At 63.7% G+C, this 54887-nt stretch carries 61 protein-coding genes (1 of these 61 running past the window's edge); 32 read left to right on the top strand and 29 right to left on the bottom strand.

Annotated elements, in window-relative coordinates; genetic code table 11:
* Positions 1-1523, top strand: the 3' portion of a protein-coding gene (locus tag AC04SH_RS16270; protein WP_488575773.1) for an EAL domain-containing protein. It extends 964 nt beyond the left edge of the window; only the last 1523 of its 2487 coding nucleotides appear in the window; the start codon falls outside the window, past its left edge; the stop codon is at positions 1521-1523.
* Between the two features lie 25 nt (positions 1524-1548).
* On the opposite strand, the gene AC04SH_RS16265 is transcribed toward AC04SH_RS16270, so the two are convergent.
* Positions 1549-2649, bottom strand: coding sequence for an OmpA family protein (locus AC04SH_RS16265; RefSeq protein WP_488575772.1), 1101 nt, complete (start codon positions 2647-2649; stop codon positions 1549-1551).
* Between the two features lie 121 nt (positions 2650-2770).
* Positions 2771-3310: a GNAT family N-acetyltransferase gene (locus AC04SH_RS16260; protein ID WP_488575771.1), complete on the bottom strand. Its 540-nt coding sequence runs from the start codon at positions 3308-3310 to the stop codon at positions 2771-2773.
* A 248-nt stretch (positions 3311-3558) separates the two neighbouring features.
* Here AC04SH_RS16260 and AC04SH_RS16255 point away from each other — a divergent pair, with 248 nt between their 5' ends.
* The 4 genes from AC04SH_RS16255 to AC04SH_RS16240 all read left to right on the top strand — a co-directional run bounded on the left by AC04SH_RS16255 (position 3559) and on the right by AC04SH_RS16240 (position 7248).
* Positions 3559-4014, top strand: a complete 456-nt coding sequence (locus tag AC04SH_RS16255) for a DUF2214 family protein (protein WP_488575770.1) — start codon at positions 3559-3561, stop codon at positions 4012-4014.
* 179 nt (positions 4015-4193) lie between these two features.
* Positions 4194-5171: a tripartite tricarboxylate transporter substrate-binding protein gene (locus AC04SH_RS16250; protein ID WP_488575769.1), complete on the top strand. Its 978-nt coding sequence runs from the start codon at positions 4194-4196 to the stop codon at positions 5169-5171.
* A 97-nt stretch (positions 5172-5268) separates the two neighbouring features.
* The gene (locus tag AC04SH_RS16245) at positions 5269-5730 is read left to right on the top strand and encodes a tripartite tricarboxylate transporter TctB family protein (protein WP_477233258.1); all 462 of its coding nucleotides are present in this window, start codon (positions 5269-5271) and stop codon (positions 5728-5730) included.
* A gap of 9 nt (positions 5731-5739) precedes the next feature.
* Positions 5740-7248 (top strand): tripartite tricarboxylate transporter permease, encoded by a 1509-nt coding sequence (locus AC04SH_RS16240; RefSeq protein ID WP_488575768.1) that lies wholly within the window; start codon positions 5740-5742, stop codon positions 7246-7248.
* Here the strand turns inward: AC04SH_RS16240 and nth are convergent.
* Positions 7245-8051 carry an endonuclease III gene (gene nth, locus AC04SH_RS16235; protein WP_477233260.1) on the bottom strand — a complete coding sequence of 269 codons (807 nt, stop codon included), beginning with the start codon at positions 8049-8051 and terminating at the stop codon, positions 7245-7247. The genes AC04SH_RS16240 and nth overlap by 4 nt on opposite strands.
* Before the next feature lie 22 nt (positions 8052-8073).
* Between nth and AC04SH_RS16230 the strand changes: the two genes are divergently transcribed.
* The gene (locus AC04SH_RS16230) at positions 8074-8568 is read left to right on the top strand and encodes a DUF2244 domain-containing protein (RefSeq protein WP_112562662.1); all 495 of its coding nucleotides are present in this window, start codon (positions 8074-8076) and stop codon (positions 8566-8568) included.
* Positions 8569-8577: 9 nt separating this feature from the next.
* On the opposite strand, the gene AC04SH_RS16225 is transcribed toward AC04SH_RS16230, so the two are convergent.
* On the bottom strand, positions 8578-9393 hold the full coding sequence (locus AC04SH_RS16225; protein WP_477233261.1) for a class I SAM-dependent methyltransferase: 816 nt from the start codon (positions 9391-9393) through the stop codon (positions 8578-8580).
* A 115-nt stretch (positions 9394-9508) separates the two neighbouring features.
* Between AC04SH_RS16225 and AC04SH_RS16220 the strand changes: the two genes are divergently transcribed.
* The 6 genes from AC04SH_RS16220 (at position 9509) to AC04SH_RS16195 (ending at position 14518) form a co-directional block, all read left to right on the top strand.
* Positions 9509-10414 (top strand): methylated-DNA--[protein]-cysteine S-methyltransferase, encoded by a 906-nt coding sequence (locus tag AC04SH_RS16220; RefSeq protein ID WP_477233262.1) that lies wholly within the window; start codon positions 9509-9511, stop codon positions 10412-10414.
* A gap of 150 nt (positions 10415-10564) precedes the next feature.
* A complete protein-coding gene (locus AC04SH_RS16215; protein WP_477233263.1) occupies positions 10565-11473 on the top strand; it encodes a ribokinase in 909 nt (302 codons plus the stop codon).
* Positions 11474-11478: 5 nt separating this feature from the next.
* Positions 11479-12930: an amidase gene (locus AC04SH_RS16210; RefSeq protein ID WP_477233264.1), complete on the top strand. Its 1452-nt coding sequence runs from the start codon at positions 11479-11481 to the stop codon at positions 12928-12930.
* 123 nt (positions 12931-13053) lie between these two features.
* Positions 13054-13668 carry a LysE family translocator gene (locus tag AC04SH_RS16205; RefSeq protein WP_477233265.1) on the top strand — a complete coding sequence of 205 codons (615 nt, stop codon included), beginning with the start codon at positions 13054-13056 and terminating at the stop codon, positions 13666-13668.
* A 106-nt stretch (positions 13669-13774) separates the two neighbouring features.
* On the top strand, positions 13775-14089 hold the full coding sequence (locus AC04SH_RS16200) for a hypothetical protein (RefSeq protein WP_477233266.1): 315 nt from the start codon (positions 13775-13777) through the stop codon (positions 14087-14089).
* Between the two features lie 57 nt (positions 14090-14146).
* Positions 14147-14518: a hypothetical protein gene (locus AC04SH_RS16195; protein WP_477233267.1), complete on the top strand. Its 372-nt coding sequence runs from the start codon at positions 14147-14149 to the stop codon at positions 14516-14518.
* Between the two features lie 61 nt (positions 14519-14579).
* Here the strand turns inward: AC04SH_RS16195 and AC04SH_RS16190 are convergent, their stop codons facing one another.
* The gene (locus tag AC04SH_RS16190; protein ID WP_477233268.1) at positions 14580-15521 is read right to left on the bottom strand and encodes a nucleoside hydrolase; all 942 of its coding nucleotides are present in this window, start codon (positions 15519-15521) and stop codon (positions 14580-14582) included.
* A gap of 144 nt (positions 15522-15665) precedes the next feature.
* On the opposite strand from AC04SH_RS16190, the gene AC04SH_RS16185 reads away from it, so the two are divergent.
* Together AC04SH_RS16185 and AC04SH_RS16180 are read left to right on the top strand one after the other, a co-directional pair.
* Entirely contained in the window at positions 15666-16091 is a 426-nt protein-coding gene (locus AC04SH_RS16185) for an Hsp20 family protein (RefSeq protein ID WP_488575767.1), read from the top strand.
* A gap of 64 nt (positions 16092-16155) precedes the next feature.
* Positions 16156-16413, top strand: coding sequence for a BQ00720 family protein (locus AC04SH_RS16180; RefSeq protein WP_112562677.1), 258 nt, complete (start codon positions 16156-16158; stop codon positions 16411-16413).
* A 133-nt stretch (positions 16414-16546) separates the two neighbouring features.
* Here AC04SH_RS16180 and ptsN read toward each other — a convergent pair whose 3' ends face one another.
* The 6 genes from ptsN to lptC form a co-directional block, all read right to left on the bottom strand.
* Positions 16547-17011 carry a PTS IIA-like nitrogen regulatory protein PtsN gene (gene ptsN, locus AC04SH_RS16175; RefSeq protein ID WP_135898701.1) on the bottom strand — a complete coding sequence of 155 codons (465 nt, stop codon included), beginning with the start codon at positions 17009-17011 and terminating at the stop codon, positions 16547-16549.
* Between the two features lie 83 nt (positions 17012-17094).
* On the bottom strand, positions 17095-17679 hold the full coding sequence (gene hpf / locus AC04SH_RS16170) for a ribosome hibernation-promoting factor, HPF/YfiA family (protein WP_112562681.1): 585 nt from the start codon (positions 17677-17679) through the stop codon (positions 17095-17097).
* A 294-nt stretch (positions 17680-17973) separates the two neighbouring features.
* A complete protein-coding gene (gene rpoN / locus AC04SH_RS16165) occupies positions 17974-19500 on the bottom strand; it encodes an RNA polymerase factor sigma-54 (RefSeq protein WP_477233269.1) in 1527 nt (508 codons plus the stop codon).
* 214 nt (positions 19501-19714) lie between these two features.
* Positions 19715-20533 carry an LPS export ABC transporter ATP-binding protein gene (gene lptB / locus AC04SH_RS16160; protein WP_477233270.1) on the bottom strand — a complete coding sequence of 273 codons (819 nt, stop codon included), beginning with the start codon at positions 20531-20533 and terminating at the stop codon, positions 19715-19717.
* Positions 20530-21114, bottom strand: coding sequence for an LptA/OstA family protein (locus tag AC04SH_RS16155; protein WP_477233271.1), 585 nt, complete (start codon positions 21112-21114; stop codon positions 20530-20532). Before AC04SH_RS16155 ends, lptB begins: the two co-directional genes overlap by 4 nt.
* Positions 21101-21814: an LPS export ABC transporter periplasmic protein LptC gene (lptC, locus tag AC04SH_RS16150; protein ID WP_488575766.1), complete on the bottom strand. Its 714-nt coding sequence runs from the start codon at positions 21812-21814 to the stop codon at positions 21101-21103. Before lptC ends, AC04SH_RS16155 begins: the two co-directional genes overlap by 14 nt.
* Before the next feature lie 297 nt (positions 21815-22111).
* Here lptC and sppA point away from each other — a divergent pair, with 297 nt between their 5' ends.
* The 4 genes from sppA to lhpI all read left to right on the top strand — a co-directional run bounded on the left by sppA (position 22112) and on the right by lhpI (position 24829).
* On the top strand, positions 22112-23068 hold the full coding sequence (sppA, locus tag AC04SH_RS16145; RefSeq protein WP_488575765.1) for a signal peptide peptidase SppA: 957 nt from the start codon (positions 22112-22114) through the stop codon (positions 23066-23068).
* 80 nt (positions 23069-23148) lie between these two features.
* Positions 23149-23433 (top strand): integration host factor subunit beta, encoded by a 285-nt coding sequence (locus tag AC04SH_RS16140; RefSeq protein WP_006200394.1) that lies wholly within the window; start codon positions 23149-23151, stop codon positions 23431-23433.
* 54 nt (positions 23434-23487) lie between these two features.
* Positions 23488-23832 carry a lipopolysaccharide assembly protein LapA domain-containing protein gene (locus AC04SH_RS16135; RefSeq protein WP_112562691.1) on the top strand — a complete coding sequence of 115 codons (345 nt, stop codon included), beginning with the start codon at positions 23488-23490 and terminating at the stop codon, positions 23830-23832.
* Positions 23833-23863: 31 nt separating this feature from the next.
* Entirely contained in the window at positions 23864-24829 is a 966-nt protein-coding gene (gene lhpI, locus AC04SH_RS16130; protein ID WP_488575764.1) for a bifunctional Delta(1)-pyrroline-2-carboxylate/Delta(1)-piperideine-2-carboxylate reductase, read from the top strand.
* Here the strand turns inward: lhpI and AC04SH_RS16125 are convergent.
* From AC04SH_RS16125 to AC04SH_RS16110, 4 genes are all read right to left on the bottom strand, one after another.
* Positions 24819-25253 carry a VOC family protein gene (locus tag AC04SH_RS16125; protein ID WP_488575763.1) on the bottom strand — a complete coding sequence of 145 codons (435 nt, stop codon included), beginning with the start codon at positions 25251-25253 and terminating at the stop codon, positions 24819-24821. The genes lhpI and AC04SH_RS16125 overlap by 11 nt on opposite strands.
* A 116-nt stretch (positions 25254-25369) precedes the next feature.
* Positions 25370-25804 carry an EVE domain-containing protein gene (locus AC04SH_RS16120; protein WP_488575762.1) on the bottom strand — a complete coding sequence of 145 codons (435 nt, stop codon included), beginning with the start codon at positions 25802-25804 and terminating at the stop codon, positions 25370-25372.
* The gene (locus AC04SH_RS16115) at positions 25801-26181 is read right to left on the bottom strand and encodes a VOC family protein (protein ID WP_488575761.1); all 381 of its coding nucleotides are present in this window, start codon (positions 26179-26181) and stop codon (positions 25801-25803) included. Before AC04SH_RS16115 ends, AC04SH_RS16120 begins: the two co-directional genes overlap by 4 nt.
* Before the next feature lie 75 nt (positions 26182-26256).
* The gene (locus AC04SH_RS16110) at positions 26257-26955 is read right to left on the bottom strand and encodes a helix-turn-helix transcriptional regulator (RefSeq protein ID WP_488575760.1); all 699 of its coding nucleotides are present in this window, start codon (positions 26953-26955) and stop codon (positions 26257-26259) included.
* A gap of 127 nt (positions 26956-27082) precedes the next feature.
* Here AC04SH_RS16110 and AC04SH_RS16105 point away from each other — a divergent pair, with 127 nt between their 5' ends.
* From AC04SH_RS16105 to olsB, 6 genes are all read left to right on the top strand, one after another.
* Positions 27083-28159, top strand: a complete 1077-nt coding sequence (locus tag AC04SH_RS16105) for an RsmD family RNA methyltransferase (protein WP_488575759.1) — start codon at positions 27083-27085, stop codon at positions 28157-28159.
* 34 nt (positions 28160-28193) lie between these two features.
* Entirely contained in the window at positions 28194-29051 is an 858-nt protein-coding gene (locus AC04SH_RS16100) for a TrmH family RNA methyltransferase (RefSeq protein WP_488575758.1), read from the top strand.
* Positions 29048-29536: a signal peptidase II gene (lspA, locus tag AC04SH_RS16095; protein WP_488575757.1), complete on the top strand. Its 489-nt coding sequence runs from the start codon at positions 29048-29050 to the stop codon at positions 29534-29536. The genes AC04SH_RS16100 and lspA overlap by 4 nt, the downstream gene beginning before the upstream one ends.
* Positions 29537-29619: 83 nt before the next feature.
* Positions 29620-30609: an acrylyl-CoA reductase (NADPH) gene (acuI, locus tag AC04SH_RS16090; RefSeq protein WP_488575756.1), complete on the top strand. Its 990-nt coding sequence runs from the start codon at positions 29620-29622 to the stop codon at positions 30607-30609.
* Positions 30610-30753: 144 nt separating this feature from the next.
* Positions 30754-33045 carry a response regulator gene (locus tag AC04SH_RS16085; RefSeq protein ID WP_488575755.1) on the top strand — a complete coding sequence of 764 codons (2292 nt, stop codon included), beginning with the start codon at positions 30754-30756 and terminating at the stop codon, positions 33043-33045.
* Positions 33046-33221: 176 nt separating this feature from the next.
* Positions 33222-34097 carry a l-ornithine N(alpha)-acyltransferase gene (gene olsB, locus AC04SH_RS16080; protein WP_488576037.1) on the top strand — a complete coding sequence of 292 codons (876 nt, stop codon included), beginning with the start codon at positions 33222-33224 and terminating at the stop codon, positions 34095-34097.
* A gap of 96 nt (positions 34098-34193) precedes the next feature.
* On the opposite strand, the gene AC04SH_RS16075 is transcribed toward olsB, so the two are convergent.
* Both AC04SH_RS16075 and grpE read right to left on the bottom strand, forming a co-directional pair.
* On the bottom strand, positions 34194-34826 hold the full coding sequence (locus tag AC04SH_RS16075; RefSeq protein WP_477233284.1) for a trimeric intracellular cation channel family protein: 633 nt from the start codon (positions 34824-34826) through the stop codon (positions 34194-34196).
* Positions 34827-34942: 116 nt separating this feature from the next.
* Complete coding sequence (gene grpE / locus AC04SH_RS16070; RefSeq protein WP_112562714.1) at positions 34943-35572, bottom strand: nucleotide exchange factor GrpE; 630 nt, start codon at positions 35570-35572, stop codon at positions 34943-34945.
* 239 nt (positions 35573-35811) lie between these two features.
* On the opposite strand from grpE, the gene AC04SH_RS16065 reads away from it, so the two are divergent.
* Both AC04SH_RS16065 and AC04SH_RS16060 read left to right on the top strand, forming a co-directional pair.
* Positions 35812-36012, top strand: a complete 201-nt coding sequence (locus tag AC04SH_RS16065) for a hypothetical protein (protein WP_477233285.1) — start codon at positions 35812-35814, stop codon at positions 36010-36012.
* An 84-nt stretch (positions 36013-36096) separates the two neighbouring features.
* Positions 36097-37119 (top strand): fatty acid desaturase, encoded by a 1023-nt coding sequence (locus AC04SH_RS16060; protein ID WP_488575754.1) that lies wholly within the window; start codon positions 36097-36099, stop codon positions 37117-37119.
* A gap of 59 nt (positions 37120-37178) precedes the next feature.
* Here AC04SH_RS16060 and AC04SH_RS16055 read toward each other — a convergent pair whose 3' ends face one another.
* The 7 genes from AC04SH_RS16055 to cysG form a co-directional block, all read right to left on the bottom strand.
* The gene (locus AC04SH_RS16055) at positions 37179-37799 is read right to left on the bottom strand and encodes a DJ-1/PfpI family protein (protein ID WP_142868981.1); all 621 of its coding nucleotides are present in this window, start codon (positions 37797-37799) and stop codon (positions 37179-37181) included.
* Positions 37800-37993: 194 nt separating this feature from the next.
* On the bottom strand, positions 37994-39601 hold the full coding sequence (locus AC04SH_RS16050; protein ID WP_488575753.1) for a GMC family oxidoreductase: 1608 nt from the start codon (positions 39599-39601) through the stop codon (positions 37994-37996).
* A 96-nt stretch (positions 39602-39697) separates the two neighbouring features.
* Positions 39698-40231 (bottom strand): DUF934 domain-containing protein, encoded by a 534-nt coding sequence (locus AC04SH_RS16045; protein ID WP_488575752.1) that lies wholly within the window; start codon positions 40229-40231, stop codon positions 39698-39700.
* Positions 40232-40347: 116 nt separating this feature from the next.
* On the bottom strand, positions 40348-41112 hold the full coding sequence (locus tag AC04SH_RS16040; RefSeq protein ID WP_477233289.1) for a phosphoadenylyl-sulfate reductase: 765 nt from the start codon (positions 41110-41112) through the stop codon (positions 40348-40350).
* On the bottom strand, positions 41087-42757 hold the full coding sequence (locus tag AC04SH_RS16035) for a nitrite/sulfite reductase (protein ID WP_488575751.1): 1671 nt from the start codon (positions 42755-42757) through the stop codon (positions 41087-41089). The genes AC04SH_RS16040 and AC04SH_RS16035 overlap by 26 nt, the downstream gene beginning before the upstream one ends.
* Before the next feature lie 35 nt (positions 42758-42792).
* Positions 42793-43086 (bottom strand): DUF2849 domain-containing protein, encoded by a 294-nt coding sequence (locus AC04SH_RS16030; RefSeq protein WP_112562730.1) that lies wholly within the window; start codon positions 43084-43086, stop codon positions 42793-42795.
* The gene (gene cysG / locus AC04SH_RS16025) at positions 43083-44534 is read right to left on the bottom strand and encodes a siroheme synthase CysG (protein WP_488575750.1); all 1452 of its coding nucleotides are present in this window, start codon (positions 44532-44534) and stop codon (positions 43083-43085) included. The genes AC04SH_RS16030 and cysG overlap by 4 nt, the downstream gene beginning before the upstream one ends.
* Here cysG and AC04SH_RS16020 point away from each other — a divergent pair.
* The 3 genes from AC04SH_RS16020 to AC04SH_RS16010 all read left to right on the top strand — a co-directional run bounded on the left by AC04SH_RS16020 (position 44533) and on the right by AC04SH_RS16010 (position 47400).
* Positions 44533-44733, top strand: a complete 201-nt coding sequence (locus AC04SH_RS16020; protein WP_477407897.1) for a hypothetical protein — start codon at positions 44533-44535, stop codon at positions 44731-44733. The two genes, cysG and AC04SH_RS16020, sit on opposite strands and share 2 nt — an antisense overlap.
* Before the next feature lie 221 nt (positions 44734-44954).
* Positions 44955-45404, top strand: a complete 450-nt coding sequence (locus AC04SH_RS16015; protein WP_477233293.1) for a baeRF12 domain-containing protein — start codon at positions 44955-44957, stop codon at positions 45402-45404.
* Positions 45405-45609: 205 nt separating this feature from the next.
* On the top strand, positions 45610-47400 hold the full coding sequence (locus AC04SH_RS16010; RefSeq protein ID WP_488575749.1) for a cation:proton antiporter domain-containing protein: 1791 nt from the start codon (positions 45610-45612) through the stop codon (positions 47398-47400).
* A 22-nt stretch (positions 47401-47422) separates the two neighbouring features.
* Here the strand turns inward: AC04SH_RS16010 and AC04SH_RS16005 are convergent, their stop codons facing one another.
* Complete coding sequence (locus AC04SH_RS16005) at positions 47423-48229, bottom strand: AraC family transcriptional regulator (RefSeq protein ID WP_488575748.1); 807 nt, start codon at positions 48227-48229, stop codon at positions 47423-47425.
* Between the two features lie 99 nt (positions 48230-48328).
* On the opposite strand from AC04SH_RS16005, the gene AC04SH_RS16000 reads away from it, so the two are divergent.
* A complete protein-coding gene (locus tag AC04SH_RS16000) occupies positions 48329-49249 on the top strand; it encodes a zinc-binding dehydrogenase (protein WP_488575747.1) in 921 nt (306 codons plus the stop codon).
* A gap of 7 nt (positions 49250-49256) precedes the next feature.
* On the opposite strand, the gene AC04SH_RS15995 is transcribed toward AC04SH_RS16000, so the two are convergent.
* The 4 genes from AC04SH_RS15995 to AC04SH_RS15980 form a co-directional block, all read right to left on the bottom strand.
* Positions 49257-50009 (bottom strand): SDR family NAD(P)-dependent oxidoreductase, encoded by a 753-nt coding sequence (locus AC04SH_RS15995; RefSeq protein ID WP_488575746.1) that lies wholly within the window; start codon positions 50007-50009, stop codon positions 49257-49259.
* 70 nt (positions 50010-50079) lie between these two features.
* The gene (locus AC04SH_RS15990) at positions 50080-52347 is read right to left on the bottom strand and encodes a transglycosylase domain-containing protein (protein WP_488575745.1); all 2268 of its coding nucleotides are present in this window, start codon (positions 52345-52347) and stop codon (positions 50080-50082) included.
* A gap of 104 nt (positions 52348-52451) precedes the next feature.
* Complete coding sequence (locus tag AC04SH_RS15985) at positions 52452-52817, bottom strand: hypothetical protein (RefSeq protein ID WP_488575744.1); 366 nt, start codon at positions 52815-52817, stop codon at positions 52452-52454.
* 135 nt (positions 52818-52952) lie between these two features.
* Positions 52953-53531, bottom strand: coding sequence for a sulfocyanin-like copper-binding protein (locus AC04SH_RS15980; RefSeq protein ID WP_488575743.1), 579 nt, complete (start codon positions 53529-53531; stop codon positions 52953-52955).
* Positions 53532-53735: 204 nt separating this feature from the next.
* Between AC04SH_RS15980 and AC04SH_RS15975 the strand changes: the two genes are divergently transcribed.
* Both AC04SH_RS15975 and AC04SH_RS15970 read left to right on the top strand, forming a co-directional pair.
* Positions 53736-54062 carry a hypothetical protein gene (locus AC04SH_RS15975; protein WP_488575742.1) on the top strand — a complete coding sequence of 109 codons (327 nt, stop codon included), beginning with the start codon at positions 53736-53738 and terminating at the stop codon, positions 54060-54062.
* Between the two features lie 637 nt (positions 54063-54699).
* Positions 54700-54887, top strand: a 188-nt coding sequence (locus AC04SH_RS15970; RefSeq protein WP_488575741.1) for a thermonuclease family protein, incomplete at its 3' end; no start/stop codon positions are given.

The raw sequence follows: 54887 nt of genomic DNA, 5'->3' as shown, positions 1-54887 counted from the left end.
TCCGCCCGCAACTACTGCAGCGCGACGACGGCTCGGTCATTCCCGTGGCGCTGACCGGGGCACCACTGCTCATTTCCGGCCATGTGGTTGGCGCAGTGCTGGCTTTCCACGACATGACGCGCGAGCAGGACTACATCGAGCGGCTCTCCTGGCAGGCCTCGCATGACGCGCTGACCGGACTTGCCAACCGCCACGACTTCGAAAGCCGGTTGGCGTCGGAAATCGCCGAATTGCGTCACAAGTCCCGCCAGCACGCTCTGATGTACCTGGATCTCGATCAGTTCAAGCTTGTCAACGATACGTGTGGCCATGCGGCCGGCGATCAGTTGCTGCGGCAGATTTCCGTTCTCCTCGGCAATGCGCTGCGACCGGGCGACATGCTGGCGCGGCTGGGTGGCGACGAGTTCGGCGTTCTGCTGTTCGATTGCAGTCCGGATCTCGCTGTCGATATCGCCGAACGCCTGCGTGCAACGGTTCAGGACCTGCATTTCACCTGGGATGCCAGGCCCTTCAACAGCAGCGTCAGTATCGGCATGGTTCAGATCACCAATGCCGAAATCACGCTTGAAGAGACCCTGCGGGCTGCGGATGTCGCCTGTTACATGGCCAAGGAAAAAGGCCGCAACCGGGTTCAGCTGCACAGCGACAGCGATGTCGCCTTGCGCGAACGCTTCGGCGAGATGGCCTGGGTTCAGCGCCTCCATGCCGCGCTGGAAGAAAATCGCTTTGCGCTTCATGCCCAGGAGATCTGGCCGCTGAACGAGGCGGCCGCCGAAGCCGGCGCGCATATCGAGATCCTGCTGCGGCTGACCGACGAGGACGGTCTCGTCGTCTCGCCTGCCAGCTTCATTCCGGCGGCCGAGCGCTATGGGTTGATGCCGTCGATCGACCGTTGGGTCGTGCGCAACACCTTCGGCGTCCTGGCGGCGCGCCTCGCCGATCCAACGGCCTCTCCCATCACCACTTGTGCCATCAATCTTTCCGGCGCCAGCTTCGGCGACGAAACCTTCCTCGGCTTCCTGCGCGAGCAGTTTCTTGCCTATGGCATTCCGCCGAAAATGATTTGTCTGGAGATCACGGAGACCAGCGCCATCGCCGATCTCGCCAATGCCATGCGCTTCATTGCCGATCTGCGCGGCTTGGGTTGCCGCTTCGCCCTCGACGACTTCGGCTCCGGCATGTCGTCCTTCGCCTACCTGAAACACCTGCCCGTCGACTATCTGAAAATCGACGGCAGCTTCGTCAAGGACATGCTGGAGGATCGGATCGACCGTGCCATGGTCGAGATGATCCATCATATCGGCAAGGTGATGGGCAAGCGCACCATTGCCGAATTCGTTGAAAGTGACGGCATCATCGCGGCACTGAAGACCATCGGCGTCGACTATGCGCAAGGCTATGCGATTGCCAGGCCGCAACCTTTCAACGCCTCCATGACGCTGCTGAATCCAGCGGGGCCGGCAAAGGGGACGGACAAATATCGTTGGAACGGCCTTGCGCGAAAATTGCGCAAGGCCGGATGACAAGAAAAGCCGTCGCCGGACTTCGTCAGTTCGCCTTGACCAGCACCACGCGCCGGTTCTTGGCACGGCCGGTTTCGTCGTCATTGCTGGCGACGGGCGCCATCATGCCGGCGCCGGCGGCAGTCAGCCGCCCGCCGTCAATGCCGTATTTCGAGACAAGGGCTGCCTTCACCGACTGCGCCCGCCGCGACGACAGGTCGATATTGTAGTCGAAAGCGCCCTGATTGTCGGTGTGGCCGACGACGATCACCGCCATGCCGGGTTCGTTGGTCAAAAGCGTCGAGATCTCCTTCAGCGTCGGCTCCGATTCCGGCTTGATGTCAGACTTGTCGGTGTCGAAGAAGATGCCGTAGAGCGAGATCGAGCCGGTGGTGGAGAGCGAATCCGCCATCTTGGCGGCCTCGACGACCACCATCTTCTTGTCGCGCGCCTTCGGCTCCAGCACCTGGACGACGGCGATGGTGCGGCCGTTGAGTTCCTTGCAGTAGAGGTCGTTGATCAGGGAATAGGCCTGCACGGTGACGTACGCGTCGCCGCCGTCCTGCGGCACCTTGGCGGCGAAAAAGCGCTGGTCGTTGAGGCCCGAAGTCAACGCACATGCGCCGTTGGAAAACGCCGCGTCCTTGATGTCGCTTTCATGGAAGAAATACATCATCAGGCTCATGTCGCCGCCACCGCCGCTCGACGACCGGTCGGCAGCGCCGCCGCACTCTTCCTTCTTGCATTCGAACAGGACTTCGCCGCCGGCCGCCTCGATCACATCCTGATAGTTGCGCAGCACTTCCAGCGGCGAGCGCTCGGCCGGCAGCACATAGGCGATGCGGGTCAGCGCACCCTCGACCTCGGCCTTCTTGTCCGGTGCATAGATGCGATTGTTCATCGTATCGCGCGCGTCCGCATCGGCGCTCGGCTTCAGCGGCGACAGCGGCACGGTGAAATCGGTATAGGCGAATTTTTCGTAGGAGACGATGAAGGACCCCTCATAACGCTTGGCCAGATGATTGTCGGCCGCGCCTTCGATGTCGGCGGTCGGCACCGTCGCATCGGCGCCAGCCAGCCGCACGGTCGCAAAGATGAGCAGCCCGGCCCAGAAAAGCTTTGCAAGTATCGCATTGATCGTACGCATGGTCAGCCTCCCCCAAAGAGCAATTCCAGGAAAAGTGCGAGCGGTTTTCCCCACAGGAACTGCGTAGCTAGATCAGGATGGCAATTTTTGCAGAACGAGGCAATTGCGTCGATGAAGTGCTTCACACCCGCCGTTCGAGCAGGATGGTCGGCCCATCGTGATAGGTGGTTTCCAGCACTTTGATGTAGCCGCATTTTGCCGCGACGTTCAGCGAGCCGGTGTTTTCCGGATCGATGATGCAGACGGTTCTGGCACCGGCAAAGGTTTCGTCGCCCCAGGCCAGCGCCCGCCTGACGACTTCGCTGGCAAAACCCTTGCCATGCGCCTGCGGCGCCAGCGCCCAGCCAGCTTCGGGGATGCCTTCGAGCGACGGCTCGATATCGCGCTTCAGATCGTGAAACCCGGCCTCGCCGATGAAGCGGCCGCTGGCCTTGTCCTCGACCGCCCAGAAGCCGTAACCGAGCAGCGACCACAGGCCGGCGTGCCGCAGAAACCGCATCCAGCTTTCCTCGCGCGTCCGCGGCTTGCCGCCGATGAAGCGGGTGGTGACGGGACTGGCCCACATGACGGCATAGTCGTCGAAGTCATCGATCCGATGCGCCCGCATGATGGTCCGCTCCGTTTCGAGAACCGGAACGCCGGCTGTTTTTGGACTGCCCATGAAACTCTGCCTCCGTTGACGTGGCAGCGCTTAGCAAACCAGCGCGCCCGGACAAGGGCCAGGCCGCATCATCGTACGGCCAGGCAAGCTATCTCGATCAATCAAGCTAGTTGTCAGGATGTGGCGTCAATGACACTGATGACTGGACCAGAAGCAGCCCGCCTCTGGGAATTCTGCCGAACGATGCTACCTTCCGCAGCCGGCCCGGCGAGGGCCGGTCTCGATACCGCCAATGGGAGGAGAACGCCATGGACACCACCGATCTTGTGCTTGCCATTTTCCATCACCTGCTGGTGTTCTCGCTGGCCGGCATCATCGGCGCCGAATTTGTCCTGATCCGCGGCGACCTCTCCGCCGCCACGCTCAAACGGCTTGCCGGCATTGACCGCCACTATGGCATCATCGCCAGCCTGATCATCATCATCGGCATTGGCCGTGTCATCTATGGCCTGAAGGGCTGGGAGTTCTACGTCTACAACTGGGTGTTCTGGGCCAAGATGGCGGCATTCGCTGTCGTCGGTCTGCTGTCCATCGTGCCCACCATCCGTTTCCTGTCCTGGAACCGGCAGGCCAGCGCCAGTCCGGGCTTCCAGGTGCCGGCGGCCGAGCTCGCTTCGGTGAAGACCCATGTGCGCGCCGAAGCCTTCATCTTCCTGCTGATCCCGGTCTTCGCAGCGGCGATGGCGCGCGGCTACGGTTATTGAAGCAACGCCAACACGAAACCCCATCTCCGCCGGGCATACTCCCCACTGATCGCCATGGTTGCGCACGGCTGTATTTAACAGTTTGCGTCGGGCGACAATCTGTTAGCCTGCCTTTGTTGCCCCATCGCTGCCGGACCTGCACAGCGATTGGAAATTGATATCCTGGGAGGAGAATTAAGATGAGGAAATTTGTTGCCGCCCTGGCCGCCGCCGCGGCCGTCACGCTTTATTCCTTCACCGCCTCAGCACAGGCCTATCCCGAGCGCACCATCACCGTCGTCGTGCCGTTTGCAGCCGGCGGTCCGACCGATACGGTCACGCGCCTTGTCGCCGAAGCCATGTCGAAGGATCTCGGCCAGCAGATCATCGTCGAGAATGTCGGCGGCGCCGGCGGCACGCTGGGCGCCGGCCGCGTGGCCAACGCCGACCCTGACGGCTACACGCTGCTCCTCCACCACATCGGCATGGCGACAAGTGCCACGCTCTACAGGAAGCTCGCCTACGACACGCTGAACGCTTTCGAGTATGTCGGCCTCGTCACCGAGGTGCCGATGGCCATTGTCGCCCGCAAGGACCTCGAGCCGACAGACCTCAAAGGGCTGGTCGAATACGCCAAGGCCAACAAGGACTCCATCACCGTCGCCAATGCCGGCATCGGGGCTGCCTCGCATCTGTGCGGCATGCTGTTCATGAGCGCCATCGGCACGCCGCTGGTCACGGTGCCCTACAAGGGCACCGGCCCGGCCATGACCGACCTTCTCGGCGGCCAGGTCGATATCATGTGCGACCAGACCACCAACACCACCAAGCAGATCCAGGGCGGCACGATCAAGGCCTATGCCGTCACCACGCCGGAACGCCTCGACGTCATGAAGGACGTCCCGACGACTATCGAAGGCGGCCTTCCCGCTGTGCAGGTCGGCATCTGGCACGGCCTCTATGCGCCGAAGGGCACGCCGGCCGCGATCACCGACAGGCTCTCGAAATCGCTCCAGGTCGCGCTGAAGGACCCCAACGTCATCGCCCGCTTCGCCGAACTCGGCACCAAGCCGTCATCCGAAGCCGATGCGACGCCGGCGGCGCTGAAGGCCAAGCTGGAAAGCGAGATCACGCGCTGGAAACCGATCATCGAAGCCGCCGGCCAGTACGCCGACTGAGGGACTTGAACGGGGCACGACCAGCGCCCCGTCTTCGCTTCGACACCCGTTTCACATTTGCAACGGCAGGCCGCTGCAAGGTCTGGGGAGGACCGTCATGAAACCTTTCGCTATCGACAGGACAAACGGCCTGTGCGCCGCGCTGTTCATCCTTTTCGGCGCCTTTTTCGCCATACAATCGCTCGGACTTGAGATCGGCACCGCCTTCCGCATGGGGCCGGGCTATTTCCCGCTGGTGCTGGCGATCGTGCTGATCGTGCTCGGCGCCATCATCCTTGTCCAGGCGGTGCGCGTCGAGGGCGAGCCGATCGGCCCCATTGCCTGGCGCGGCATGCTGTTCATCCTGCCGGCGCCGATCTTCTTCGGCCTGACGGTGCGCGGCCTCGGCTTCGTCCCGTCGATCTTCCTGACCGCGCTGATCGCCTCCTTTGCCAGCAGCCGCATGAAGCCGGTGACCGCGCTTGTGCTGTCAGCCGCACTGACGCTGTTTTCGGTCCTGGTCTTCAGCTACGCGCTCGGGCTGCCGTTCCAGCGCTTCGGCCCCTGGCTCCCGCTTTGAGGTGATGAGATGGACCTGCTCAAAAACCTCGAACTCGGCTTCTCGACGGCGACAACGCCGGCCAATCTCGGGTTCTGCCTGATCGGCGTTCTGCTCGGCACGCTGATCGGCGTCCTGCCCGGCATCGGCGCCACGGCAACCATCGCCATGCTGTTGCCGATCACCTTCCAGATCGGCGATCCGGTCTCCTCCCTCATCATGCTTGCCGGCATTTACTATGGCGCCCAGTATGGCGGCTCGACCACCGCCATTCTCATCAACATGCCCGGCGAATCCTCCTCGGCCGTCACCGCCATCGACGGCTACCAGATGGCCAGGAACGGCCGCGCCGGGGCAGCACTCGCCATCGCCGCGATCGGCTCGTTCTTCGCCGGCACGGTGTCGACCTTCCTCGTCGCCGTCTTTGCCCCGCCGTTGACGGCAATCGCCCTGCAGTTCGGCGCGGCGGAGTATTTTTCGCTGATGATCGTCGGCCTCGTCTCGTCCATCGCGCTCGCCCATGGCTCGATCGTCAAGGCGCTCGCCATGGTCGTGCTCGGCCTGCTGCTCGGCATTGTCGGCACCGACATCTACACCGGCACGCCGCGCTTCACGCTGGGCATCCGCGAATATGCCGACGGGCTGAACTTTGTCGCGGTGGCGGTCGGTGTGTTCGGCGTCGCCGAGATCCTGCGTAACCTCGAAAACGAGCACGAGCGCTCGGTGCTGATCAAAAAGGTCTCCGGCCTGATGCCGACCCGCGACGACTTCAAGGCCATGGCAGCACCCATCGTGCGCGGCACCATTATCGGTTCGGCGCTCGGCATCCTGCCCGGCGGCGGCGCGGTGCTTGCGGCCTTTGCCTGCTACACGGTCGAAAAGCGCGTCTCGAAACACCCGGAGGAATTCGGCAAGGGCGCGATCGCCGGCGTCGCCGGGCCGGAATCGGCCAACAATGCCGGCGCCCAGACCTCCTTCATCCCGATGCTGACGCTGGGCATTCCGGCCAACCCGGTCATGGCGCTGATGATCGGCGCCATGATCATCCAGGGCATCGTGCCCGGTCCCAATGTCGCGACCGAGCAGCCGGCGCTGTTCTGGGGCATCATCGCCTCGATGTGGATCGGCAATCTGATGCTGATCGTGCTGAACCTGCCGCTGATCGGGCTGTGGGTCAAGCTGCTGACCATCCCCTACTACGTGCTGTTCCCGATCATCATGGCGTTCTGCTCGATCGGCGTTTACAGCGTCAACACCAACGCCTTCGATCTCCATGCCGTCGCCTTCTTCGGCCTGCTCGGCTACGTCCTGACCAAGCTGCGCTGCGAACCCGCACCGCTGCTGCTCGGCTTCGTGCTCGGCCCGTTGCTGGAGGAGAACCTGCGCCGCGCCATGATCCTGTCGCGCGGCGACCCCTCGACCTTCGTAACGCGGCCGATCAGCGCCGGCCTGCTGCTCGTGGCACTCGCCGTGCTCGTCGTCGTCTTCCTGCCGTCGGTCAAGAAGAAGCGCGAAGAGGTGTTCGTGGAGGAGAACTAGTTATCCGGGACGTCCGAAGGGCCGAGCGCAGCGATTTCCACCAGCGGCGCCGGCACATCGGTGGTCTTCTCCGCCGCCTTGCAGATATCGGCAATGACGCAGGCCGGGCAATCCGGCTTGCGCGCCTTGCAGACATAGCGGCCATGCAGAATCAGCCAGTGATGCGCATGGCGCATATACTCGTCCGGTATGATCCGCAGCAGTCCTTGCTCGACCTGTTCCGGCGTCTTGCCGGGCGCCAGGCCGAGCCGGTTGCCGATGCGAAAAATGTGCGTGTCGACCGCCATCGTGTGCTGGCCGAACGCCATGTTGAGCACGACATTGGCGGTCTTGCGCCCGACCCCCGGCAGTTTGACCAGTTCATCCCTGTCGCCGGGCACCTCGCCGCCATAGTCGCGGATCAGCGCCTCCGACAGCGCAATCACGTTCTTGGCCTTGTTGCGCCAGAGCCCGATGGTTTTGACGTACTCGCCGACCCTGGCCTCGCCCAGCGCCAGCATCTTTTCAGGCGTGTCGGCGATCTTGAACAGCGCCCGCGTCGCCTTGTTGACGCCGGCATCGGTCGCCTGCGCCGACAGCACAACCGCCACCAGCAGCGTGAAGGCGTTGACGTGCTCGAGTTCACCCTTGGGCTCCGGCCGCTGCACCGCAAACCGCCGGAAAATCTCATGCACTTCGGCGGCGCTGTAGAGCGAACGAACCCTTGCCGGCCGTGGCCGCGGCTTCGCGTTCGAGCCGTCGCGCCGCCCGGGCGGCAGTTCGATTTTGGGCATGGAAGAATCTTTGGACTTGGGGCTCGCCATTTCCCTCCTATAATATCCCGCCATGAGCGACACAAACGCCTCGTTTCAGGCTGACGAGCCCTTCTTTCACGCATTGCTGACCCCACACCGGTCGCTGGGCAGGACGGGCTTCCTGATCCTGATGGGCGCGCTGCTGTTCGGTTGGGTGGTGACCGGTGCGTTTTTCCTGTCGCGCGGCGCCTGGCCGGTGTTCGGCTTCTTCGGGCTCGACGTGATCGCCGTCTACATCGCCTTCCGCGCCAACTACCGCGCGGCCCGCGCTCGTGAAGAAGTGTCGGTGTCGCGCACCAGCCTCGACATCCGCAAGACCGCGCCTTCGGGCAAATCGGAGGCGCATCGCTTCAATCCGTTCTGGGCGCGCTTTTCCGTCGCCCGCCACGCCGAGATCGGCATCACCAGGATGACAGTGGAAGCACAGGGGCAGAATGTACCGATCGGCTCATTCCTGGACCCAGATTCCCGTGAGAGTTTTGCCACCGCGTTCTCACGCGCGCTGGCGACCGCTAAAACGCGCTGACCCAGCGCCTCAGAACCGGTAGCGCAAGATTCTGCCGACCTTGCGCAACGCGGGAATGTGTCTCCACAGCCCGATGAACAGTTTCGCCGACCAGCCCATGTGAGCTGTGCGTTCGGCGCTATAGGCCGAGATATCATCGACAAAGCGCAGCTTCGGAACGGCGCGCTCCAGCTCGTGCGGGTCGTCGATCGCCCAGTGGACTTCGGCGCCTGTCGCCCTGATGGTCGGATTGAGGCGAAGCATCTTCAGGCCGAAGCGGCTGTAGGCGTCGAACATCAGCTCGCCACCGGCAAGATGCGAGACGAGACGCGACAACAGCCGCAGCCCTTCCTCGGCCGGCAGATAGGGCGTCAGCCCCTCCATCACCACGACGGCCGGGCGATTGCGTGGCACTTGCGTCAGCCAGTCCGGTTCGGTCACCGACGACCCGACGAGGTGATAATTGTCCCGGGACGGGTAGAGCTTGCGCCTGAGCGCGATGACGTCAGGAAAATCCACATCGAACCACTCCACGCCATCGAGCGGATCGACGCGGAAGATGCGCGTATCGAGCCCGCAGCCGAGATGCAGCACGATGGCCCCGGGATTCCTGGCGATGAAGTCCTGAACGCGAACATCAAACGTCCTGGCCCGGATCGCCAGGCCGATGCCGAGATTGCTGTCGACCTTCAGCCGCGAGAAATCATAGTCGATGGCGCGCACAGCCTCGTCGGCGAAACGGTCCTTGAGCAGCGAATGCGCCAACCGGCTCTCCAGCGCCTTGCCGTAGAGCGTCATCAGCAAGGTCTCCCTCGCGCCGGTCAGACTTACCTTTTCGCCGGCCATCGGCATCTCCTGCTTGGCGATCCAGCTTCTATCTGGGTTTGCGCCGCAACAAGGCAAGTTTCGGGTGGTTGCAAAGGGCAGAAAGACCGATATTCGCGGTCAAGGAGATATTGCCATGAACGCCCAGATGACCATGAATACGCAGATGAAACCGACAGCGATCCTGCAGAACGACATCACGCCTGAAGGCAGCGACTACGAGGTCGTGCGCCGCGCCATCGAGAAGATCAGCCTCGATTACCGCGACCAGCCCTCGCTGGAAGCTCTGGCCGCCGATGTCGGCGAGACGCCGACCGGCCTGCAGAAACTGTTCACCCGCTGGGCCGGCCTGTCGCCAAAAGCCTTCCTGCAGGCTGTCACCCTCGACCACGCGCGCAAGCTGCTCGATTCCGGCATGCCGCTGCTCGAAACCTCATTCGAACTCGGCATGTCCGGCCCCGGCCGGCTGCATGACCTGTTCGTCACCCATGAGGCGATGTCGCCAGGCGACTACAAGACGCGCGGCGCGGGGCTCACCATCCGCTACGGCTATCACATCTCGCCCTTCGGCATTGCGCTGATCATGGTCACCGACCGTGGCCTTGCCGGGCTCGCCTTCAACGATCCGGGCGGCGAGCGGGCAGCCTTCGCCGACATGTCGGGCCGTTGGCCGAACGCGACCTATGTTGAGGACATGAGCGCCACCCAGCCCTATGCCGCGCGCATCTTCGATCCGACGCTGTGGCGCGCCGACCAGCCGCTGCGGGTGGTGATGATCGGCACCGACTTCCAGCTGCGCGTCTGGGACGCGCTGCTCCGGATCCCGATGGGCAGGGCCTGCACCTACTCCTCGATCGCCGCCGGCATCGGCGCGCCGAAGGCCAGCCGGGCGGTGGGCGCGGCAGTCGGCGCCAACCCGTTGTCCTTCGTCGTCCCATGCCACCGGGCTATCGGCAAGTCCGGCGCGCTGACCGGCTACCATTGGGGTCTGACGCGCAAACGCGCCATCCTCGGTTGGGAAGCAGGCCAGACCGCATCCTGAAGACACCCCGCATCAAACAACGCCGGCGAAAACCCTTCGCCGGCGTTTTTCTTTTTGCGAGCCCTCGGAAATCGCGCAAAATATACGCACGCTCTGGCAAGCCGCCGGCTTACAGGTTAGCTTCCCGCGCATCCCGCAGGAGGCCTTTTCTTGATCATCGTTGTCGGCTCGATCAACCTCGACCTTATTGCCAATGTCGACCGCTTGCCCTCGCCGGGCGAGACGGTCCGCGGCTCCGGTTTCACCACCGCGCCCGGTGGCAAGGGTGCCAACCAGGCGCTGGCCGCGGCCCGGGCCGGCGCCAAGGTGCGCATGGTCGGCGCCGTCGGCAAGGACAACTTTGCCACCGAGGCGCAGGCGCTGCTTGTCGCGGGCAAGGTCGATCTTTCCGGCGTTGGCCAGAGCTTCGCCTCCACCGGCACGGCGCTGATCCTGGTCGGCGCCGACGGCGAGAACGTCATTGCCGTGGTGCCGGGCGCCAATGATTCGGTGCTGCCGGGCGATCTCGCCAAGGCTTTCCTTGGGAAAGGCGACGTCGTCCTGCTGCAGCACGAAATCCCGCTGCAGACGGTCGATGCCGCCCTTGACGCCGCCCGTGCCGCCGGCGCCATCACCGTGCTCAACACCGCCCCCTTCCGCGGCGACGCGGCGGCGTTTCTCGGCAAGGCCGATTACGCCGTCGCCAACGAAACCGAATTCGACCTTTACGGCGAGGCGCTGTCGTTGAAGGGCCGCGACCGCCCGGCGCGCATGCGTGACTTCGCCGGCAAGACCGGCCGAACCATTGTCGTCACGCTCGGCGGCGACGGCGTGCTGGCGGCGACGCCGGACGATTTCCTGACCGTGCCGGCACTCAAGATCACCCCGGTCGATACGGTCGGGGCCGGCGACACGTTTTGCGGCTATCTTGCTGCCGGGCTGGCGGCGGGCCTGCCACTCGAGCAGGCTCTCATCCGCGCCGCCGCTGCCGGTTCGCTGGCCTGCCTGAAGCCTGGCGCCCAGCCGGCGATCCCGCTGGCGGCGGATGTCGATGCCGCCCTGAGCAACACCGCCGAGTAACAGCCATGCGCCCCGCCACGAAGCATGCCGTGCCGCCGGCCGGCGACATCTGCCGCCTCTCCGGCATCGACCTTGCCGAGGCGATCCGGCTTCGCCGCCTGTCGGTGCGCGAGGTGGTTACAGCCTTCCTCGACCGCATCGACGCTGTGAACCCGCTGGTCAACGCTATCGTGTCGTTGCGCGAGCGCGCAGACATTTTGCGCGAGGCCGACGAGGCTGACGCGCATCTGGCGCAGGGCAAGCCGACCGGCACCCTGTTCGGCCTGCCGATGGCGATAAAAGACCTCGCAATGACGCGCGGCTTGAGGACCAGTTCCGGCTCGCCGATCTTCGCCGATTTCGTGCCGCAGGAAGACGATTTCTTCGTCGAGCGTATCCGCAACGCCGGCGCCATCATCATCGGCAAGACCAACGTTCCCGAGTTCGGCCTGGGCTCCAACACCTACAACAACGTGTTCGGCCCGACGCTGAATGCCTTCGATCCGGCCCTCACTGCCGGCGGTTCGAGTGGCGGCGCCGCGGTCGCCCTTGCGCTGGACATGGTGCCAGTTGCCGACGGCAGCGATTTCGGCGGCTCGCTGCGCAATCCGGCCGCCTGGAACAATATCTATGGCTTCCGCCCGTCGCAGGGCCTTGTCCCCGGCGGACCGGACGTCGAGGTCTTTCATGCCCAGATGGGCGTCGACGGGCCGATGGGCCGCAATGTGCGCGACATGGCTCTGCTGCTTGATGTGCAGGCGGGCTATCACCCGCAGGCGCCACTGTCGTGGGACAAGCCTGGCTCCTTCCTCGAAGGCCTGGCAACGACGGCAAGCGGCGGCCGCATCGGCTGGCTCGGCGATCTCGGTGGTCATCTGCCGCTCGAACCCGGCATCCTCGACCTGTGCGAGGCCGGGCTCGGCCGCTTCGCCCAGGCATCCTTCGTGGGCGAGCCCTTGCTGCCGGATGTCGATGTCGAGGCGCTGTGGCAAGCCTTCGTGACGCTGCGCCAGGCAACCAGCGGATCTGCGCTCAAAATCCACTATGACGACCCGCACAAGCGCGCCCTGCTGAAGCCGGAAGCCGTCTGGGAGGTGGAGAACGCCATGCGGCTGACGGCGCCGCAGATCCGCGCGGCCTCGGTTGTCCGGACCTCCTGGCACCGGACGCTGCTGTCGCTGTTCGAGCGCTTCGACCTGATCGCGCTGCCGACGGCGCAGGTATTTCCTTTCGAAATCGGCATTCATTGGCCGCGCGAAGTCGCCGGACGCGCCATGGACAGCTACCACCGCTGGATGCAGGTTTCGGCCTTCGCCACACTGGGTGGCTGTCCGGCGCTCAACGTGCCGGTCGGCTTCGACGCCAGGGGCAGGCCGATGGGCATGCAGCTGATCGGACGGCCGCGCGGCGATCTCGCCGTGCTCAGGGCCGGCGCGGCCTATGAGGCGACGCTGCCGTGGCAGACCGGAGCCTCCTGATGTCAACCCGCGGCTGCCGGCGACCTCTCCTGCCGGCTTGCACCAGCGTCGCCGGCGTGCATGATCAGGCTCCGACGCGTCCGTGCGAGGCGCTTTCTGCCGAGGAAATCCCTGAGGAACCCCATGTCGCTGGAACTCTACGCCGCCTATGTCCTTGCCTGCATCGTCATCATCCTGGTGCCCGGCCCGACCGTGACGCTAATCATCGCCAACAGCATCCGCCATGGCGCACGCGCCGGGCTTGCCAATGTCGCCGGCACGCAGGCCGGCCTTGCCGTGATGATCGCCATTGTCGGCATCGGCCTCAACACGCTGATATCGGGCATGGGCCATTGGTTCGAATGGGTGCGCCTGATCGGCGCCGCCTACCTGATCTGGATGGGCGTGCAGATGTTCCGCGCCAGGGGCACGCTGAACGCTGACGGCACCGCCAGGAAGCCGCGCGGCGGCTTCTTCCTGCAGGGCTTGGCTGTGGCGCTGAGCAACCCCAAGACGCTGGTCTTCTTCGGCGCCTTCTTCCCGCAGTTCATCGCCCCGCAGGGCAATTACACCCTGCAGATCATCGTCATGGGCCTCACCGCCATGATCTTCGCCGCCGTCTCGGATTCGACCTATGCACTCGCCGCCAGCCGCGCCGGCCGCCTGCTCTCGGCCAGCCGCATCAAGCTGATGTCGAGGATCAGCGGCAGTTTTTTGGTCGGCGGCGGCCTGTGGCTGGCGTTCTCTAAGGCGAAGTAACGGCGGCCAGAAGCCAAGACGCGAACCACAATCTCCTGGAACAGGGAGGCCGATTGAAAGTCGGCCTCCGGTCCATCACATGAATTGACAGTTGGAGATTCATGCCGTGTCGTGGACTATTGCCGATATAAAAAGAAATGCGCCTGGCGTGATCCTGATCGTTGCCTTGTTTGCGGCGCTTTTTGCCATGGATCCGCACAAATGGGCGAATGACGCCAGCCCGATCCGCTCGGCTGAGCCAATCGATGCAACAGTCAAAAGTGTCCAGTTGGATCACGGCCGCGGCATCCATCTGGTGTCCGTCGAGGACGGCTCGTCTTTTCTTGTAGAAGACGAACGCCCACATCTGATCGGCGCTCACGCAAACATTGAGCTCGTCACGCGCGAGAATGGCTCGACCTTCTACCGGTTCGCGAATTGAACCACCGCCGATCACGATACCGATGAAACACAGCGTCCTTGCTGTCAGGTGATACGCATGGCCAAGGCTCGGCATTCCCTTGCCTGGATGACCCTGCAGGAGAACCTCAGGGGCATCCTCATCACCATTCTTGTTGTGGGCGTTTGCGCGCTGGCGATCGGCATCCCGATTGCAAGGCAAAGCAGTCCGATCGTCAATGTCGAGCGCCTGACCGGTACAGTGGTCAACGTTCTCAACGCTCCTGCAAGTCCCGAAGTCGCGATCGGCAGCGGATTCCGCTACTTGTATGGAATTCGCCTCGATGAAAATGACCGCCTGGTGTTTGCCTATGACAACACGACGTCGCCGCGAGCCATCGGCTCGAAGGTTTCGATCGAGCGACAGCATCGCCGCAACGACACCGAAACATACCGCCTGCTGCGTGAATAGGCACACAGGTATCGCCCAGAGGCGCTAGACCCCTGGGCGAACGATCTGCATCAAGGCAGGCTTAAAGCCGCGCCAACCGCTCCACCAGCAGCGCGAAAAAGGCGTCATGGTCGATGTCGCGCATCACCATGGCGTTCTTCGGCCGCTTGGTCACGCCCCACCAGTCGATCACGGTCATGCCCATGGTGAGTTCGGAGGCCGTTTCCACGGTGACGTTGCAGTTGCGGCCCTTGAACAGATCCGGCTTCAACAGATAGGCGATGACGCAGGGGTCATGCAGCGGGCCGCCATCGGTGCCGTATTTCTCCTCGTCGAAGCGCTCGAAGAATTCCAGCATCTCGGCCGTCGCCGTGCCGACCCTGGTACCGAGCTTGCGGATGGCCTGCGTGCGCTTGGCCGTGGTCAGCGCCTTGTGGGTAACGTCGAGCGGCATCATGACGATCGGAATGCCGGATTTGAACACGAGGTCGGCGGCCTGCGGGTCGACATAGATGTTGAACTCAGCGGTCGGTGTGACATTACCGCCCTCGAAGAAACCGCCGCCCATCAGCACGATTTCCTTGATGCGCGGCGCGATCTTCGGCTCGCGGATCAGCGCCAGCGCGACATTGGTTAGCGGGCCGAGTGCGCATAGCGTGATCGTGCCGGCCTCTTCCTTCATAAGCGTCTCGACCATGAAATCGACCGCATACTGGTGCTGCAGCTTCATCTTCGGGTCGGGCAGTTGCGGGCCGTTGAGGCCGGTCTTGCCATGCACTTCCTCGGCGGTGACGAGTTCGCGCACCAGCGGGCGGATGGCGCCGGCATAGACCTTGATGTCGGGCCGACCGGCCAGTTCGCAGATTTTTCTGGCGTTCTTCTCGGTCAATTTCAGCGGCACGTTGCCGGCAACAGCGGAGATGCCGACGATCTCCAGCTCGGCGCTGCCGAGCGCCAGCAATATGGCGACGGCATCATCCTGGCCGGGATCCGTGTCGATGATGATCTTGCGGGTTTGGGGCATTTCATTTCCTTATGCGGGGGAGTCTTTTTGGCGGGGGTTTTAGACGGCTTGAACTTCGCCGCGGCGCGGACCATATCAAGACCATCGGGAAAAATGCCATCCGGGTTTTTCCAGTTTATGTCGCTCCAAAGAGGACAGTGTAACATGAGCCGAATGACGCCCTTCTCCAGCCCGCTTCTCCTGGGTTTCGATGCCATGGAAAAGACCCTGGAACGATTGGCGAAATCCGGTGACAGCTATCCTCCCTACAACATCGAGCGCCTCAGCGGTGCCGACGGCACGGCCGAAAGGCTGCGCATTACGCTCGCTGTAGCGGGATTCGCCGAAAGCGATCTCGATGTCACAACGGAGGAAAACCAGCTGGTCGTGCGCGGCCGTCAGACCGACGACACCGAGCGCGAATTCCTCCACCGCGGCATTGCCGCGCGCCAGTTCCAGCGCTGTTTCGTGCTGGCCGACGGCATGCGGGTGATCGCAGCGGAACTGAAGAACGGCCTTTTGTCGATCGATCTCGATCGGCCGGAGTCCGAACGGCTGGTACGGAAAATAAATATATCGGTGAAAGACTGATCTTTACCGATGGCTCTCATGCGGGATGGCCTTGAGCGGCGTCCACGCACCAAGGAGGCTTGAAATGACCAGAACTGACGAAACCATCACCATGACCAGCGGCGAATTCGCCCATCTCGGCGAAGGCTCGGTCGCTTACCTCCGCAAGGTCTCGAGCGAAGAATTGCTCGGCCGCTTCCCCAATCTCGGCGAAATCGCGCCCGGCATGGTCTTGTGGGCTCTGTTTGCCGCCAACGGCCAGCCGATCCTGCTTTCCGATGCGAAAGACCGGGCTCTGGCCGGCGCCATGGAAAACGACCTGACCACTGTCGCCATTCACTAAACCATGATCCCGAAAAGTGGGAACCGGTTTTCGGGAAAGATCATAGTTACCGATAGAAATCGGCGATTGTCAGGATCGGAAATGCAAAGGGCCGCCTTTGGCGGCCCCTGGAAGACTTAATCCCCAAAAGACTTCAGGCCGCGTGCGAGGCCTGCGTGTCCGACAGCAGCGCGTGGATGGCGACCGCATCGCGCGTGCCCCTGATCTTGGCCACCGTGTCGGCGTCACGCAACACCCTTGCGATGCGCGACAGCGCCTTGAGGTGATCGGCGCCGGCGCCTTCCGGGGCCAGCAGCAAGAACACCAGATCGACCGGCTGGTCGTCCAGCGCCTCGAAATCGACCGGCGTCTCCAGCCGGGCAAAGACGCCGGCGATGCGTTTGACCCCCGCGAGCTTGCCATGCGGAATGGCGATGCCGTTGCCGACGCCGGTGGAGCCCAGCCGTTCGCGCTGCAGGATGGTGTCGAACACTTCGCGCTCCGGAATGCCCGAAATCGCCGCCGCTCTCTCGGACAGCAATTGCAGAAGCTGTTTTTTGGAGTTCGCCTTCAACGCCGGCAAGATCGCCGGAACGTTGATAAGATCGCTCAGATCCATGCTTGAAAATCCCTTATTCGCCTGCCGTCGCCAGTCCTCGCCCCTCGCGCGGCTGGTTCTTTATCCCTGTGCGACTATTGTCGTCATCCTTGTGCGACTTTGGTCGTGGACGGGTCGATCCAGCCGATATTTCCGTCCGGCCGCCGATAGACGATGTTGAGGTGGTCGTTTCCAGCGTTGCGGAAGACGAAGACCGGGCTCTCCTTGGTGTCGAGCTCGATGACTGCCGACGCCACCGACATGGTCTGCAGCGTCATGGTTGATTCGGCGACGATGGCCGGCGCGAAATCCTCCGGGATCTCCTCGTCGTCGTCGGCTAGCGGCGCCATCACCGTGTAGGCGATGTCGGTGATTTCGCCATTTCCGTTGCCTGAATTGTGCGACTTCAGCCGGCGCTTGTAGCGCCGAAGCCGCGTTTCGAGGCGATCCGCCGCCGCCTCGAAGGCAAGCGTTGGATCCTGGGCGTCCCCGGTCGCCTGCAGCGAAGCGCCGGAATCCAGCCTGATCATACAGTCGGCGGAGTAACGCGACCCCGATTTGATGACCGTGACATGCCCTGAAAAACCGCGGTCGAAATATTTTCCGATCGCCTCTCCGACACGGTCGGTGATGCGCGTACGAAACGCATCGCCGATATCCATGTGCTTTCCCGATATGCGCAGCTTCATCTGAAAACTGACCTTCCTTGCTCAGGCTTCAAACTGGCCAGAGTTTATACTCGTGGTCCGTGCGCACAAGCTTTGCGGCGTCAACTCGCGCCGATTTTAGATCCGAACTTTCCGGTTGATCACAATCCGCCTTCTTGGCCGTCCCGTGGCCTTCATCGTGACGGACCATCCGCATGCGGGCAATTCAGCCCGTCTCATGCGGGCGGGCTTCTAGACACTTCATTGCGGCTTGTCAATGAAGGTCTAGAGTTGTGGAAATCCAGCCATAGCAAACGCCGTGTCGGGCAAGCAGAACTAGCGCCCGGCGCTGGCTAGAGCGCGCTTCTCGCGCCGCCTCTGCACCGATGACGGAATGTTCATGCCCTCGCGGTATTTGGCCACGGTGCGCCTGGCAATATCGACGCCGCTTTCTTTCAACATGTCGACGATGGCGTCATCGGACAGCACGTCTGCGGGCTTTTCCTCATCGATCAGCTGCTTGATGCGGTCGCGCACCGCTTCCGAGGAATGCGCGTCGCCGCCACCCGATGCCGCGATCGAGGCGGTGAAGAAATAGCGCAGCTCGAATACGCCGCGCGGCGTCAGCATGTATTTGTTGGCCGTCACGCGGCTGACGGTCGATTCGTGCATGCCGATGGCATCGGCCACCGTGCGCAGGTTGAGCGGCCTGAGATGACGCACGCCATGGACCAGAAAAGCGTCCTGCTGGCGCACGATTTCCGACGCCACTTTCAGGATCGTCTTTGCCCGCTGGTCGAGGCTGCGCGTCAGCCAATTGGCGTTCTGCAGGCATTCGGCCAAAAAATCCTTCTCCGCCTGGTTCTTGGCCTGCGGCGAGACCTGGGCGAAATAGATGTGGTCGACCAGCACGCGCGGCAGCGTCTCGGCGTTGAGCTCGACCGTCCAGCTGCCGTCATTGGCGGCGCGGACTTCGACATCGGCGACGATGGCGTCGCTGGTGCCGCCCGAGAACGCCATGCCCGGGCGCGGGTCGAGCGCGCGGATTTCGGCCAACATGTCGAGGAGATCCTCCTCGTCGACCCCGCAAAGCCGCTTCAGCGTCTGGAAATCACGCCGCGCCAGGAGTTCGAGGTTGCCGATCAGCGTCTTCATCGCCGGATCGAGGCGATCGCGCACGGCAAGCTGCAGCGACAGGCACTCGGCAAGGTCGCGCGCAAACAGGCCGACCGGCTCGAATGTCTGGCAAACGGCCAGCACCTTGGCCACCATCGCCTGATCGGCGCCCAGCCGTTTCGCGATGTCTGCCAGGTCGGCGCGCAGATAGCCGGCCTCGTCCAGGCCGTCGGCCAGTTCGCCGGCGATCAGCCTTGCGGCCGGATCGGCAAAGGCAAGCGCGATTTGCTCACCGACATGCTGGCGCAGCGTGATGGCGGCGGCAGCCATGTCGCCGACATCGAAGCCTTCGGACGAGCCGGACGAACCATTGCCGGTGGCCGACTTCCACTGCGCCGTCAGGTCGGGACCGAGTCGCTCGCTGGTGCCGGGATCGTCGGGAAACAGGTTCTCCAGCGAGCTGTCGAGCTTGTCGGAGATCGCCTCGGCGCTCCACGCCGTCTCGCTCTCGAACCAGTCGCCATCGGCGGCAGGCTCAGGCGCGGCGTCGCCCTTCTGCACCTGGTCACTTGCGGCGTCATCCTGCGGCTCGGCGCGCTCCAGCAGCGGATTGCGCTCGATCTCGTCGTCGATGAAGTGGTCTAGCTCGATATGGGTGAGCTGCAGCAGCCTGATCGACTGCATCAGCTGCGGCGTCATCACCAGCGACTGGGATTGTCGTAGCTGTAATTTCGCCGCCAGCGCCATGGTTCGGTTTCAAACGCCCTTCTGCACCCGGAAGCCTACACATCAGAAGCTGCCGGAAAATGAATTTTTCCGACCCTCCATAGAAACTGGCCCGGCTTTTGCTTGTCAAGGCAAATGCTGGCAAAAGGCCCCTACCGGAGCATTATCTCACGCAAAATCGGAGAAAAAGGCCCTACGGGGCGGCAAAATTCGCCTCAGGAAACAAATTTCACGCTCAGAGCGTGAAACCCTCGCCGAGATAAAGCCGCCGCACATCCGGGTTTGCCACCACCTCGTCGGCGCGGCCATGCGTCAGCACCTGGCCGGCATGGATAATGTAGGCGCGGTCGATGAGGCCGAGCGTTTCGCGCACATTGTGGTCGGTGATGAGCACGCCGATACCGCGCGCCGTCAGATGGCGCACAAGTTGCTGGATGTCGGCGACGGCAATCGGGTCAATGCCGGCGAAAGGCTCGTCGAGCAGCATGTAGGCCGGCCGCGTCGCCAGGGCGCGCGCGATTTCCAGGCGCCGCCGCTCGCCGCCGGACAGCGACATGGACGGCGACTTGCGCAGATGGCTGATGTGAAATTCCTCGAGCAGTTCGTCGAGATTGCGCTCGCGCACCTTGCGGTCCTTCTCGACCACTTCGAGCACGGCGCGAATGTTCTGCTCGACATTGAGGCCGCGGAAGATCGACGCTTCCTGCGGCAGATAGCCGATGCCGAGGCGGGCGCGGCGGTACATCGGCATCGAGGTGACGTCGAAACCGTCGATCTCGATCGTACCTTCGTCGACCGGCACCAGGCCGGTGACCATGTAGAAACAGGTGGTCTTGCCGGCGCCGTTGGGGCCGAGCAACCCGACAGCCTCGCCGGCGCGCACACCGATGGTGACGCCGCTGACCACCTTGCGACCCTTGTAGCTCTTGGTCAGACCCTTGGCGATCAGGGTGCCCTTGAACTTCGCGGAATCGACGGTGACCGCGGCCGGTGCAGCAAGTTTGCTGGCCGCCCGTCCCGGAAGGCGGGTCAGCAGCGAAGATACGCCAGTCATTCGGGCTTCGGCGCCTCAGATTTCGGCGGCGGTGTCATCGACATGATGACTCGCCCGCCGCAGCCATCGACCTGAGCCAGGCCGCTTTTCATCTGCACGGTGAGCTTGCAGCCCTTGAGCACATTGGGGCCTTGGGACAGCACGACTTCATTGCCCGACAGGACGAGAACCTGCGTCTTCATGTCGAACGTGGCGTTGTCGCCGGTGGCGATCTGGTCATTCGACTTCATGTAGACTTTGTTTTTGACCACCAGGTGATCGATGTTGGCCGAACCTGTCATCGCCGAAGCGCCGGCGGCGGCACCCTTGGCGGCGTTGGGGTCCTTGACGTAGTAGACCTCCATACTGCCAGCCTTGAGCAGCGTCGGCCCTTGCGTCACGGTGACGTTGCCGCTGAACAGCGCCATGTTGTCGGCCTGGCGGACCTCGAGCTTGTCGCTCTCGATCTGGATCGGCTGGTCGCCCGACAGTTTGAGCCCGGATTGGCTGCTGGCGCTGGACTGAGCCCAGGACGGCGCCACACCCAGCAACAGCAAGGCCGAAGCTGCGGCGACAAGCCGTGCCGAATTACTGGGACGCATTCGATTCTCCGCTCTTTGCCTCTGCCGCCTTCATAGTGGCCGGATCGATGTGAACGCTTACCTTGTTTTCGAAAACGACAACCTTGCCATTTTCCTCGACCGACATCGAACCCGCCGTGATCCGCGAGCCGTTGCGGCTGACATCGACCGGATCACCTGTCTTCATAGAGCCTTTGCCCATGTCGAGGAAGACCGATTTGAACGTGGCAGCGACGCCGTCGGTGGTGGTGACGGTGACGTCGCTGGTCATGTCCATCGTGTTGGCGTTTCTGTTATAGATGCCGCGCTTGGCGTCGACGATCGCCACATTGTCGGCCGTCAGCGGCAGTTTGGCATGGATGCCTTCGAGTTCGATGATGTCCTGCTTGCCGACGTCCTGGATGGCGCGCAGCGCCGTCAGCGAATAGGGCAGCTTCTGCTTGGTGAAGCCATTGAGCTTGGGATTGGCCATCACCAGCTTGCCATTGGCAAAGGCGGTGCCGTCTGCCTGTATCGAGATCGAGACCGGCGCCGCGAAATAGGAATAGACCGGAAAGGCAACCGCGATCCCGGCGGCAAGCACCGGCACTGCAAACTTCAGCACGCGCACGCGGCGCGAATGGCGCTGGGCGCGGTCGAAGGCGTCCCCGCGCGTGCCCGCTGGCGCCGTGGGCGCCAAGGCCGCATCGGCGTTGGTCGTTTCGTTCGATCGAGCTAGCATGACTGTCTTCTAATAAACCCTTGCCCGCCAAAACACCTGCTATAGGTGGGTTGCCGGCCCCCGCAAGCAAGCACAAGCGGAGGAAAACCACAAAAATGTGACGACCGTTGTTTTTGCAAACGGAAATCAGGCGACACAATTTCGGCACTTCATAGCAGAAACGAAGGCGCCGCGTCATTTTTTCCTGAGATGCCGCCGGGCGTGACGGTCGCTTCGTCGCGGGCCCGTGAGGAAGAGGTAGCCGGGCGCGGATGCTTGCTTTAAAAGCATCGCTTCCCACAGACTATGAGGCAGACCATGGCAATGAGAGCCGACGACCTGATCGACCGCCGCCGCTTGCGACGCAAGTTGACGTTCTGGCGCGGCGCGGCCATTGCCATCGTGGCGCTCGGGGTGGTTGCGCTTGCAAGCTGGTTCTATGGCGAAGACCTCGGCGGCTCCTCGGTCAACCATATCGCCAAGGTCAGGATCGAAGGCACCATCACCGAGGACGAGGAGCTGATCAAGCGGCTGGAAACCATCCGCACGTCCTCGCAGGTCAAGGGCGTCATCCTGGCCATCGATTCGCCCGGCGGCACCACGGTCGGCGGTGAATCGATCTATGAGGAGGTGCGCAAGCTCGCCGCCGACAAGCCGGTCGTGGCCGAGGTCGGCACGCTGGCCGCATCAGCCGGCTACATGATCGCCAGCGCCAGCGACCACATCGTCGCCCGCAAGACCTCGATCGTCGGCTCGATCGGCGTGCTCATCCAGTATCCCGATGTCAGCGGCCTGATGGACAAGGTCGGCATCAAGCTCGAGGAAGTGAAATCCTCGCCGCTGAAGGCCGCGCCCTCGCCCTTCAAGCCGACCAATGAAGACGAGCGCGCCATGGTCCGCAAGCTCATCCTCGACAGCTATGACTGGTTCGTCGGCATCGTCGCCGAGCGCCGCAAGATGACCCGCGACCAGGCATTGGCGCTCGCCGACGGGTCGATCTTCACCGGCCGCCAGGGTCTCGCCAACGGTCTGATCGACGCCGTCGGCGGCGAAAGCGTGGCCATCGACTGGCTGGCGACCAAGGGGGTCGACGCCAAGCTCAAGGTGGTGGAATGGAAGGACACCGAACGGCGCGGCAGCTTCCTGTTCTCGAAAGCAATAGCGCGTAGCGTCGGCAGCGCGCTCGGTCTGTCGGAGACCGGAAGCGACGTTCTTCACGAAATCGGCGCCGATCGCTTGTTTCTTGACGGTCTCGTTTCCGTCTGGCACCCTTGATCTGCCGTTTGGGGCGAGTAAAAAAACAAATAAAATCATCCTGATAATTTGACCGCAGCGCTTTCACGGGGACCTTTCTGATGATCAAATCCGAGCTTGTGCAGATCATTGCCACGCGCAACCCGCATCTTTTCCTGCGCGACGTCGAAAACATCGTGGGGGCGATCTTCGACGAGATCACCGATGCCCTTGCGGAGGGCAACCGGGTCGAGTTGCGCGGCTTTGGCGCTTTTTCGGTGAAAAACCGCCCTGCCCGCACCGGCCGCAACCCGCGCACCGGCGAATCCGTCGAGGTCGAGGAGAAGTGGGTGCCGTTCTTCAAGACCGGCAAGGAATTGCGTGAACGGCTGAACGGCGGCAAATAAGCGCGGACTTGACGCGTCGGCCTTCTCAAGGCCTGCCTTTCCCAAGGAATCTCTATGTTCAACCGCTTCATACTTATCGTGGTCTTCGTGCCGCTGGCCGTCATCCTGATTGCACTGGCCGTCGCTAACCGCGAGCTCGTCGCCTTCACGCTCGATCCGTTCAACCCGGGCAATCCGAAGCTGACGCTGAACTTGCCGCTGTTTATCTTCCTGTTCGTGGCGCTCGCCATCGGCATGGTCGTCGGCAGCCTGGCGACCTGGGTCAAGCAAGGCCGCTACCGCAAGCTGGCGCGCCAGCGCGGCGTCGAGGCCGAGAATTTGCGCCAGGCGGTCAGCCGCGTGCCGGCCGCGCCGCAAGGTTCTGCCCCAGGGACGGCGCTGCCGAAGCCAACGGCCTGAAGCCGGCGCTATTACCTTCGCGGAGTTTTGCATGCTGACCATTTCGGCCGACGCTGTCGACCAGGCGCTGAGCTTTCCCGGACTGGTCGAGACATTGCGCGCGGCCTTCCGCGAGGGTGCTGTGCAGCCCGTCCGCCATCACCACGGGGTCGAGCGGCCCGACGGTGCCACGTCGACGCTGCTTTTGATGCCGGCCTGGACCGATTTCCATGCCGCCGGCACCTCGGCGGGCGGTCATATCGGCGTCAAGATCGTAACCGTATCGCCCGACAACAACGCCATCGGCAAACCGGCTGTCATGGGGCTCTACCTCCTGCTCAACGGCGCCACCGGCGAGCCCGAGGCGCTGATCGACGGCCAGCGGCTGACGCAGTGGCGCACCGCTTGCGCCTCGGCGCTGGCCGCCTCCTATCTCGCCCGCGAGGACGCCTCGCGGCTCTTGGTGGTAGGCGCCGGCGCGCTGTCGCCGTTCCTGGCCAAGGCGCATTCGGCGGTTCGGCCGATCAAGACCATCCGCATCTGGAACCGCACGCCGGCCAATGCCGAAAAGGTTGCGGCCGATTTGCGCGAGGAAGGTCTCAACGCTGAAGCCGCTAGCGATCTCGACGCCGAGCTTGCTCAGGCCGACATCGTCTCGTCGGCGACGATCACGACGACGCCGCTCGTCAAGGGCGCGCTCTTGAAACCGGGCGCACATGTCGATCTGGTCGGCGGCTTCACGCCGACCATGCGCGAAAGCGATGACGATGCGATCGCGCGCGCCCGCATCTATGTCGACACCCGCGCCGGCGCCACCAAGGAAGCCGGCGACATCGTCCAGCCGCTCGCCTCCGGCGTGCTGAAGCCGGAAGCCATCGTCGCCGATCTGCATGAACTGGCGCGCGGCGAAAAACAGGGCCGGCAAAGCCCCGGTGAGATCACGCTGTTCAAGTCGGTCGGCGCGGCGCTCGAGGACCTCGCCGCCGGCATTGCCGTCTACAACGCGCTCAAGCCGTAGCGTCTGCCGGCGCTACGGCGCCAGCCTTGCGATCGAACTTCCGGATTGCTTCCGCGCTGACCGGAGTGAAGAAGTTCACCAGATTGCCATCGGGACCGTGCAGCAGCAACGATCGGTTGCCCCATGGCATCGTCGTCGGCGTCTGCACGAAGTCGCCGGTGATTTCCCTCAGCCTGCTGTACTCCGCGTCGACATCGCCGACACGAAACTCGATGATCACTGAGCGATTGGCGGCCGGCTGCGCCACATCCGTTCCGAACAGCGCCAGCGTGCGCGTGCTGCCGATCGCCAGCGTGCACGAGGGCGTTGCCAGTTCGGCGAAATCGTCGGTGAACCAGGTTGCGGTCAGGCCGGTGATCGCCTCGTAGAAGGCCACCAGAGGTTTGATCTCGTCGGTGATGATGCGGATCGATACGAGGTCCATGCTATTCTCCTTGGAACAAATTGCAGCGGTTCAAACCATGGTACTGTTGTCGCCAAGGCTGCTGACGGCTCGGCGTCGGCAGCCCTTGTCACCATTGCCAATCAGGCCGAGGACCCTCATGCCGCGTCGGCGATGTTGGCGTCCATCGCCTGCGCTATCAGCTGGAAATCGTGCTGGCTGATCTCGAACAGGCCGAAGCGCAGCTGATAGCCCCAGTTCGATTTGCCCTTGGTGAAGTCGAGTTGTTCGAGCAGCGGCTTGATCGGCGCTTCCGTCCCGTTCGACCATGCGACGTCGCGCCGGAACGGCGTGAAGCCGGCGCCCATATCGCCCTGGTAAGGCTCGCCTTCGCGCACCGTGCCGATGGCGGTGAAAGCCTGCAGCCCGTCCTTTTCGCCCAAGACGGTGGTCGGCGAGTAGTAGACCACACCGTCGCCCGGCTTGATGCGGCGCAGCGGCGCTGCCTTGCCATGGTTGACCTGCATGAAGCCGGCCGCGCGGCCGCGCCGCACATGTTCGGCCGAAGCCACCGCGATCCAATGGGCGCTCATCCCTGAGCTCCTTCGAACGGCCAATAGACGCGCAGGCGATGGTTGTCCGGATCGAGAGCGACGAAGGTGCGGCCGAAATCCAGGTAGGTCGGCGCTTGCAGAATCTCGAGGCCGCGCCTCGCCCAGTCTGCATGCGTGGCGTCCACCGCTGCCGCGTTTTCGACTGCCAGCACAAGTTCGCCGCCTCCGCCCGTCGTGGCGGCCGCCGGCTCAACGGTATGGCGCGACCAGAGGCCGAGCTTGAAGCCCTTGTCGAGAACAAACATCGCAAAGGTCGGTGAAGTCTCAACCGGCTTGCGCCCAAGCAAGCTGGCATAGAAGGCGCCGCTCCGCTCCGGGCTGTCGACATAGAGGATGACGAAATTGGGGGTGTTCATGTCTGCTCTCCAAGGATTCGATTGGAGGAGCATAGGCGACCTTACTGTCAGATTCTGGCAGCAGCGATCGAAGCCTCAGGCGCCGGGCTGACGCTTCGAGGCATCCAATGTCGCCCGCCATTCCTTCAGCAGCGCCTGCCGCCGGCGTGGATAGCGGATGTCGGTTGTGTTGAGATCGGACATGCGGTCGGCGCGAAAATGGCGGAAATCCTGCCGCGTCTCGCACCAGGCCGCCACCACCCGCACCTTGTCGAAAAACCCGAGCGCAAATGGCCAGACCATGCGCTCGGACGCGGCGCCGCCGGCATCACGATAGAGAAAGCCGAGTTTTCTCTCGTTGCGGATCGCCTGCCGCACCACGCCGAGGTCGATGCTTTCGACCAACTCACCGCGCGGCCCGACCAGTAGCGCGTTTGCATCGAGGTCCTCGCGCAGATCGTCCGGCAATACCGCAGCGATCTTGGCCAGCGCGTCGGTCGCGGCGGCCGACAGACGCTTGTCCGGTTGTCTGGCAACCCAACGCGATCCGAGCACGATGGCCTCGATCTCCTCGTCGCTGAACATCAGTGGCGGCAGCATGAAGCCGGGCTTGAGCACATAGCCCAGCCCCGCCTCGCCCTCGATCGGCGCGCCCTGCCCCTGCAGCGTGGCGATGTCGCGGTAGAGCGTGCGGATCGAAACGCCCATCTCGCCGGCAAGCGTGTGGCCGCTGACCGGCCGGCGATGCCGGCGCAGGATCTGGATCAGGTCGAGCAGGCGTTCGGAACGGGACATCGCCCAGATTTGCCTGTTTCCTCAGGCGAGGTCCACCACCTCGGACATTCGTGTGCTGGACCATTTTGTTTGCGCAGCCGGTGACCCTATGTCAAAAGCGGCCTGCCGCCTCCGGAGACATTCCTGCTTGAAGTCTTTTCGCGACAAACGCCGCGACAACCGTCCGCCCGCAAAGGGCAGGACAGAACACGTGCGGCCGCAGCCAGCCGCTGCGCCAGTCCGACCGGAAGCCAAGCGTCACGAAACAAAACCGGACGACCGGTCTGATCCGAAGCCGGCGCCGCGCATCCTTGCGCGCCGCGACGGCGCCCTGCCCGCCGAGCGCCTGCCGGTGATCCTCGAAGTGGCGCCCAACCAGGATTATGCGCTGCTCGACAGCGGTGCCGGCGAAAAACTCGAACAATACGGCCCCTACCGTATCGTGCGGCCCGAAGGCCAGGCGATCTGGCAAAAGGCCTTGCCGGCCCGGGACTGGGACCGCGCCGACGCCGTCTTCACCGGCGACACCGACGAGGAAGGCATCGGCCGCTGGCGCTTTCCCAAAATGCCGCTCGGCGAGACCTGGCCGATGAAGCATGACGGCATCGATTATCTCGGCCGCTTCACCTCGTTTCGCCATGTCGGCGTCTTCCCTGAGCAGGCCTCGCATTGGGACCATATGGCCAGCCTGATCGCGGCGGCGAAGCGCCCGGTCAAGGTGCTGAACCTGTTCGGCTACACCGGGCTCGCTTCTCTCGTAGCAGCCCGAGCCGGCGCCGAAGTCACCCATGTCGATGCCTCGAAGAAGGCGATCGGCTGGGCCCGCGAAAACCAGGAACTGGCCGGCCTCGGCAGCAAGCCGATCCGCTGGATCGTCGACGATGCGGTAAAATTTGCCGAGCGCGAGGAGCGCCGCGGCAGCCGCTACGACATCATCCTGTTCGACCCGCCCGCCTATGGTCGCGGCCCAAAGGGCGAGGTCTGGCAATTGTTCGAGGATCTGCCCGGCCTGACCGACCTTTGCCGCTCGATCCTGACGCCGAAGCCTCTGGCGGTGGTGCTGACCGCCTATTCGATCCGCGCCTCTTTCTTCGCCATCCATGCCCTGATGCGCGATACTTTTGCCGGCATGGGCGGCACGGTTGAATCAGGCGAACTGATCATCCGCGAGCAATCCGCCGGCCGGGCGCTGTCGACATCGCTGTTTTCGCGCTGGGTGGCCTGAATGCCCGGGGGACCTGAATGCCCGGGAGTCATGAATGAATGAGCGGCACGCCGGCGCGCCGGGGCAGGTGAAGGAAGTCACCAGCCTCGCCAACCCGTTGATCAAGGACATCAAGGCGCTCGCCCAGAAGAAATTCCGCGACCAGCAGAATGCCTTCATGGCCGAAGGGCTGAAGCTGGTCATCGACGCGCTCGACCTAGGCTGGTCGATCAGGACGCTGGTGTTCGCCAAGGCCGGACGCGGCAATGCCGCGGTCGAGAAGGTGGCGGCGCGCACGGTCGCCGCCGGCGGCACCGTGCTCGAAGTGTCGGAAAAGGTGCTCGTCGCCATCACCCGCCGCGACAATCCGCAAATGGTGGTCGGCGTCTTCCAGCAGAAACTTCTGCCGCTAAGAGACATCCGCGCCCGCGATGGTGACGTCTGGGTGGCGCTCGACCGGGTGCGCGACCCCGGCAATCTCGGCACCGTCATCCGCACCGTCGATGCCGTCGGCGCCAAGGGCGTCATCCTGGTCGGCGAGACCACCGATCCTTTCTCCGTCGAAACCGTGCGCGCCACCATGGGCTCGATCTTCGCTGTGCCGGTAACCAAGGCTACGCCGGAAGCGTTCCTGGCCTGGCGAAACAGCTTCTCGGGCCTCGTCGTTGGAACCCATCTGAAGGGTGCGGTCGATTACCGCTCGATCGATTTCTCCAGGGGGCCGGTGCTGCTGATGATGGGCAATGAGCAGCAGGGCCTGCCTGACAATCTGGCCGAAAGCTGCGACCGGCTGCTCCGGATTCCGCAGGCCGGCCGCGCCGATTCACTCAACCTCGCGGTCGCCACCGGCATCATGCTGTTCGAGATCCGGCGCGGCGCCCTGAAGCTTGCTCCCGAGGACGCCAAATCGTGAAATCATGGTCCCCCTATGCGCTGCTGGTGGTGGTGGCAATCGCGCTTGACCAGTGGATAAAGCATCTGGTCGAGACCGGCCTCGCTTTCCAGGAAAGGCTCGATCTGGTGCCGTTCCTGGCGCTGTTTCGCACCTACAACACCGGCATCGCTTTCTCGATGTTCTCCTCCTTCGGCGACACCGGACTGGTCGTCATCGCCGTCGTGGTCGTTGCCTTCGTGCTTTATCTGGCGACGCGCACCCCGGCCGGCCATGTGCTGTCCCGCATCGGCTTTGCGCTGATCATCGGCGGCGCGATCGGCAATCTGATCGACCGCGCCGTCTACGGCCACGTCATCGACTACATACTGTTCCACACGCCGGTCTGGTCCTTCGCCGTCTTCAACCTCGCCGACGCCTTCATTTCGGTGGGTGCAGCACTGGTCGTCTTCGACGAGTTCATCGGCTGGCGGCGCGAGGCCAAGCCGCAAAGCCCCGACGCTTGAACGCCCGATTCCTTTGACCAATTGACCGCGCCGGACGGTCGCCGCACAGTCCGGCGAGACTTTGCCTGACCGAGGAGAAAAAAGTGTCCGAAACCTTCAAAGCCATCCTCGTTTCGCGCGACGCCGAAAAGAAGCAGTCGGTCGAGATCGTCGACCTCGGCGAAGCCGATCTGATGGAAGGCGATGTCACCGTCGCGGTCGAGGCGACGACGGTCAACTACAAGGACGGCCTGGCCATCACAGGCAAGGCGCCGGTGATCCGCCGCTGGCCCTTGGTGCCGGGCATCGACTTCGCCGGCACCGTGATCTCCTCCTCGCATGCCGACTGGCGCAAGGGTGACAAGGTCATCCTCAATGGCTGGGGCGTCGGCGAAACGCATTTCGGCGCCTACGCCGGGCGCGCCCGCGTCAAGGGCGACTGGCTGGTGCCGCTGCCCGACGGCATCAGCGCGCACGATGCGATGGCGGTCGGGACCGCCGGCTATACCGCCATGCTGTGCGTCATGGCGCTGGAGCGGCACGGCATCCTGCCGGATCGCGGTCCGGTGGTGGTGACGGGTGCGGCCGGCGGTGTCGGCTCGGTCGCGGTCTCGATCCTGTCCAGCCTCGGCTATCATGTCATTGCTTCGACGGGCCGCAACGCCGAGAGCCCCTATCTGATCGACCTCGGTGCCGCCGAAGTGATTTCGCGCGACGAACTCTCCCAGCCGGCCAAGCCGCTGGCCAAGGAGCGCTGGGCCGGCGGCATCGATGCCGTCGGCAGCCACACTCTGGCCAATGTGCTGTCGATGACCGCCTACGGAGGCGCGGTCGCCGCTTGCGGCCTGGCCGGCGGCATGGATCTGCCGTCGAGCGTTGCCCCCTTCATCCTACGCGGCGTCTCATTGCTCGGCATCGATTCGGTAATGGCGCCCAAGGCGGTCCGGCTCGAAGCCTGGCGCCGCATCGGCAGCGATCTCGACCTGGAAAAGCTCGCCGGCCTGTCGACGACCATCGGCTTCGACGGCATCATCGCCGCCGCTCACGACATCGTCGAGGGTAAGATCAGGGGTCGCGTGGTCGTGGATATGTGAGGCTCCGAAGCATAATCCCGAAAAGTGGAATCCGGTTTTCGGAAAAGATCATGCGATGCGGAAAACCGCCAAAAATGCATGACCGCTAAAATTCGAACGATCCGCCGCGCTTTTCCATAATCTCTATCTGGCAAGGATTTCCGCATGATCGCGGAGTCCGCCAGGAAAGAGAAGAACCGTGCCGAAAGCGTCGACGGGCCGAGCCCGGCGACGCCGAAGCGGCAGCATGTTGTCCCACCGCCGCTGGCGCCGGATTTTCCGCGCGCCACGCACGAGGGCCTGCTGTTCTTGACCGTGGTCGCCAGTGTCGTGCTGGCGGGCCTGTCCCACCTCACCGGCGCACCGATCTTCATCACGCTCGGCCTGCTGGCGACCGGCCTTGGCGGCGTCGCCATGCACCTGCGCAACCGCCACACCGTCCACCGCGCGACCGCCCTGCTCGACGAAACCGCAGCCCGCAGCCGAGCCGAGATCGAGACGCTGGCCGACCGCATGTGGGAGATGCAGGAGAGCGAGGAGCGTTTTCGCGGCTTGATCGATGCGCTGGGCGACCTCGTCGTCCATCGCGACCGCGACGGCCACATCGTCTATGCCAACAAGGTTTTCGCCAGCCTCGTCGGAACCGATCAGCGCGATCTTGCCGGCAGGACGCTGGCTGACCTCGGTATCGATGTCGGGGTCGTTCCCGACGCCGCCTTTTCGGATCACGAATGCCTGAGTTCCACCGACGTCTCCATCCGCACGCCGAACGGTCCGCGCTGGTTTTCGTGGATCGAACTGTCGGTGCGCGACAAGGACAGCGGCGCCGTTTCGCACCGGGCGATTGCCCGCGACATCACCGCCCGCAAACGTGCCGAATCCTCGCTCATCACCGCGCGCGAGCGCGCTGAATATGCCAGCCAGGCCAAGTCGCGCTTCCTCGCCACCGTCAGCCATGAGATACGCACGCCGATGAACGGCATCATGGGGATGGCCAAGCTACTGGCCGACACCAATCTGTCGCCGGAGCAGCGCACCTATGTCAGCGCCGTCTCGACCTCGGCCAGCGCGCTTTTGGCGCTCATCGAGGACCTGCTCGATTATTCCAAGATCGAGGCCGGCCGCTTCGACCCGGAGCCGCAGCCGACATCTTTGCGCGAGATCGCCGACAACATCATCGAACTGATGGCGGCGAAAGCCTTCGCCAAGAACATCGGCCTCGGCTGTCATGTCGAGCCCGACGTGCCGCAGATGATCATGGCTGATCCGGGAAGAGTGAGGCAAGTGCTGCTCAACCTCATCGGAAACGCGATCAAGTTCACCGACGCCGGCGGCGTGCTGGTTTCCGTTGCACGGGCCCGCACCGAGACCAGCGACCGCATCTGCTTCACCGTCGCCGACACCGGCCCTGGCCTGCGCGAAGAGGATATGGAGCGCATCTTCGAGGAGTTCGAACAGTCCGACGGCACCTCGACCCGCACCCATGGCGGCGCCGGCCTCGGCCTTGCCATATCGAGGCGCCTGGTGACCGCCATGGGCGGCGCCATTTCAGTGTCGAGCCGGCTTGGCGAGGGATCGGAATTCGTCTTCGAACTCCCGGCCACAGGAGCCACCGAAGCGCCGCAGAACCGGCAGAATATCCTCGCCGGCCGGCGCGCCGTCATCGTGTCGAAGAACGCTGTAGAGGCCGATGCTATCGCCCGTGCCATCCGCGCCCATGGCGGCGCCGTCGATGTTGCCGCGACCGCGTCCCAGGCGACGCCTTTCGCCGAACATTGCGACGCGCTGTTGATCGACGCCGCCATGGAAGATAGCGATGGCAGGCTGCTCAAGCGCCTGCGCCAGAGCGGCTTTGACGATTGCGAGGCGATCACGCTGATCGCGCCGACCGACCGCGGCATGCTTGGCGAATTCCGCGCCAGCGGCTACGCCACCTTCCTGGCAAGGCCGGTGCGCGGCGAAACGCTGCTGCGCGTGTTGTTGACCAGCCATGCTCCTGCTTTACCCCTGCCCAAGAACCCGGAAAAAAGCGGCGCGGCGTCGCTTCGCGCCGCTGGCGCGCGCCATCAAGGCCTGTCGGTGCTGATTGCCGAAGACAACGACATCAACGCCATGCTGGCCCGCGCCACCCTCTTGAAGGCAGGGCATCGGGTCAAAGTCGTCGGCAACGGCAAGGCCGCGGTCGAGGCAATCACCGAAGCCGGGCTGAAACACCGTTTCGACGTGGTGCTGATGGATCTGCACATGCCGGTCATGGACGGGCTGGACGCAATCGCGGCCATCCGCCGCCACGAGGAAGAAATGGCCGTGCCGCCGGTTCCGATCATGGTGCTTTCGGCCGACAGCCAGGAAAAGACCCGCCACACAGTGCTTGCCCATGGCGCCAGCGGCTTCGTCACCAAGCCGCTGGACCCCGACGCGCTGGTCCATGCCGTCGAAGGCCAGGTGGCCGCCTGAGGCCGCTCCAACGTGCTCTATGCTGTCACGTAAGGTAGCCGGTTGAGGGTTTTCGCCAGCCGACGAAGTATTGCCCGCTGCGCCGTATCACGGTACTGTCACAATCCTGTTGCACCTACACCGTATCCCCGTGCCAAGAGGGATGGCTCGAAGGAGAATCACTCGTGCATACAGTTATGCCGGAATGTGACACTCGGCCCAACGCAGGCGGTGCTTTGCTCGCCGCGCGTAACGCCGGTGCCGTCGCAACAGGCGCACCGCTGGGCCGGATCGGCAATCTCGAAGTGCGGCTTGCCCGCAACGAAGCCGAGATCGCTGCCGCGCAGGAAGTGCGCTACCGGGTATTTTATGACGAGCTTGGCGCCAGGAAGGACCTGTTCCAGGCACAGGATCGGCGCGACGCCGACCGTTTCGACCCGCTCTGCGACCATCTGCTGGTGCTGGACACCTCGATTTCCGGACCCGAGCATCGCCGCATCGTCGGCACTTATCGGCTGCTGCGGCAAGAAATCGCAGCGACCGCCGGCGGCTTCTATTCCGAAGGCGAGTTCGAGCTGACAAAGCTGATTGCCCGTCATCCCGGACAGCGCTTCCTTGAGCTCGGCCGCTCCTGCGTTCTTAAGGAATACCGCTCCAAGCGCACCATCGAGGCGCTGTGGCAAGGCATCTGGGCCTATATCAAGCACTATGAGATCGGTGTGATGACCGGCTGTGCGTCGTTCCACGGCACGGTGCCGGCGGCGCATGCCGAGGCGCTTACCTATCTTGCCCATCACTGCCGCACCAACTCAGCCTGGGATGTGCGGGCTGTGTCCGGGCGCTATTGCTCGATGGACCTGATGCCGATCGAGGCGGTAAACGCCAAGGCGGCGATCGCGGCCATGCCGCCGCTGGTCAAGGGCTATCTGCGCGTCGGCGCCCGCATCGGCGAGGGCTGCGTCATCGACCGCGAATTCTCCACCGTCGATGTGTTCGTGGTGATGCCGGTCAAGGAAATCGGCGCCCGCTACGTCAACTATTATGGCGGCGAAGCGCAACGGTTTGCCGCTTGACGCTGAGCGAATAGCGAATAGCGAGAGCTATGCCGCCAACCTGCGGACTGCCACCCTACTCGCTACTCGCTACTCCCTATTCGCTATTCCCTCTTTTCACGGAATATCCTCCGGCCGCCGTCCCGGCCGGCTCTTGTAGGACGGAAACGTCCAGCCGAATTTGAGCGCGCCGCCACGCACCAGGAAAGCCGCGACAAAGCCGGCAAGGTCCGAGGCGAGCGGCGGCAGTCCGGCAAGATCGCCCAGCGTATAAAGGCCTGCACCCGCCAGCGCCGCGCTGACGTAGATTTCGGGCCTCAGCAGCACCGACGGCTCGCCGGCCAGCAGATCGCGCAGAATGCCGCCGAATGTGGCGGTCAGCACGCCCATAATGACGGCGACGACCGGGGAACCGGTGATAGCCAGTCCCTTGGCCGCGCCCATCACGGAAAAGGCCGCCAATCCGATGGCGTCGAGCCAGAGCAGCCATTTCCAGCGCGAGTCGACGCGATGGGCGAAGAAGAAGACCAGCACCGCAACCGCCGCGCAGATCAGCACATAGCCTGAGTTGCTGACCCAAAAGACGGGCAGGTTGAGGATGACGTCGCGCAGTGTGCCACCGCCGATGCCGGTGACGCTGGCCAGGAACAGGAAGCCGATAATGTCGAGCTGCTTGCGCGAAGCCGCCAGCGCCCCGGTCGCCGCAAAGACGGCGACGCCAGCATAGTCGAGCAGGTCGATGGCGTTCATGGCAGGCCAGGGAGTAAGGGAATAGGGCAGTAGGGCAGTATGTTTAGCACGAAGCCGCACCGTTGGTACGGCTGCCTTTCCCTACTGCGCTACTGCTTATTCCCCTATTGCCTTAGCTACGCATCCTTCTCGGCCTGCTCGTTCACCGGGCCTGGCTCGACAGGGGCCTCGGCTGCCGCGATCTTGGGGCCGCCCTTGGCGACGCCGACCATGGCGGGCCGCAGCACGCGCTCGCCGATCGAATAGCCCGGCTGCACGACCTGGACCACGGTGTTGGCTGGCACGTCAGGATTGGGCACCTCGAACATCGCCTGATGGAAATTCGGGTCGAACTTCTCGCCTTCCGGCTCGAGCTTCTTAACCCCGTGCCGTTCCAGCGCCGACAGCATGGCGCGCTCGGTGATCTCGACGCCGTCGATCAGCGCCTTGAAGCCGGCATCTCCGGCTGCCTTGGCCTCGGCCGGGATGGCATCGAGCGCGCGGCGCAGATTGTCCGACACCGACAGCATGTCGCGGGCGAAATTGGCCACCGCATAGGCGCGCGCGTCATGCACGTCGCGGGCTGTGCGGCGGCGCAGATTCTCCATCTCGGCCGCGACGCGTAGCGCGCGATCCTTCAGTTCCTCATTTTCCTTCAGCAGCCGCACCAGCGCTTCATAGTCGCCGTCGATGCCGCCTTGCGTGCGCTCGGCCTCGGCCGTTTCGATATCCTCGGGCGCGCGTTCGTCTTTTGCCTGGTCGCTCATCGCCATTTCCCGTCATTCGAATGGTTTGGATTTGCGCCCGATATCGAGGTTTGGCGGTCAAAAATCAAGGGGCAGGCGATGCTTGGGGCCGTTCGGAGGACCTTGGCACGGATCGCGAAGGTCATTCGAAGTTAATTCAAATTTTACCGTGATTGCCGGCTTTGCTTGCCAATACCCCGCTATGGGGGAACCATTCCGTGGCTGGAAGAGTTTCGAAGCCAACACAGGATTTTGGGACAATGACAGGCAACAATGGCAACAGGAGCGAAGAGCTCGCCGGCGATATCAAGCGCCAGTTCGGCACCGAGGCAACGAAGCGCTTCCTGCGCAGCTTGCCGGCATTCCGCACCGAGGCCGACATTCCGGAGCATTTTCGGGACCTGCTCGACCGTCTGGACGGCATAGAAGCCAGCGTGGCAGGCGGGCAACGCCGGCAATAGCGACGCTATCGCGCGACAATTACGCGCAGTAATTTTGCGTGAGCTGTACCTTGCGGCAACGGCAAGCCACGCCTATGCTTCCTGATGAACATGATTTCCCCCGAGACGGCCGCCAACAGCAAGCGCGCCTGGTTGAAGATTCTGGCGCGCTACAAGAAGCCTGACCGGCGGCGCAGTACCCTAGAACTGGCCATCACCCTCATTCCTTTCGCCACGCTGTGGGCGCTCTCTTCGGCCGCCTATTCCTACGGCCACTGGTGGGGCCTGATCCTCATCCTTCCTGCCGCCGGCTTTCTGGTGCGGATCTTCATGATCCAGCACGATTGCGGCCACGGCTCCTTCTTCGCCAACCGCACCGCCGACGACTGGATCGGCCGTGCGCTCGGCGTGCTGACGCTGACGCCTTATGATTGCTGGCGGCGCGCCCACGCGGTGCACCATGCCAGCGCCGGCAATCTTGACGAACGCGGCATGGGCGACATCCGCACGCTGACCCTGGCCGAGTACCGGCGCCTGTCATGGCGCGGGCGCCTTGCCTATCGTCTTTACCGCCATCCGCTGGTGATGTTCGGCCTCGGGCCGATCTGGTTGTTCATTTTCGAACAAAGGCTGCCAATCGGCATGATGCGCGGCGGGCTGACGCCCTGGGTGTCGTCGATGACGACAAACCTCGCCATTGCGATTGCCGCAGCCCTCCTCATCTGGTGGATCGGCCCCGGCGCTTTCCTGGTCGTCCATCTGCCCATCGTTATCCTCGCCGGTTCCGCGGGCATCTGGCTATTCTACGTCCAGCACCAGTTCGAGGAGACGGAATGGGCGAAAGACGAAGAGTGGGAGTTCCAGCATGCCGCGCTGCACGGCTCGTCCTATTACGACCTGCCGCCGGTGCTGAACTGGTTCACCGGCAATATCGGCGTCCACCACGTCCACCATCTCTCGGCCAAGGTGCCGGGCTACCGGCTGCAGGAAGTGCTGCGCGATTATCCGGAACTGCGCGGCATCGGCCGCGTCACGCTTCTCGACAGCCTGCGCTGCGTCAAGCTGGCGCTTTGGGACGAGAAGCGCCGCAAGCTGATCTCGTTTCGCGAGGCGCGGGCTATGGCCTGAAATAAACCGCCGCGCCAAGGCGCGGCGGATTTCCAGAACCGGCTATTTCCAAAAGCTGCTCAGGCGGCCTTGCGCTCGTCGCGCATCAGAGCCTTGCCATCGCGGATCTCGGTGCCGAGCACCTTCAGGCATTCGCGCATGAAGGCGGCGAGGCCGGGCCAGCCCTTGGCCGACACCAGATTGCCGTCGACATGGGCGCCGGTCGGCGCGACATCGATGTAGATGCCGCCGGCAAGCGTCACCTCCGGCTCGCAATATTGCAGCGCCGCGACTTCCCGGCCGCGCACCACGCCGTCGACCGCGATCAGGATCTGCACGCCATGGCAGATGGTGAAGATCGGCTTGCCGGTCTCGTGGAAATGCCTGACCAGCGCCTGCACCCTTTTGTCGATGCGGATATATTCGGGACCACGCCCGCCGGCGGCATAGACGGCATCATATTGCGCCGGATCGACCTCGGAAAACGTCTTGTTGAGGATGTAATCGTGGCCGAGCTTTTCCGTGTAGGTCTGGTGGCCCTCGAAATCATGCAGCGAGGTCTTCAATATGTCGCCGGCCTTCTTGTCGGGACAGACGACGTGGACGGTGTGGCCAACCGCATGCATGGCCTGTTCAAAGACGAAAATCTCATACTCCTCGCTGAACTCGCCAACGAGCATCAATATCTTCTTGCCTGCCATGCCGGTCTCCTCCCTTGCTGGCCATTATTTCGGATCACGAAATAATGGCCCTATCCTAAGGGCAGGCTCGCGAAAGGAAAAGCCCAAATCGCACAATTGGTCTGACCAGATTGAGTTTGCTAGACGTGAGTTGGGCGGCTTATCAGCGCATTCAGGGGGAAACGGCAAAGTTGGTCCGACCACGAGGCGAGAAATCAGGCAGCAGCCCTGATCATATCAGCCGCCTTCTCGGCGATCATGATGGTCGGCGCATTGGTATTGCCGCCGATCAGTGTCGGCATCACCGAGGCGTCGACGACACGCAGCCCCTGTAGTCCGCGCACCTTAAGCTGTGGATCAACGACGGCCATCGCATCGACACCCATCTTGCAGGTGCCGACGGGGTGATAGATCGTGTCGGCGCGAGCGCGGATATGGGCCATCAGCTCGGCATCGCTGGAAACGCCGGCGGTATAGATCTCCCTGTCGCGGTACTTTGCCAGCGCCGGCGCCTCCAATATAGCGCGCATCATCCTGGCACCCTTGAGCAGCAAGGCGCCGTCCCGTTCGTCGGATAGAAAGCGCGGGTCGATACGCGGCGGCGCCAGCGGGTCCGGGCTCGACAGCCCGACCTCGCCGCGCGAATGCGGCCGAAGCACGCAGACATGGCAGGAAAAACCGTAGCCCAGATGCAGCTTGCGGCCGTGATCGTCGACGATGGCAATGCAGAAATGCAATTGCAGATCGGGCCTGTCGACCGCCGGATCGGATTTGAGGAAGGCGCCGCCTTCCGCATAGGGCGTGGCGATCATGCCGGTGCCGTTTCTGCGCCAGCGCACTATGTGCCTGAGAAGGCCGGGCAGACCGCGCAGGCCGATGCCCATCATGTCGGCATTCTTCGAGGACCAGGCCAGGATGAAATCGAGATGGTCCTGCAGGTTCTTGCCGACGCCGGGCAGATCGTGCGTGACGGCAATGCCCTGCGCGGCAAGCTCGTCGGCCGGACCGATGCCGGACAACAGCAGGAGTTGCGGCGAACCGAAGGCGCCGCCGCAGACGATGACCTCGCGCCTGGCCTTGGCCACGGCCTCGCTGTTGCCCTTGCGGTACCGAACCCCGGTGGCGCGCTTGCCGTCGAGCACAATGCCGGTGGCATGCACGCCGGTGATTACGGTGAGGTTCGGCCGGCTCATTGCCGGATGCAGATAGGCGGCGGCTGCCGAGCAGCGTTCGCCATTTCGGTCCCCACCCCAGAATTGCGTGACCTGATAAAGCCCCGCCCCTTCCTGTTCCGGCCCGTTGAAATCGTCGTTGCGGCGGATCTGGTTTTCACCGCAGGCCTCGACAAAGGCGCGCGCGATCGGGCGCGGCTCCTGCTGTTCGCCGACCCTGAGCGGCCCATCGCCGCCATGCAGCGCATCCGCGCCGCGTTGATTGCCTTCGGCGCGCTTGAAATAGGGCAGCACCTCGTCCCACGACCAGCCCTGGCAGCCGAGACCGGCCCATTCGTCGTAATCGCCGCGATGCCCTCGCGTGTAAAGCATGGCATTGATGGCGCTGGAGCCGCCAAGCGCCTTGCCGCGCGGCTGGTAGCCCTTGCGGCCGCCGAGCCCTTGCTGCGGCACCGTCTGCAATCCCCAATTGTTGATCTTCGGCCGGCCGGGCAGCAGCGCAATGATGCCTGCCGGCGCCCGGATGAGCAGATTCCTGCCCTCGCCGCCGGCTTCGATCAGGCAGACGGTAACGGATGGATCTTCCGACAACCGTGCGGCAAGCGTGCAGCCGGCGGAGCCACCGCCAGCGATGACATAGTCGAAGTCCATGGCCTTCCTCCCTGGCGCCGGCGGATATTTCCGTCCGGACAACCAAGAGAAGGCCTGATCAAGGCTGATGTAAAGGCGCGGGCAACTACCGCTGCGTCAGTTGCCCCGCAGACGCCGCCAGGAGTATTTCGGTCCCTTCGGCTCAGACGCTTCGGTCGGCTGATAATACAGCCCCAGCCCGCCGACGCGACCCTCTTCGAGCCGCTTCAGCAGCACAGGATTGGAAATCTCGAATTCGTCGAAGCCGAGCCGCAGCATATGCGGCAACTGGTCGACAAGAACTTGCCCGGTGGCGCGGACCGCGCCCTCGAACTGGTAACGGCTGCGCAGCAGCTCGCCCTTGGAAAACGAGCGACCATCGTTGAAGGCGGGAAAGGCCAGCGCCACCAGCGACAACTGGTCGAGCAGATCCGCGATCTTCTCCAGCTGGTCGCCGGGTTGCAGCACCACGCCAAGCCGCTCCTTTGCCGAGCGCCGCACCTCCGCATCAAGGCCGAGAAACGCCTGCAGTGGCAGGATAAAGCGGCCGTTGCCCGCCAGCGCATCGGCGCTTTCGGCATGCGCCCACTCGTCCTCGCGAAAACCCGTCGGGGTCCAGAGCCGGGTCTCCGGTGTCGTCTGTTCAGTCATCGAGAATTCCTAAAGCCCCATAATCGAGTCCGCAGAAAGCCGGTCCACGCAAAACCGGCGGCCTCCGAGTGGAAGCCGCCGTTTGCAGGCCAACCTCACCTGAATACCACCATAGCTTAAAGGGATGCGTCGGTCAGCGACTTCTCCAGCCCCGACAGATGGATGCCGCACTCAGTCTTGGCGTGTCCGGCCCAGCGGCCGCTGCGCGCATCCTCGCCCGGCTGCACCGGCTGCGTGCACGGGAAGCAACCGATCGACAGATAGCCATAGGCGACCAGCGGATTTTCGCGCAGCGCATGCGCGCGCATGTAGTCGGCCTGGTCCGATGTCGTCCAGTGCGCCAGCGGATTGATGCGCACGCGCGGACCGACCGCCTCGAACACCGGCAGCGCTGCCCGCGTCGAGGCCTGGAAGCGCTTGCGGCCGGTGAACCAGGCGCGGAAGGGCGCCACGCCGCGCGCCAGCGGCTCGACTTTGCGCACATCGCAGCAGGCGTCGGTGTTGCTCTGGTGCAGATTGCCGGTCGGGTCGATCCGTTCGAGCGCAGCCTCTTCCGGCTTGATCACCCTGATGTTGGTCAGCCCGAAATCGGCGGCGAGTGCGTCGCGATAGCCGAGCGTTTCCTCGAAATGCTTGCCGGTGTCGAGGAAGATGACCGGCAGCGTGCGGTCGACCTCGGCGATCATGTGCAGCAGCACCGCCGAATCCGCGCCGAAGGACGATACGGCGGCGATTTCGTCATGAAACAGCTCGCGGGCCGCGCGTTCGATGATCTCGAGCGGCTTCAGATGTCCGTACAGCGCATCGAAGCCCGCCGCCTTGGCGGCGATGCTGTCATCGACGTCGACGATACGGTCAAGCGGCCTTGGTTTCGCCAGCATAGAGCGCCTCCTTGAACGGCGCGGGACCGACACGGCGGTAAGCGTCGATGAATCTTTCACTGGGACTGAGCCGAAGGCCGAGATAGGTGTCGACGATCTGCTCGATGGCGTCGGTGATCTCTTCCGAGGAAAAGCCGCGGCCGATGATCTCGCCGACCGAGGTGTTCTCGTCGGCCGAGCCGCCGAGTGTCACCTGGTAGAGCTCGGAGCCCTTCTTCTCGACACCGAGAATGCCGATATGGCCGACATGGTGGTGGCCGCAGGCATTGATGCAGCCGGAAATCTTGAGCTTCAATTCGCCGATTTCGCGCTGCCGCTCCAGCGAAGCAAAGCGAAGCGAGATCTCCTGCGCGATCGGGATCGAGCGCGCCGTCGCCAGTGCACAATAGTCGAGGCCGGGGCATGAAATGATGTCGCTGATCAGGTTGGAATTGGCCGTCGCCAGACCAATATCGACCAGCGCGTCATAGACCGCCTTCAGATCGGCGCGCGCCACATGCGGCAGGATGAGGTTCTGCTCATGACTGACGCGCAGCTCGTCGAAAGCGTATTTCTCGGCGATGTCGGCAACCGCTTCCATCTGGCTGTCGGTGGCGTCGCCCGGCACCTCGCCAATGCCTTTCAGCGAAATCGTCACCGCCGCATAGTCGGGATGGCGATGCGTCACGACATTCTGGTCGAGCCAGTCCGAGAAGCTCTTGGAATCGAGCCGTGCAAGCTTGACCGCCGCGTCGCCTTCCGGCCGATCCACCAGCTGAGGCGGCGCGAAATAGGCGTCGATGGCGCGGATGTCGGCATCCGGCAGCTTCAGCTCGGCGTCCTTCAACTCCTGCCATTCGGCCTCGACCTGGCGGGTGATTTCCTCGACGCCGGTCTCATGCACCAGGATCTTGATGCGCGCCTTGTACTTGTTGTCGCGGCGGCCATAGAGGTTGTAAACGCGCAGGATCGCTGTGCAGTAGGACAGAAGATCGGCTTCCGGCAGGAAGTCGCGGATCTTTTTCGCCACCATCGGCGTGCGGCCCTGGCCGCCACCGACATAGACGGCAAAGCCAAGCTCGCCGGCAGCGTTCTTCTTCAGGTGCAGGCCGATGTCATGCGTCTGGATAGCGGCGCGGTCGCGCTCCGCCCCGGTCACCGCGATCTTGAACTTGCGCGGCAGGAACGAGAATTCCGGGTGCACCGACGACCATTGCCGCAGGATCTCGGCATAGGGGCGCGGATCGGCGACCTCGTCGGCGGCAGCGCCGGCAAAATGATCGGCGGTGACATTGCGGATGCAATTGCCGCTAGTCTGGATGGCGTGCATCTCGACGCTAGCGAGATCGGCCAGGATCGCCGGAATGTCCGACAGCGCCGGCCAGTTGAACTGGATGTTCTGGCGCGTGGTGAAGTGGCCGTAGCCCTTGTCGTATTTGCGCGCGATGTGACCGAGCATGCGCAACTGCTTGCCGTTCAGCGTGCCATAGGGCACCGCGATGCGCAGCATGTAGGCGTGCAGCTGCAGATAGACGCCGTTCATCAGCCTGAGCGGCCGGAACTGGTCCTCGGTGATCTCGCCGGACAGCCGGCGCTCGACCTGGTCGCTGAACTCGGCGACGCGGGCCTGGACAAAATCGTGGTCGAACTCATCGTAACGATACATGCTTCGTCTTTCAGGGCGCGTCCGCCCGTATTTTGTTACGCTGCCCGCGCAGCCTGCTTGCCCAGGTCTTCGCGGATGGTGGGGCCGGCGGCGCGGATCTTTTCGCGCAGCCGCACCGGCTCGACGACGCCATTGACGACCTCAGCGTCGATTAGATTGACGTCGACCACTTCATTGTCGGCATAGGCCTTTGCGCCGATCGCCTCGAGGCGATCCTCGGCCGCCTTGTCATGGGCGAGATCGGCGTGGTCCACCGTCTCGGCCCAGCCGCCATCGGCGTACCAGACGGCGATGCCGTCGGTGAGGCGGTTGGCGGTCAGTATCTTCATTGTTCGACCTCTGCGGCGGCCACGCTGGCGGCGCTCTCATGACTATGTGCCGCGAGCGGCTCGGAACGTTCAAAGTTGGCGCCGGCAACCGCGTCACCAATGATGGTCATCACCGGGCCGGTCAGATCGGCGCGCGCCTCCAGCGAGGGCAGGTCGGCCAGCGTGCCGTGGAAACGGCGGCGGTTCTGCAGGCTGGCATTCTCGACCACGGCGACCGCCGTATCCGGCGACAAGCCGGCCTCGATCAGCCTCCCCGCAACCTCGGCCGCGACCGAGCGACCCATATAGACGGCGACAGTGGCGCCGGAGATGGCGAGCTTGGCCCAATCCGGCAGCGAATTGCCTTTCAGATCATGGCCGGTGGTGAACACCATCGACGAAGACACGCCACGCAGCGTCAGCGGCAGTTCGAAATCGGCGGCGGCAGCAAAGGCAGCGGTGACGCCCGGGATGACGTCATAGACAATGCCGGCATCGCGCAGTGCTGCCATCTCCTCGCCGGCGCGGCCGAACACCAGCGGGTCGCCCGACTTCAGCCGCACGACGCGCTTGCCTTCACGGCCAAGCTCGACCAGCAACGCATTGATCTCGGCCTGGCTCTTGGTGTGGCAGCCCTTGCGTTTTCCCACAGGCAGCCGCTCGGCGTCGCGGCGGCCCATGGCGACGATCGCCTCCGGCACCAGCGCGTCATAGACGATGACGTCGGCTTCCATCAAAAGCCGATGCGCGCGCAGCGTCAAAAGATCCTCGGCGCCAGGCCCCGCGCCGACGAGGGCGATATGGCCCGCAGCCGGAGCCTTCGACAGCAATAGATCGACGGCGGCGTCGTGCGCCTGCGAAAGCTCGCCGGCTTCGACGGCACGGGCCGGCGCGCCCTGGAAAAAACTGCCCCAAAACTGGCGGCGGGCATTGCCTTTCGGCAGCAGCTTCTCGGCTGCACCGCGGAACGAGGCAGCAAGCGATGCCAGCGGCCCAAGCGACGGCGACAGCATGCGGTCGATGCGGCTGCGCAGCATCTGCGCCAGCACCGGGCCGGCGCCTTCGGTGCCGATGGCGATGGCGACGGGCGCGCGGTTGACCAGCGCCGGGGTAAAGAAATCGCAGAGCTCCGGCCGGTCGACAGCATTGACCGGAATGCCAAGCCGACGCGCATCTTCGGCGACGCGGCGATCGAGCGCCTCGTCGCCGCTGGCGGCAAACACCATGACCGTGCCTTCGAGATGTGCGGCATCGTAAGGCGCTGAGATGTGGGTGGCGCCGGTCGCGGCGATGAAGCTCAGCAGTTCGGCGTCGGCGATCTCAGCGATAATGCGCAGTATCGCGCTCGACTGATCGAGCAGCCGCGCCTTGGCCAAAGCCTCGGCGCCGCCGCCGACGATGGCCACGGCTTCGCCTTCGACCCGCAGGAAGACGGGGAAAGCGTTGAGCTTGGGATTGGCCTGAGGCATGACGAACAGATTCCGGAACAAGGTGGCAGTTTTACGCGCGGGCGTGAAAAAGCTGAAGGAACCCACTCGCGCATCCCCTGACGGGAGGCAATCGGTTTTCCGCAAGCCAGAAGGCCAAGAGAAAAATATTCCATATCCGCACATCGAGCGGATTCAAGCTGCTGCCGCAGGCCTTGTTCTGCGGCTCTTTTATCCCTGACCCGGGCGAGCCGCAAAATTGTTTTTTCTAAATTCTACCAATTTAGTAGATTAAAGCCGTCGGTGGTACAGCCCTTCGCTGAGGCCGTTGAGTTGCCGCAGACAGGGGCAGCTGCTGGCCCCCCGTCGAACAGTGGAACGTTCCCGCTCCGCCGTGCGTTCTGACCCTGCCGAAGCAGACAATCGTCGGCTGGATTTGAAACCTTCAAGCAGGAGCGCGCAATGAACAAGATCAACCTGAAACACGGCCTTTTGGTCATGGTGGCCGATGGCGAGAAAGCGCTGTTCCTCAAGAATGAGGGCGACAATCTCTATCCGAACCTGCAGCTCTTCCAGGAGATGAAACAGGATAATCCGGCGACGCGCGAGCAAGGCAGCGACAGCCCCGGCCGCTACAATAACGGCGTATCCGGCAACCGCAGCACCGGCGAGGATACCGACTGGCACCGGCAGGGCAAGGAACGCTTCGCCGAGGAGATCGCCGACCGTCTCTACAAGTTCGCCCACAACGGCATCTTCGACGACATCGTGCTGATTGCGCCGCCCCTGGTGCTCGGCACGATGCGCAAGAAATTGCACAAGGAAGTCACCGACAAGGTGCAGGCCGAGATACCAAAGACATTGACCAACCATGCCGTGATCGACATCGAGGCCATGCTGCAAGCGGCCTGACACCCAACCGGGTTCCCCTCCGACATCCGCTATCAGGCGCGCGCAGCGATTCTGCTGCGCGCGCCTTTGGTTTTTCAGCACCTCTGGCCAGCAATTTCCGGCTTGCGGGTTGCATCGCCGGCGCACCCTCCACCATATTGGAAAGGCGGCGGCTTCGGGCGGCGCACACCCGACATCACGGTTCTTGAAAGCCGCTCCATAGACAATGCCGCATGACACGCCCCTTATCGCCACCATCGTCGCCGGTCTGGGGCTGGCATTCATCTTCGGGGCACTTGCCAACCGCTTCCGCATCCCGCCGCTGGTTGGCTATCTCGTCGCCGGCGTGCTGGTCGGGCCGAACACGCCCGGCTTCGTCGCCGATGCCGGCCTTGCCAATGAGCTCGCCGAAATCGGCGTCATCCTGCTCATGTTCGGCGTCGGCCTGCATTTCTCGCTGAAGGATCTTCTCTCCGTCCGGGCCATCGCCGTGCCCGGCGCCATTGTCCAGATCGGCTTTGCCACCGCGCTCGGAGCCGGCCTTGCCTGGATGCTCGGCTGGTCGATGGGCGCCGGCCTGGTCTTCGGCCTGGCGCTTTCGGTGGCGTCCACCGTGGTGCTGCTGCGCGCGCTGCAGGAGCGGCGGCTGATCGAGACCGAGCGCGGCCGCATCGCCGTCGGCTGGCTGATCGTCGAGGATCTGGCCATGGTGCTGGCGCTGGTGCTGCTGCCGGCGCTTGCCGGCGTGCTCGGCGGCCAGCCGCAGATCGATGACCATGCGAGCCTGTTGTCGCTGCCTGCCAGCTACGGCATCTGGGGTGTCGTCGGCCTCACCCTGGCCAAGGTCGTTGCCTTCGTCGTCGTCATGCTGGTTGTCGGCCGCCGGGTCATTCCGTGGATCCTGCACGATGTCGCCCATACCGGCTCGCGCGAACTGTTCCGGCTGGCCGTGCTGGCGATCGCGCTCGGTGTCGCTTTCGGAGCGGCCAAGCTGTTCGGCGTCTCGCTGGCGCTGGGCGCTTTCTTCGCCGGCATGATCATGAGCGAATCCGAACTCAGCCACCGCGCTGCTGAGGAATCGCTGCCGTTGCGCGACGCCTTCTCGGTGCTGTTCTTCGTCTCGGTCGGCATGCTGTTCGACCCGTTCAGCCTGATGAGCAATGGCTGGCCGATCCTGGCGACGCTGGCCATCATCGTCATCGGCAAGTCGCTGGCCGCCTTCGTCATCGTCATCGCCTTCCGCTATCCGCTGGCGACCGCCTTGATGATCTCGGCCAGTCTTGCCCAGATCGGCGAATTCTCCTTCATCCTGGCCGAACTCGGCGTTGGGCTGAAGCTGCTGCCCGAACAGGGCCGCGACCTGATCCTTGCCGGCGCCATCCTGTCGATCCTCGTCAATCCGCTGATGTTCCTCGCCCTCGACTGGATGAAGCCTTGGTTGGACGCACGTAGTGCCAAGACGACGCCTCCGGAAGAGGCCAAGCCGATCGGGCCGGCGACGCAACCCGGACAAGTGGCCTCTGTGGCCACCGCAGCCAAAGAGGATGGCCCGCCGCCACGCACGACGCTCTCAGGCCACACCATCCTGATCGGCTACGGCCGTGTCGGCAGCCTGGTGGGTGCTGCGCTGAAACAGGCATCCCTGCCCTTCCTGGTGATCGAGGACGCCGACAAGACACTGGCGAGGCTTAGAGACGACGGCGTCGAAATCGTCTCCGGCAATGCGGCCAATGCGGGCGTGTTTGCCGCCGCCAATCCGCAGGGCGCCAAACGCTTGATCCTTGCCATCCCCAACGCCTTCGAGGCCGGGCAGATCGTGCTCAGGGCACGCGCCGCCAATCCCGGCATCAACGTCATTGCGCGCGCCCATTCCGACGCCGAGGTCGAGCATCTCACGGGGCTCGGCGCCGACACCGTCATCATGGGCGAACGCGAGATCGCCCGCGGGATTGTGGAAGAGGTGCTGGGGCAAAAGCCAATGCCACGACCCGAAGCCCTTGAACCCTCTCCGGCCTGAGGTTTGCCCATAGGCGTGTTAATTACGCCACGAAGGCAGAGCCGCCATTTTGCGCGACGCTCGCGAGGTACTTTGCCGGGGGCTTGCCAAGGGCCTTCTTGAACATGGTGATGAAGGCGGTGACGGAGCCATAGCCGAGATCGCCCGAAACCTGCTGCACGCTGGCGCCGGCGGCCAGCTCGCGGATGGCGACGATCAAATGCAATTGCTGGCGCCAGCGGCCGAAGCTCAGACCGGTCTCCTTCACCACGAGGCGGGCGAGGCTGCTCTCTGAGAGAGCGACGCGATTGGCCCACTCGGCAAGAGTGCTGCGGTCGGCCGGGTCTTGCGCCAACGCCTCGGCGATCCGCCGCAGGCGCGGCTCGGCGGAGATCGGCAGATGCAGCTGCTGAACCGGCATATCAGGCAGTTCGGCAAGCAGGACGCTTCCCAGGAAGGCGCACCTTGCATCGTCCGGCGCGCAGTCCGACAGTTCGATGATCAACTCGCGCAGCAGCGGCGAGATCGACAGCGTGCAGCACCGGTCCGGCAGATCGGCAGCGCCCGGCTCGATATAGACGAAGAAAATCCGCGCATTGGCGGTGGCGAGGTTGCTGTGCTCCATCCCGCCGGGAATCCACACCCCGCAATGCGGCGGCACCATCCACAGTCCGCTCGGGACGCGGCAGGTGACGCCACCTCCGAGCGCGAAAACGAGCTGGCCCTTGCGGTGCCAATGTGCGCCCGCTTCAGATTTGGTTTCGGTGACGTCGACGCGCACCGCAATTGCCGGCGCGACGACGTCATCGACATCGAAATTGATCCAGGGGTAGCGGAGAGGCTGCCTCATGATTGACGGCTTTTAGCGACTATTCGCCATGATAGCTAAATTATTTGACCGGACAAGTCAATAGGGTGCGGTCCGCAAACCAGCTGGAAGGTACGACCCATGCGCGCCCTCGTCATGTCTCCCGACAGCACCACCGGGCTCAAATTCGCCGAGGTCGATGAACCTCAGCCGCTCGCGAACGAGGCACTTGTCTCGGTCCACGCAACCTCGTTGAACCGTGGCGAGTTGCGCCTGCTGACCATACGTCCGGCGGGCTGGATACCCGGCCAGGACGTGGTTGGAATTGTCGCGCGGGCAGCAGCTGACGGCACCGGGCCTGCCGTTGGCGCCCGGGTTGTAGCTTTGGTCGACGAGGCCGGCTGGGCCGAACGGGTCGCAGTTCCAACCGACCGCCTCGCCGTCATCCCGGATGAGGTCAGCTTCGTCTCCGCCGCCACGCTTCCGGTCGCGGGCACGACGGCGCTGAGGGTCTTGCGCCATGGCGGTGACCTTGCCGGCCAGCAAGTCCTGATCACCGGCGCCAGCGGTGCGGTCGGCCGTTTCCAGATCCAGATCGCCCGCGCGCAAGGTGCCACCGTGACCGCGATTGCCGCCGCAAGGCATGCCGAGGATCTCCGCGGCCTTGGTGCCCAGCAGGTCGTCGACTCGATCGAGCTGTCCAGCGGGCCGTTCTCGCTGGTCACAGAGTCGGTCGGTGGCCAAAGCCTCGCCCACGCCATCGAACGCGTCGCGCCGGGCGGTACTATCGTCATGTTCGGTTCGAGCAGCGGCGAGCTGACGCCAATTGGCTTCAGGCAGTTCGTTCCCGGCCACGAGGGCGCGCGGCTTCAGACCTTCGCCTACTACACATCAGGTCCAGCCATTGGCGCCGATATCGCCTCGCTGCTTGACCTGGTTGCGGCTGCCCGGCTGGATACCCGCGTGTCCCTGGCCCTGCCGTGGACAGACATCGCCCAGGCCCTGGATGCACTGCGAGCGCGCAGCTTCAGCGGCAAGGCTGTTCTCACCATCGCCGAATGAGCAACGCTCAGACGTGCTGGCCGCCATTGATGTGGATTTCCGAGCCCGTCACATAGGACGCCTGCTGCGAGCACAGGAAGAAGATGATGTCGGCGACTTCCGCCGTGGTACCGAGGCGCCTGAGCGGGATCGTCTCGACGATCTTGTCGGTTCCCGGTGACAGGATCGCGGTGTCGATCTCGCCCGGCGCAATCGCGTTGACGCGAATGCCGTGCGGGCCGAAATCATGCGCCATCTCGCGCGTCAGCGAGCCAAGTGCCGCCTTCGAGGTCGCATAGGCGGTGCCGGCGAAGGGATGCACGCGCGTGCCGGCGATCGAGGTGACGTTGACGATCGAGCCCTTGGCCGCAGCCAGCTCCTTGAACAAGCCCCGCGCCAGTATGATCGGTGCGAAAAAATTGACCTGGAACACATCGCGCCAGACATGCATCGGCGTATCGATCGAGTTCATGCGGCTATTGCCGTCCTTGAGCTTCGGCGAGATGCCGGCATTGTTGACCAGCGCGTGCAGCTGACCGCCATGCGCTTCGAGTCGATGGCGTATCTCCGACACGGCGATGCCGACATCTTCCTGGTCGGCCAGATCGACCTTGATGTGATCTTCCGGGCCGGCCGGCCACGGGCAGTCCTCGGCAAAGGCCTGGCGCGAACAAGTGATGACCCGCCAGCCCTCGCGCGAAAAGCGCTTGACCGTCGCATGGCCGATGCCGCGGCTGGCGCCGGTGAGCACGATGGTTTTTCTGGTGTCGGTCTCGGCCATGTCGCTGTCTCCAGCCGGACATGTAGCGGAACGCGGTTGGCGTGGCGAGTGGCGAGTGGCGAGTTGACGCTCAGCCGCCGCCGAGAATGTCGAGGATCGACGTCTTCCGCTTCTTGGTCGGGCCGCCGACGCTGCCTGGCGGCACCGGGTGCTTGATCGAAGCTGTAGTGCCGCCGTCGCCGGGCATGTCGAAACCATCAGCATCGACGGTCTCGGCCGGACGGCGGACCGGCGCCTGTGCCGGGGCAGCAGCTGGCGCCGGGGCAGGCTCCGAACGGCCGACGGCCACGGCAGGCAACGGCGCCGCCTGGTTGTTGTCGACTGACGGGATATCGTCGGGGACGATGGTATCGGGCGGCGTCGACTTCCAGGTGCCGGGCAGCGGCCTGACCGGCACGCCTTCATGCGCGGCAACCATGAACTCGTGCCAGGCCTGTGCCGGCAGCGCGCCGCCGGTGACCTTCTTCATCGGGCTGCCGTCATCATTGCCGAACCACACGCCGGTGGTAAGGTTTGCGGTGTAGCCGACGAACCAGGCGTCGCGCGAGTTCTGGCTGGTTCCGGTCTTGCCGGCCGACGGCCAGGCGAAGGCCGCTTTCTTTGCCGTACCGATCTCGACCGTACCGGTCATCATCGAGTTCATCATGCCGACGATCTCTTGTTTGACGACGCGCGGCGCACCGCCACCACTGTCATCATAGAGCACCTTGCCTTCGGTCGTGGTGATGCGGCGGATGAAATGGATGTCTGGCTTGTAGCCGCCATTGGCGAACGGCACATAGGCCGATGTCAGCTCCAGCGGCGTCACTTCCGAAGTGCCGAGCGCGATCGAGGTGTTGGCCGTCAGTTCCGACTGGATGCCCATGCGGTGCGCCGCCTCGACCACCGCGTCGGGGCCGACTTCCATGGTCAGCTGTGCCGCGACCGAATTCAGCGATTTCGCCAAAGCGGTCGCCAGCGTCACCTTGCCGAAATACTTGCCGCCGTAATTGTCCGGCGTCCATTTGCCGATCTTGATCGGCGCGTCATTGCGCACGCTGTCGGGCGTGCGGCCGGCCTCGAGCGCGGCCATATAGACGAACGGCTTGAACGCCGAGCCCGGCTGGCGGCGCGCTTCGGAGGCGCGGTCGAACTGGCTGGTCGAATAGTCGTAGCCGCCGACCATGGCGCGCACCGCGCCGGAATTGTCGATCGACACCAGCGCACCCTGGCTGACATTGAGTTTCTTGCCGCTGTCGTCGATCAGCCGGCGGATCGACTGTTCGGCGAGCTTCTGCAGGTTGAGGTCGACCGTGGTGTCGACGACGATATCGCTGCGCACGTCACCGATCAGATCGGGCAGTTCTTCCATGATGGTGTCGGCGACATAGTTTTCCGAGCCGGTCCAGTAAGACGGCGCGCGCGTTGCCGGCGCGCTCATCGCCGAGGTCAGTTCCTTGGCGCTGATCTTGCCTTCGTCGCGCATGGCGGCGAGCACCAGCTGCGAGCGCTGTTCCGCCGCCTTCGGGTCGCGCGCCGGCGACAGCCGCGACGGCGCCTTCAACAGGCCGGCGAGAAGGGCCGCCTCCGAAAGCGTGACATCGCGCGCGCTCTTGCCGAAATAGCGGCGCGAGGCCGCCTCGACGCCATAGGCGCCAGAGCCGAAATAGACCCGATTGAGGTACATTTCGAGGATCTGGTCCTTGGTATGCTTATGCTCCAGCCACAGCGACAGCAGCACCTCCTGCACCTTGCGCTCCAGCGTGCGGTCGGGCTTCAGGAACAGGTTCTTGGCCAGCTGCTGGGTCAGCGTCGAGCCGCCTTGCGAGAAGTGCCCGCCGAGCACATTGGTCACCATGGCGCGCGACAGGCCGATCGGGTCGATGCCGAAATGCGAATAGAAGCGGCGGTCCTCGATCGCGATGACCGCTTCGGGGATGTAGGGCGACATTTCGTGCAGACCGACGGCTTCGCCGCCGCTCATGCCTCTGTTGGCGAGCAGTTGGCCGTCGACCGAGACGATTTTGATGTTGGGGGCACGGTCGGGGATCGACCAGGTGGTGGCCGCCGGCATCTTGGCGCCGTAATAAACGACAATGCCGGCCACCGCGATGCCGCCCCAGATGCAGAGCACGAAGCACCAGTAGAGCATCCGGGCCATAATGCCGAACAGGCCGCGCCGGGGTTTGCCGCGCCTGCCGCGCGACGACTTCGCCTTCGACGATTTGCGTTTGGCGGAGGCTTTGCGGTTGCTCGGCACGACGCGATCCTCCTCGCTCACCGAAAGACCCGGCCGGGATCGCGCCTGCGGCGGTCCCTCGAAACTGGGCTCGATGCGGCTGTCTCTGCGGTTCACCATGCCTGCGCTTGCTGTCCCCGGTGCCTATGGCGCTCCGGTTGCAGAGTAGATGCGGCGATTTAAGGGCGGGTTAAAACAGGGCTCGTGCAGGCCGTTGAAATTCCTTACGAAATTCTTAATCCGTTACCGCGCGTTACCGCTGCCGTTACCGCTCTGTTCACTGCCCTTGACGCGCGCGTCAGCAAAGCGGTCGGCGGCCTGATGTCGATGATCTCGACCTCATCGCCGTCAAGCGCGAGGCCGGCACGCAGACCGAGGGCCTGTTCGCCCGGGACGGCAAATATGTCGGCAAGGCCGTTATCGCCACCGGGCGCGCAATCAAGGAACGGCTTTGGCACCGGATAGAGCGCGATCGCACCGCTCAGCCGGCCGGCATCCCGACCGCGGTGGCCGATGGCGACATCGAATGGGTGAAGCCCGGCATCATCGCTAGGGTCCGTCACCTGCGAGGTGAGGCGAAACTGCGTCATGCTCGGTGCAGGACATCAGGGAGGAATAGATTTCTTGATCAGTCGCGTTGCCATTGCTTATGCCGCAGCGCCACCGCTTCATTGAACGCGCGCGTTCTAACCTACGCCATGGCGCGCAGGCTTGCTCGCGCAGGCCTATGGGCGTCCTGGGGGCTGCTCTTGCGGAAACTTGTCTTCATGGACGATTGCCACGGCCCGCTCAAGGTTGCCTCTCACCTCGAAACCGATCCAGTGGCCACCCATCAGGTGCGTTTGTCTCGGGCAGGCGAGGAAATAGCTCCCGGCCTGCTGCGCAACAAAGTTGAGTTGTCTCCGCTCATTAATTTTGATCCCCTCCAGCGGAGTGGTGTACGCTCCCCAGATCGCGTCCGAAGCCTTCAACTTCACTGGCATCTCTGACTGAGCATAGACCCTGGTCAACATCAGGCCGTGCCAGAAATTCGAGGAGCCGTTGATGAATTCGATCTGTACCGACCATTGCTCTGGCACGATGATCGAGAGATTGCCGCCCCAGTAGCCGTTGAAGTCGATAATGTCGGTCCGGATGTTGTCCCTGCGGTACCGCTCGATTTGGTTCCAATCGGCAACAATCTCTATGGCCACCGCCTTGGCCGCGGGATCGTTTTTGATCCAGCTCGGGACGAAAGGCTCCCCAGCCAGTGCAAATCCAGGCAACAATCCCAAGGCGAAGGCAAGGTGGGCAAAGCGCGCCATCGCAAGGCTCCTCCCAAGCGGGGTGCCCGAGTGTAATCGACCGCAATCGAGGTCGACTGGGCCTACCCTTTGAAGAAAAGAATACTATCACAATAACCACACCAGCAAACCCACCGGAAGCGCGGGAGCGCCTGCATATTAGCGATCGGGAACATACGGCTCCCGCGGGCGTTTATCGGGTGATCGGCCCTCTGGGAGGTTGCTATGCGAAAACTGTTACTTGCTTCGGTGATTGCCATCGCCTCCGCCGCAGCCACGGTCGTGCCTGCGGATGCACATGGCATCGGCTTTTTTGGTCCATTCGGCGGCTTCGGCCCGTTCGGCGGTGGCCCCTTCTACGGCGGCGGCCCGTTTTACGACTATGGCGGCCGCTATTACGGCCCCCGCTATCGCGATTATTATCCCGGCTACGTGGCCCGCTACCCGCATCGCTACTATTACCGGCATCATCGTCATTGCCACGTGAAGTGGGTGAGGCACTGGCACCATCACCACCGGGTGCTGGAACGCGTTCGGGTTTGCCGGTACTGACAAGCCGGACATTGGCTGCGGTTGCGCGGTAGGCGTGGAAGGTGCTGCGGCCGTTCATAGGAACACCTTCCAAGCGACAAAGGCGGTGAAGGCGACGCCGACGACGAAGCCGTCGGCCGCCCACAAGCCCCCATCTGGCGCCGAGCCTGATCTATCCGATCACCATCCGTGAAGAGCTGTCCCTACGACTCCGGATAATTTCATCCCGCTCTAGGGGTGTGACTCGGACGCTCCGGACCCGCGTCCGGGCAGGATCTTGAATGACCGCAACACGGACAGAGCTGCTGCCGTTGCGCAAAATCGTTTTTCCGTTAACGTAGGGAGGCATCATCTGACATAAATAGATATTTCAACGCGTCGCTGGTTGCGCTGCCACGTGTTCTCTTTTGACCATACAGCCCGCCGGTCTGGCGCATTATACGCCGGCCGGAATGCTGGCGCCCCCCGCTAGCGCTCCTTTCCGGCCAAGGACAGGCCCGCTGCCGTAGGAGAGCAGCTGGCCGTTTTGCCAAAAAGCTAGGTCGGCCTTTTCTCTGGCCGGCTCAACGGTTCCCCGCTATTGGCCGGCCAGCTTCATAGGGGTATGGTGTGATCGCGGAAAGGGAAATTTCGAAACGGTCCATCGGCCATGTGCAGGTTGACCCTCGCTCTCGCCTTCGTGCTGACCTGTGGCCCCGTGTCCGCAGTAGAGCATTGGTTTGCTCATGACGGCGACACGCTGTGGCATGACAAGAAACGAGTTCAGTTACTCGGTATCGATGCCCCCGAACTTTCCCAGCCGTGTTTTGATGCCGCTGACAAGATCTGGCCCTGCGGCAGGTATGC

Source organism: Mesorhizobium sp. CNPSo 4688, from assembly GCF_057784295.1.
The sequence above is the reverse complement of the archived record's forward strand: the minus strand, read 5'-3'. Positions and strand labels throughout refer to the sequence as shown.

Coding starts and splice junctions, on each gene's coding strand:
- AC04SH_RS16265 (WP_488575772.1), bottom strand. CDS start 2,649: ATGCGTACGATCAATGCGATACTTGCAAAGCTTTTCTGGGCCGGGCTG.
- AC04SH_RS16260 (WP_488575771.1), bottom strand. CDS start 3,310: ATGGGCAGTCCAAAAACAGCCGGCGTTCCGGTTCTCGAAACGGAGCGG.
- AC04SH_RS16255 (WP_488575770.1), top strand. CDS start 3,559: ATGGACACCACCGATCTTGTGCTTGCCATTTTCCATCACCTGCTGGTG.
- AC04SH_RS16250 (WP_488575769.1), top strand. CDS start 4,194: ATGAGGAAATTTGTTGCCGCCCTGGCCGCCGCCGCGGCCGTCACGCTT.
- AC04SH_RS16245 (WP_477233258.1), top strand. CDS start 5,269: ATGAAACCTTTCGCTATCGACAGGACAAACGGCCTGTGCGCCGCGCTG.
- AC04SH_RS16240 (WP_488575768.1), top strand. CDS start 5,740: ATGGACCTGCTCAAAAACCTCGAACTCGGCTTCTCGACGGCGACAACG.
- nth (WP_477233260.1), bottom strand. CDS start 8,051: ATGGCGAGCCCCAAGTCCAAAGATTCTTCCATGCCCAAAATCGAACTG.
- AC04SH_RS16230 (WP_112562662.1), top strand. CDS start 8,074: ATGAGCGACACAAACGCCTCGTTTCAGGCTGACGAGCCCTTCTTTCAC.
- AC04SH_RS16225 (WP_477233261.1), bottom strand. CDS start 9,393: ATGGCCGGCGAAAAGGTAAGTCTGACCGGCGCGAGGGAGACCTTGCTG.
- AC04SH_RS16220 (WP_477233262.1), top strand. CDS start 9,509: ATGAACGCCCAGATGACCATGAATACGCAGATGAAACCGACAGCGATC.
- AC04SH_RS16210 (WP_477233264.1), top strand. CDS start 11,479: ATGCGCCCCGCCACGAAGCATGCCGTGCCGCCGGCCGGCGACATCTGC.
- AC04SH_RS16205 (WP_477233265.1), top strand. CDS start 13,054: ATGTCGCTGGAACTCTACGCCGCCTATGTCCTTGCCTGCATCGTCATC.
- AC04SH_RS16195 (WP_477233267.1), top strand. CDS start 14,147: ATGGCCAAGGCTCGGCATTCCCTTGCCTGGATGACCCTGCAGGAGAAC.
- AC04SH_RS16190 (WP_477233268.1), bottom strand. CDS start 15,521: ATGCCCCAAACCCGCAAGATCATCATCGACACGGATCCCGGCCAGGAT.
- AC04SH_RS16185 (WP_488575767.1), top strand. CDS start 15,666: ATGAGCCGAATGACGCCCTTCTCCAGCCCGCTTCTCCTGGGTTTCGAT.
- AC04SH_RS16180 (WP_112562677.1), top strand. CDS start 16,156: ATGACCAGAACTGACGAAACCATCACCATGACCAGCGGCGAATTCGCC.
- ptsN (WP_135898701.1), bottom strand. CDS start 17,011: ATGGATCTGAGCGATCTTATCAACGTTCCGGCGATCTTGCCGGCGTTG.
- hpf (WP_112562681.1), bottom strand. CDS start 17,679: ATGAAGCTGCGCATATCGGGAAAGCACATGGATATCGGCGATGCGTTT.
- rpoN (WP_477233269.1), bottom strand. CDS start 19,500: ATGGCGCTGGCGGCGAAATTACAGCTACGACAATCCCAGTCGCTGGTG.
- lptB (WP_477233270.1), bottom strand. CDS start 20,533: ATGACTGGCGTATCTTCGCTGCTGACCCGCCTTCCGGGACGGGCGGCC.
- AC04SH_RS16155 (WP_477233271.1), bottom strand. CDS start 21,114: ATGCGTCCCAGTAATTCGGCACGGCTTGTCGCCGCAGCTTCGGCCTTG.
- lptC (WP_488575766.1), bottom strand. CDS start 21,814: ATGCTAGCTCGATCGAACGAAACGACCAACGCCGATGCGGCCTTGGCG.
- sppA (WP_488575765.1), top strand. CDS start 22,112: ATGGCAATGAGAGCCGACGACCTGATCGACCGCCGCCGCTTGCGACGC.
- AC04SH_RS16140 (WP_006200394.1), top strand. CDS start 23,149: ATGATCAAATCCGAGCTTGTGCAGATCATTGCCACGCGCAACCCGCAT.
- AC04SH_RS16135 (WP_112562691.1), top strand. CDS start 23,488: ATGTTCAACCGCTTCATACTTATCGTGGTCTTCGTGCCGCTGGCCGTC.
- lhpI (WP_488575764.1), top strand. CDS start 23,864: ATGCTGACCATTTCGGCCGACGCTGTCGACCAGGCGCTGAGCTTTCCC.
- AC04SH_RS16125 (WP_488575763.1), bottom strand. CDS start 25,253: ATGGACCTCGTATCGATCCGCATCATCACCGACGAGATCAAACCTCTG.
- AC04SH_RS16120 (WP_488575762.1), bottom strand. CDS start 25,804: ATGAGCGCCCATTGGATCGCGGTGGCTTCGGCCGAACATGTGCGGCGC.
- AC04SH_RS16115 (WP_488575761.1), bottom strand. CDS start 26,181: ATGAACACCCCCAATTTCGTCATCCTCTATGTCGACAGCCCGGAGCGG.
- AC04SH_RS16110 (WP_488575760.1), bottom strand. CDS start 26,955: ATGTCCCGTTCCGAACGCCTGCTCGACCTGATCCAGATCCTGCGCCGG.
- AC04SH_RS16100 (WP_488575758.1), top strand. CDS start 28,194: ATGAATGAGCGGCACGCCGGCGCGCCGGGGCAGGTGAAGGAAGTCACC.
- AC04SH_RS16085 (WP_488575755.1), top strand. CDS start 30,754: ATGATCGCGGAGTCCGCCAGGAAAGAGAAGAACCGTGCCGAAAGCGTC.
- olsB (WP_488576037.1), top strand. CDS start 33,222: ATGCCGGAATGTGACACTCGGCCCAACGCAGGCGGTGCTTTGCTCGCC.
- AC04SH_RS16075 (WP_477233284.1), bottom strand. CDS start 34,826: ATGAACGCCATCGACCTGCTCGACTATGCTGGCGTCGCCGTCTTTGCG.
- grpE (WP_112562714.1), bottom strand. CDS start 35,572: ATGAGCGACCAGGCAAAAGACGAACGCGCGCCCGAGGATATCGAAACG.
- AC04SH_RS16065 (WP_477233285.1), top strand. CDS start 35,812: ATGACAGGCAACAATGGCAACAGGAGCGAAGAGCTCGCCGGCGATATC.
- AC04SH_RS16060 (WP_488575754.1), top strand. CDS start 36,097: ATGAACATGATTTCCCCCGAGACGGCCGCCAACAGCAAGCGCGCCTGG.
- AC04SH_RS16055 (WP_142868981.1), bottom strand. CDS start 37,799: ATGGCAGGCAAGAAGATATTGATGCTCGTTGGCGAGTTCAGCGAGGAG.
- AC04SH_RS16050 (WP_488575753.1), bottom strand. CDS start 39,601: ATGGACTTCGACTATGTCATCGCTGGCGGTGGCTCCGCCGGCTGCACG.
- AC04SH_RS16045 (WP_488575752.1), bottom strand. CDS start 40,231: ATGACTGAACAGACGACACCGGAGACCCGGCTCTGGACCCCGACGGGT.
- AC04SH_RS16040 (WP_477233289.1), bottom strand. CDS start 41,112: ATGCTGGCGAAACCAAGGCCGCTTGACCGTATCGTCGACGTCGATGAC.
- AC04SH_RS16035 (WP_488575751.1), bottom strand. CDS start 42,757: ATGTATCGTTACGATGAGTTCGACCACGATTTTGTCCAGGCCCGCGTC.
- AC04SH_RS16030 (WP_112562730.1), bottom strand. CDS start 43,086: ATGAAGATACTGACCGCCAACCGCCTCACCGACGGCATCGCCGTCTGG.
- AC04SH_RS16020 (WP_477407897.1), top strand. CDS start 44,533: ATGACGAACAGATTCCGGAACAAGGTGGCAGTTTTACGCGCGGGCGTG.
- cysG (WP_488575750.1), bottom strand. CDS start 44,534: ATGCCTCAGGCCAATCCCAAGCTCAACGCTTTCCCCGTCTTCCTGCGG.
- AC04SH_RS16015 (WP_477233293.1), top strand. CDS start 44,955: ATGAACAAGATCAACCTGAAACACGGCCTTTTGGTCATGGTGGCCGAT.
- AC04SH_RS16010 (WP_488575749.1), top strand. CDS start 45,610: ATGCCGCATGACACGCCCCTTATCGCCACCATCGTCGCCGGTCTGGGG.
- AC04SH_RS16005 (WP_488575748.1), bottom strand. CDS start 48,229: ATGAGGCAGCCTCTCCGCTACCCCTGGATCAATTTCGATGTCGATGAC.
- AC04SH_RS16000 (WP_488575747.1), top strand. CDS start 48,329: ATGCGCGCCCTCGTCATGTCTCCCGACAGCACCACCGGGCTCAAATTC.
- AC04SH_RS15995 (WP_488575746.1), bottom strand. CDS start 50,009: ATGGCCGAGACCGACACCAGAAAAACCATCGTGCTCACCGGCGCCAGC.
- AC04SH_RS15990 (WP_488575745.1), bottom strand. CDS start 52,347: ATGGTGAACCGCAGAGACAGCCGCATCGAGCCCAGTTTCGAGGGACCG.
- AC04SH_RS15985 (WP_488575744.1), bottom strand. CDS start 52,817: ATGACGCAGTTTCGCCTCACCTCGCAGGTGACGGACCCTAGCGATGAT.
- AC04SH_RS15980 (WP_488575743.1), bottom strand. CDS start 53,531: ATGGCGCGCTTTGCCCACCTTGCCTTCGCCTTGGGATTGTTGCCTGGA.
- AC04SH_RS15975 (WP_488575742.1), top strand. CDS start 53,736: ATGCGAAAACTGTTACTTGCTTCGGTGATTGCCATCGCCTCCGCCGCA.